58 protein-coding genes and 3 pseudogenes (1 of these 61 only partly in view) are annotated in these 55,437 nt (G+C 61.3%); 35 read left to right on the plus strand and 26 right to left on the minus strand.

Going from position 1 to position 55,437, the window contains the following annotated elements; all coding sequences use genetic code 11:
• The 4 genes and pseudogenes from B097_RS0110685 to B097_RS0110700 all read right to left on the minus strand — a co-directional run.
• A pseudogene (locus B097_RS0110685) lies at positions 1-199 on the minus strand (IS256 family transposase); the annotation flags it as partial.
• A gap of 64 nt (positions 200-263) precedes the next feature.
• Positions 264-818 (minus strand): annotated as a pseudogene (locus B097_RS12950) (dioxygenase); the annotation flags it as partial.
• 26 nt (positions 819-844) lie between these two features.
• A complete protein-coding gene (locus tag B097_RS0110695) occupies positions 845-1,894 on the minus strand; it encodes a maleylacetate reductase (RefSeq protein ID WP_018582521.1) in 1,050 nt (349 codons plus the stop codon).
• 354 nt (positions 1,895-2,248) lie between these two features.
• Complete coding sequence (locus B097_RS0110700; protein WP_018582522.1) at positions 2,249-3,058, minus strand: hypothetical protein; 810 nt, start codon at positions 3,056-3,058, stop codon at positions 2,249-2,251.
• A gap of 121 nt (positions 3,059-3,179) precedes the next feature.
• Between B097_RS0110700 and glmM the strand changes: the two genes are divergently transcribed.
• The 4 genes from glmM (at position 3,180) to B097_RS0110720 (ending at position 6,347) form a co-directional block, all read left to right on the plus strand.
• Positions 3,180-4,523: a phosphoglucosamine mutase gene (glmM, locus tag B097_RS0110705; RefSeq protein ID WP_018582523.1), complete on the plus strand. Its 1,344-nt coding sequence runs from the start codon at positions 3,180-3,182 to the stop codon at positions 4,521-4,523.
• A gap of 168 nt (positions 4,524-4,691) precedes the next feature.
• Positions 4,692-4,997 (plus strand): hypothetical protein, encoded by a 306-nt coding sequence (locus tag B097_RS0110710; RefSeq protein ID WP_018582524.1) that lies wholly within the window; start codon positions 4,692-4,694, stop codon positions 4,995-4,997.
• A complete protein-coding gene (locus B097_RS0110715; RefSeq protein ID WP_018582525.1) occupies positions 4,984-6,114 on the plus strand; it encodes a hypothetical protein in 1,131 nt (376 codons plus the stop codon). The genes B097_RS0110710 and B097_RS0110715 overlap by 14 nt, the downstream gene beginning before the upstream one ends.
• Positions 6,114-6,347, plus strand: coding sequence for a hypothetical protein (locus B097_RS0110720; protein ID WP_018582526.1), 234 nt, complete (start codon positions 6,114-6,116; stop codon positions 6,345-6,347). Before B097_RS0110715 ends, B097_RS0110720 begins: the two co-directional genes overlap by 1 nt.
• Here the strand turns inward: B097_RS0110720 and B097_RS0110725 are convergent.
• Positions 6,344-7,204, minus strand: a complete 861-nt coding sequence (locus B097_RS0110725; protein WP_018582527.1) for a poly(ethylene terephthalate) hydrolase family protein — start codon at positions 7,202-7,204, stop codon at positions 6,344-6,346. The genes B097_RS0110720 and B097_RS0110725 overlap by 4 nt on opposite strands.
• Positions 7,205-7,366: 162 nt before the next feature.
• Here B097_RS0110725 and glmS point away from each other — a divergent pair, with 162 nt between their 5' ends.
• The 13 genes and pseudogenes from glmS (at position 7,367) to groL (ending at position 19,101) form a co-directional block, all read left to right on the plus strand.
• Positions 7,367-9,229 (plus strand): glutamine--fructose-6-phosphate transaminase (isomerizing), encoded by a 1,863-nt coding sequence (glmS, locus tag B097_RS0110730; protein ID WP_026254477.1) that lies wholly within the window; start codon positions 7,367-7,369, stop codon positions 9,227-9,229.
• Positions 9,230-9,260: 31 nt separating this feature from the next.
• On the plus strand, positions 9,261-9,914 hold the full coding sequence (locus B097_RS0110735; RefSeq protein ID WP_018582529.1) for a hypothetical protein: 654 nt from the start codon (positions 9,261-9,263) through the stop codon (positions 9,912-9,914).
• Positions 9,915-9,925: 11 nt separating this feature from the next.
• Positions 9,926-11,014, plus strand: a complete 1,089-nt coding sequence (gene alr, locus B097_RS0110740; protein ID WP_018582530.1) for an alanine racemase — start codon at positions 9,926-9,928, stop codon at positions 11,012-11,014.
• Between the two features lie 3 nt (positions 11,015-11,017).
• Complete coding sequence (gene tsaE / locus B097_RS0110745; RefSeq protein ID WP_018582531.1) at positions 11,018-11,512, plus strand: tRNA (adenosine(37)-N6)-threonylcarbamoyltransferase complex ATPase subunit type 1 TsaE; 495 nt, start codon at positions 11,018-11,020, stop codon at positions 11,510-11,512.
• Positions 11,502-12,245 carry a class I SAM-dependent methyltransferase gene (locus tag B097_RS0110750; RefSeq protein ID WP_018582532.1) on the plus strand — a complete coding sequence of 248 codons (744 nt, stop codon included), beginning with the start codon at positions 11,502-11,504 and terminating at the stop codon, positions 12,243-12,245. Before tsaE ends, B097_RS0110750 begins: the two co-directional genes overlap by 11 nt.
• Positions 12,246-12,250: 5 nt before the next feature.
• Positions 12,251-13,845 (plus strand): annotated as a pseudogene (locus B097_RS12955) (aspartate:alanine exchanger family transporter).
• Positions 13,846-13,865: 20 nt separating this feature from the next.
• Positions 13,866-14,366, plus strand: a complete 501-nt coding sequence (locus B097_RS0110760) for a hypothetical protein (protein ID WP_115324640.1) — start codon at positions 13,866-13,868, stop codon at positions 14,364-14,366.
• Positions 14,366-15,022, plus strand: a complete 657-nt coding sequence (gene tsaB, locus B097_RS0110765) for a tRNA (adenosine(37)-N6)-threonylcarbamoyltransferase complex dimerization subunit type 1 TsaB (protein ID WP_018582534.1) — start codon at positions 14,366-14,368, stop codon at positions 15,020-15,022. The genes B097_RS0110760 and tsaB overlap by 1 nt, the downstream gene beginning before the upstream one ends.
• Positions 15,019-15,492, plus strand: coding sequence for a ribosomal protein S18-alanine N-acetyltransferase (gene rimI / locus B097_RS0110770; RefSeq protein ID WP_018582535.1), 474 nt, complete (start codon positions 15,019-15,021; stop codon positions 15,490-15,492). The genes tsaB and rimI overlap by 4 nt, the downstream gene beginning before the upstream one ends.
• On the plus strand, positions 15,489-16,541 hold the full coding sequence (gene tsaD / locus B097_RS0110775; RefSeq protein WP_018582536.1) for a tRNA (adenosine(37)-N6)-threonylcarbamoyltransferase complex transferase subunit TsaD: 1,053 nt from the start codon (positions 15,489-15,491) through the stop codon (positions 16,539-16,541). The genes rimI and tsaD overlap by 4 nt, the downstream gene beginning before the upstream one ends.
• Before the next feature lie 41 nt (positions 16,542-16,582).
• Positions 16,583-17,011, plus strand: a complete 429-nt coding sequence (locus tag B097_RS0110780; RefSeq protein ID WP_026254478.1) for a hypothetical protein — start codon at positions 16,583-16,585, stop codon at positions 17,009-17,011.
• Between the two features lie 157 nt (positions 17,012-17,168).
• A complete protein-coding gene (gene groES, locus B097_RS0110785) occupies positions 17,169-17,468 on the plus strand; it encodes a co-chaperone GroES (RefSeq protein WP_018582538.1) in 300 nt (99 codons plus the stop codon).
• A gap of 13 nt (positions 17,469-17,481) precedes the next feature.
• Positions 17,482-19,101 (plus strand): chaperonin GroEL, encoded by a 1,620-nt coding sequence (gene groL, locus B097_RS0110790; protein ID WP_018582539.1) that lies wholly within the window; start codon positions 17,482-17,484, stop codon positions 19,099-19,101.
• 73 nt (positions 19,102-19,174) lie between these two features.
• On the opposite strand, the gene B097_RS0110795 is transcribed toward groL, so the two are convergent.
• Positions 19,175-19,498: a WhiB family transcriptional regulator gene (locus B097_RS0110795; protein ID WP_018582540.1), complete on the minus strand. Its 324-nt coding sequence runs from the start codon at positions 19,496-19,498 to the stop codon at positions 19,175-19,177.
• Positions 19,499-19,815: 317 nt separating this feature from the next.
• Here B097_RS0110795 and B097_RS0110800 point away from each other — a divergent pair, with 317 nt between their 5' ends.
• On the plus strand, positions 19,816-20,403 hold the full coding sequence (locus tag B097_RS0110800) for a sigma-70 family RNA polymerase sigma factor (protein ID WP_280523386.1): 588 nt from the start codon (positions 19,816-19,818) through the stop codon (positions 20,401-20,403).
• A 3-nt stretch (positions 20,404-20,406) separates the two neighbouring features.
• Positions 20,407-21,267: a hypothetical protein gene (locus B097_RS0110805; protein WP_018582542.1), complete on the plus strand. Its 861-nt coding sequence runs from the start codon at positions 20,407-20,409 to the stop codon at positions 21,265-21,267.
• Here the strand turns inward: B097_RS0110805 and B097_RS0110810 are convergent, their stop codons facing one another.
• Positions 21,268-21,636 (minus strand): DUF5319 domain-containing protein, encoded by a 369-nt coding sequence (locus B097_RS0110810; RefSeq protein ID WP_018582543.1) that lies wholly within the window; start codon positions 21,634-21,636, stop codon positions 21,268-21,270.
• Between the two features lie 158 nt (positions 21,637-21,794).
• On the opposite strand from B097_RS0110810, the gene guaB reads away from it, so the two are divergent.
• The 3 genes from guaB to guaA are packed head-to-tail and all read left to right on the plus strand — an operon-like array spanning position 21,795 to position 26,133.
• Entirely contained in the window at positions 21,795-23,318 is a 1,524-nt protein-coding gene (guaB, locus tag B097_RS0110815) for an IMP dehydrogenase (protein WP_018582544.1), read from the plus strand.
• A gap of 57 nt (positions 23,319-23,375) precedes the next feature.
• Complete coding sequence (locus B097_RS0110820) at positions 23,376-24,524, plus strand: GuaB3 family IMP dehydrogenase-related protein (protein ID WP_018582545.1); 1,149 nt, start codon at positions 23,376-23,378, stop codon at positions 24,522-24,524.
• A 52-nt stretch (positions 24,525-24,576) separates the two neighbouring features.
• A complete protein-coding gene (guaA, locus tag B097_RS0110825) occupies positions 24,577-26,133 on the plus strand; it encodes a glutamine-hydrolyzing GMP synthase (protein WP_018582546.1) in 1,557 nt (518 codons plus the stop codon).
• A gap of 16 nt (positions 26,134-26,149) precedes the next feature.
• Here guaA and B097_RS0110830 read toward each other — a convergent pair whose 3' ends face one another.
• Positions 26,150-27,259 (minus strand): PspC domain-containing protein, encoded by a 1,110-nt coding sequence (locus B097_RS0110830; RefSeq protein WP_018582547.1) that lies wholly within the window; start codon positions 27,257-27,259, stop codon positions 26,150-26,152.
• A 111-nt stretch (positions 27,260-27,370) separates the two neighbouring features.
• Here B097_RS0110830 and B097_RS0110835 point away from each other — a divergent pair, with 111 nt between their 5' ends.
• Positions 27,371-28,546, plus strand: coding sequence for an ATP-binding protein (locus B097_RS0110835; RefSeq protein WP_026254479.1), 1,176 nt, complete (start codon positions 27,371-27,373; stop codon positions 28,544-28,546).
• Positions 28,547-28,565: 19 nt separating this feature from the next.
• Positions 28,566-29,198 (plus strand): LuxR C-terminal-related transcriptional regulator, encoded by a 633-nt coding sequence (locus tag B097_RS0110840; RefSeq protein WP_018582549.1) that lies wholly within the window; start codon positions 28,566-28,568, stop codon positions 29,196-29,198.
• A gap of 5 nt (positions 29,199-29,203) precedes the next feature.
• On the opposite strand, the gene B097_RS0110845 is transcribed toward B097_RS0110840, so the two are convergent.
• Positions 29,204-29,617, minus strand: coding sequence for a hypothetical protein (locus B097_RS0110845; protein ID WP_018582550.1), 414 nt, complete (start codon positions 29,615-29,617; stop codon positions 29,204-29,206).
• A gap of 102 nt (positions 29,618-29,719) precedes the next feature.
• Here B097_RS0110845 and imuA' point away from each other — a divergent pair, with 102 nt between their 5' ends.
• The gene (imuA', locus tag B097_RS0110850; RefSeq protein ID WP_237559345.1) at positions 29,720-30,400 is read left to right on the plus strand and encodes a DnaE2-dependent mutagenesis accessory factor ImuA'; all 681 of its coding nucleotides are present in this window, start codon (positions 29,720-29,722) and stop codon (positions 30,398-30,400) included.
• The gene (locus tag B097_RS0110855; protein ID WP_018582552.1) at positions 30,401-31,942 is read left to right on the plus strand and encodes a DNA polymerase Y family protein; all 1,542 of its coding nucleotides are present in this window, start codon (positions 30,401-30,403) and stop codon (positions 31,940-31,942) included.
• Positions 31,943-31,946: 4 nt separating this feature from the next.
• Here B097_RS0110855 and B097_RS0110860 read toward each other — a convergent pair whose 3' ends face one another.
• Positions 31,947-32,498 carry an AMIN-like domain-containing (lipo)protein gene (locus B097_RS0110860; RefSeq protein ID WP_018582553.1) on the minus strand — a complete coding sequence of 184 codons (552 nt, stop codon included), beginning with the start codon at positions 32,496-32,498 and terminating at the stop codon, positions 31,947-31,949.
• 125 nt (positions 32,499-32,623) lie between these two features.
• On the opposite strand from B097_RS0110860, the gene B097_RS0110865 reads away from it, so the two are divergent.
• Together B097_RS0110865 and B097_RS0110870 are read left to right on the plus strand one after the other, a co-directional pair.
• Entirely contained in the window at positions 32,624-33,550 is a 927-nt protein-coding gene (locus B097_RS0110865; protein WP_018582554.1) for a sucrase ferredoxin, read from the plus strand.
• 45 nt (positions 33,551-33,595) lie between these two features.
• Complete coding sequence (locus B097_RS0110870; protein WP_018582555.1) at positions 33,596-35,074, plus strand: SulP family inorganic anion transporter; 1,479 nt, start codon at positions 33,596-33,598, stop codon at positions 35,072-35,074.
• On the opposite strand, the gene B097_RS0110875 is transcribed toward B097_RS0110870, so the two are convergent.
• From B097_RS0110875 to B097_RS0110890, 4 genes are read right to left on the minus strand one after another with little or no spacing between them, the layout of a single operon-like run.
• Positions 35,071-35,832, minus strand: coding sequence for an HAD-IIB family hydrolase (locus B097_RS0110875; RefSeq protein ID WP_018582556.1), 762 nt, complete (start codon positions 35,830-35,832; stop codon positions 35,071-35,073). The genes B097_RS0110870 and B097_RS0110875 overlap by 4 nt on opposite strands.
• Before the next feature lie 10 nt (positions 35,833-35,842).
• Positions 35,843-36,523, minus strand: coding sequence for a methionine ABC transporter permease (locus B097_RS0110880; RefSeq protein ID WP_018582557.1), 681 nt, complete (start codon positions 36,521-36,523; stop codon positions 35,843-35,845).
• Positions 36,520-37,539: a methionine ABC transporter ATP-binding protein gene (locus B097_RS0110885; RefSeq protein ID WP_018582558.1), complete on the minus strand. Its 1,020-nt coding sequence runs from the start codon at positions 37,537-37,539 to the stop codon at positions 36,520-36,522. The genes B097_RS0110880 and B097_RS0110885 overlap by 4 nt, the downstream gene beginning before the upstream one ends.
• On the minus strand, positions 37,539-38,417 hold the full coding sequence (locus B097_RS0110890; RefSeq protein WP_018582559.1) for a MetQ/NlpA family ABC transporter substrate-binding protein: 879 nt from the start codon (positions 38,415-38,417) through the stop codon (positions 37,539-37,541). The genes B097_RS0110885 and B097_RS0110890 overlap by 1 nt, the downstream gene beginning before the upstream one ends.
• A 142-nt stretch (positions 38,418-38,559) precedes the next feature.
• On the opposite strand from B097_RS0110890, the gene B097_RS0110895 reads away from it, so the two are divergent.
• Positions 38,560-41,655, plus strand: coding sequence for an error-prone DNA polymerase (locus B097_RS0110895; protein ID WP_026254482.1), 3,096 nt, complete (start codon positions 38,560-38,562; stop codon positions 41,653-41,655).
• Here the strand turns inward: B097_RS0110895 and B097_RS0110900 are convergent.
• From B097_RS0110900 to B097_RS0110915, 4 genes are read right to left on the minus strand one after another with little or no spacing between them, the layout of a single operon-like run.
• Complete coding sequence (locus B097_RS0110900; RefSeq protein WP_018582561.1) at positions 41,567-42,469, minus strand: metal ABC transporter permease; 903 nt, start codon at positions 42,467-42,469, stop codon at positions 41,567-41,569. The genes B097_RS0110895 and B097_RS0110900 overlap by 89 nt on opposite strands.
• Positions 42,466-43,326, minus strand: coding sequence for a metal ABC transporter permease (locus tag B097_RS0110905; protein ID WP_018582562.1), 861 nt, complete (start codon positions 43,324-43,326; stop codon positions 42,466-42,468). Before B097_RS0110905 ends, B097_RS0110900 begins: the two co-directional genes overlap by 4 nt.
• Positions 43,323-44,051 carry a metal ABC transporter ATP-binding protein gene (locus tag B097_RS0110910; protein WP_018582563.1) on the minus strand — a complete coding sequence of 243 codons (729 nt, stop codon included), beginning with the start codon at positions 44,049-44,051 and terminating at the stop codon, positions 43,323-43,325. The genes B097_RS0110905 and B097_RS0110910 overlap by 4 nt, the downstream gene beginning before the upstream one ends.
• Entirely contained in the window at positions 44,048-44,971 is a 924-nt protein-coding gene (locus B097_RS0110915; RefSeq protein ID WP_018582564.1) for a metal ABC transporter substrate-binding protein, read from the minus strand. The genes B097_RS0110910 and B097_RS0110915 overlap by 4 nt, the downstream gene beginning before the upstream one ends.
• Before the next feature lie 103 nt (positions 44,972-45,074).
• Between B097_RS0110915 and B097_RS0110920 the strand changes: the two genes are divergently transcribed.
• From B097_RS0110920 to B097_RS0110930, 3 genes are read left to right on the plus strand one after another with little or no spacing between them, the layout of a single operon-like run.
• Positions 45,075-45,737: a metal-dependent transcriptional regulator gene (locus B097_RS0110920; RefSeq protein ID WP_018582565.1), complete on the plus strand. Its 663-nt coding sequence runs from the start codon at positions 45,075-45,077 to the stop codon at positions 45,735-45,737.
• 5 nt (positions 45,738-45,742) lie between these two features.
• Positions 45,743-46,192, plus strand: a complete 450-nt coding sequence (locus B097_RS0110925; RefSeq protein ID WP_018582566.1) for a PH domain-containing protein — start codon at positions 45,743-45,745, stop codon at positions 46,190-46,192.
• Positions 46,189-47,529, plus strand: coding sequence for a PH domain-containing protein (locus B097_RS0110930; RefSeq protein WP_018582567.1), 1,341 nt, complete (start codon positions 46,189-46,191; stop codon positions 47,527-47,529). Before B097_RS0110925 ends, B097_RS0110930 begins: the two co-directional genes overlap by 4 nt.
• A gap of 26 nt (positions 47,530-47,555) precedes the next feature.
• Here B097_RS0110930 and B097_RS0110935 read toward each other — a convergent pair whose 3' ends face one another.
• Entirely contained in the window at positions 47,556-48,815 is a 1,260-nt protein-coding gene (locus B097_RS0110935) for an HNH endonuclease signature motif containing protein (protein ID WP_161795928.1), read from the minus strand.
• Between the two features lie 178 nt (positions 48,816-48,993).
• Positions 48,994-49,464 carry a tRNA (cytidine(34)-2'-O)-methyltransferase gene (locus tag B097_RS0110940; RefSeq protein WP_018582569.1) on the minus strand — a complete coding sequence of 157 codons (471 nt, stop codon included), beginning with the start codon at positions 49,462-49,464 and terminating at the stop codon, positions 48,994-48,996.
• A 24-nt stretch (positions 49,465-49,488) separates the two neighbouring features.
• Here B097_RS0110940 and B097_RS0110945 point away from each other — a divergent pair, with 24 nt between their 5' ends.
• On the plus strand, positions 49,489-50,346 hold the full coding sequence (locus tag B097_RS0110945) for a bifunctional methylenetetrahydrofolate dehydrogenase/methenyltetrahydrofolate cyclohydrolase (RefSeq protein ID WP_018582570.1): 858 nt from the start codon (positions 49,489-49,491) through the stop codon (positions 50,344-50,346).
• A complete protein-coding gene (locus B097_RS0110950) occupies positions 50,330-50,647 on the plus strand; it encodes a DUF3017 domain-containing protein (protein WP_018582571.1) in 318 nt (105 codons plus the stop codon). Before B097_RS0110945 ends, B097_RS0110950 begins: the two co-directional genes overlap by 17 nt.
• On the opposite strand, the gene metX is transcribed toward B097_RS0110950, so the two are convergent.
• From metX to B097_RS0110980, 6 genes are all read right to left on the minus strand, one after another.
• Entirely contained in the window at positions 50,644-51,786 is a 1,143-nt protein-coding gene (gene metX, locus B097_RS0110955; RefSeq protein ID WP_018582572.1) for a homoserine O-acetyltransferase MetX, read from the minus strand. The genes B097_RS0110950 and metX overlap by 4 nt on opposite strands.
• Positions 51,787-51,801: 15 nt before the next feature.
• Positions 51,802-53,124: an O-acetylhomoserine/O-acetylserine sulfhydrylase gene (locus tag B097_RS0110960; protein WP_018582573.1), complete on the minus strand. Its 1,323-nt coding sequence runs from the start codon at positions 53,122-53,124 to the stop codon at positions 51,802-51,804.
• Between the two features lie 123 nt (positions 53,125-53,247).
• A complete protein-coding gene (locus B097_RS0110965; protein WP_018582574.1) occupies positions 53,248-53,844 on the minus strand; it encodes an MBL fold metallo-hydrolase in 597 nt (198 codons plus the stop codon).
• An 18-nt stretch (positions 53,845-53,862) separates the two neighbouring features.
• Positions 53,863-54,429, minus strand: coding sequence for a TetR/AcrR family transcriptional regulator (locus tag B097_RS0110970; protein WP_018582575.1), 567 nt, complete (start codon positions 54,427-54,429; stop codon positions 53,863-53,865).
• 30 nt (positions 54,430-54,459) lie between these two features.
• A complete protein-coding gene (locus B097_RS0110975) occupies positions 54,460-54,726 on the minus strand; it encodes a CBU_0592 family membrane protein (protein WP_018582576.1) in 267 nt (88 codons plus the stop codon).
• 36 nt (positions 54,727-54,762) lie between these two features.
• On the minus strand, positions 54,763-55,041 hold the full coding sequence (locus tag B097_RS0110980) for a CBU_0592 family membrane protein (protein WP_018582577.1): 279 nt from the start codon (positions 55,039-55,041) through the stop codon (positions 54,763-54,765).
• Positions 55,042-55,370: 329 nt separating this feature from the next.
• Between B097_RS0110980 and B097_RS0110985 the strand changes: the two genes are divergently transcribed.
• On the plus strand, positions 55,371-55,437 hold the 5' portion of the coding sequence (locus B097_RS0110985; RefSeq protein WP_048402919.1) for a hypothetical protein. 431 nt of this gene lie beyond the right edge of the window; the window shows 67 of its 498 coding nt (coding positions 1-67); the start codon lies at positions 55,371-55,373; its stop codon lies off the right edge, out of view.

The raw sequence follows: 55,437 nt of genomic DNA on the forward strand, positions 1-55,437 counted from the left end.
CGAGGTGGGCATCCATCTCGGCGTTGAGGCCCCGGTTGATCGAGGCCTGGAGCAGGCCCCGGACGAGATCGTTGGCATCCGTGGTGGAGGTGCCGAGCTCGTCGATCAGCTTCGCCATCTCAGGATTGGCGAGGAGCTTTTCCTCGATCGCTTTGATCTTTGCGGAGTCCTCTGGGTTTCGTCGTGCCACGGTAGTCATTCTGGTTCATCTCCTTGGTGTGAGGGGAATCCCTCACACACAAACCATCTGACACCCTCTATCTTCCTTCGCTGTCGGTGCGCATCCATCCGCGTCCCGCAGCTTTATGGCCTTCATATTGAACATCGTAAAAGCCATCTTCGTCGGCCTCCCAGACATCGATACGAGCACCTGCGATTGGATTGCCTTCGGTATCTCGTACAGTTCCTTCTACCCAACAAGGCTGACCAGAAAGACCGCCCGAAATATCACCTCCGAATTTCACTTCTGGTGCTTGGTCGACGAAGAATGGGCCAAACACCGTGGCTTCAGTCGCATTTTCGTATGCTTCATTGTTTACTGCGATGGTGAGCATCGATGCTCCGAGGACATCGGAAAGAAGCACGAACTCTTGTCTTTTGTCGTCGGTAATTTCGCCACATTCAGTAAGGAAAGCTATCCCTTTGTCCCATTCGTCTTCGGTTAGGCGAACATCGCGTATGAAGGCATGGAGGTGTGTTGTTAGCGACTGCATGATTTCCTTCAACCGGGGATTGTCGGTTTTATTGAAAGAGTCAAGTACGCGGTTTGTGACATCCTGTTCGATGGCTTCTTGGTGTGGGGAAAGTTGCGAACTCATCGTGAATCCTTTCAAAAGAGTGCTTATTACAATGCTTGCTGGAACAATTTGATTAACGACGCTTCTGTAACGGGCACGGGATTGTCCTCGGGTGCTACTGCGAGAGTGCGTGATACTGCCTCTGGGATGTCGGACTCGCGGAAACCGAGTTTCGAAAGATGACGAGGAGCCTTGATCGCTGCGTATAGTTTCTCAAGCCCTTCGACGGCGTCGGGTGTGCCGAGTGCCTCGCGTAACCGGCCGATTGCGTAGTTTCCCGAGGCTTGCGCATTGAAGCGCAATACGTGGGGGAGAATCACTGCGTGAGTTTCTGCATGTGGAAGATTGAATGTTCCACCAAGAACATGGCAGATCTTGTGGTGAAGCCCCGAGCCTGCCGAGGAGAAACTAAGCGCGGCTAAATAACAACCTTGCAGTGTAAGTTCCCGTGAGGATACTTCGTTTTGATTTTCGATGAATCCTTGGAGGCCGTCTCGTAATAATCGAGCCCCTTCGAGGGCATGTGCGCGATTGATCGGGTCGGCCCGAGGGGCCCAGAGCGAGTCGACGCAGTGTGCTAGTGCGTTAAGGGCGGAGGCAATAACCATCTCGTGTGGCAAAGTGGCTAGCAGGCTGGAATCGTAAATGACTGCCTTTGGAAGAACTTTGGCGTCACTGCCTGTAGTTTTCGTGCGATTTTCGGTCATTCCCCAGGTGGCGGTGGCCTCGGATCCTGCGTAGGTAGTGGGGATAGCGACAATGGGCAAGTCTTCTGTAAGGGCAATTGCCTTTGCAAGGCCCGTAGCCGACCCTCCACCAAGGGAAATGACAGCGTCCGCCTCGGTGTTCTGCGCCACTTGACGTGCTCGGGTCGCAACCTCTATCGGAACGTGCATGACGACGTCCTGAAAAACAGTAGCTAGCGAGATTCCTTCGGTTAGATTGCGCGCTTGCTGGTGATTGCGTTCGGACGTGATGAGTAATGGACGCCTTACCCCTAAGCTAGCCAAGGCTGCGCGAAGGTGTGCGGCTGCTTCTCCAGTGCCAAAATAAACTTCTTGTTCTAAGAAATGGTGGGTGAAAATTGTGTGAGACATGCTCTAACCCCTTGGGCCTCCACTACGCGGTTTGCGCAATGCCATCGGATGTTGTGATTCGCTTCGTCAATTGTGCCGAAATGTGACGGGTGGCACATTGGCGATGTTACTGGAAGGGGTTTTAGTGGGGGCGTATTTCGGCCACTAAGGTAGTGCAACGATTAAAATGCGACGTTGTAACCGACGATCATGTCTCTAATCTCGGCGCGATGGCGCGCCTAGTGGCAGACTGCTGGAACTAAACTGTTGGATCTGGGGCGATTTGTGCGAAAAGTGGGCGCTGCGGGCCCTGTTCCAACAGTTCAGCTTCGACATTTTGCGGGGTACGGCTCCGAAAAGCGCCCCGCAGCGGGCCTAAACCTCGCCGTTCCCGCGCTTGCCAGCCTTCTTGGCTGCTTTCTTCACGCTCAGCGGCTTGCTGGGCCGGTCTTTGCCCTTGCTGTAGGCGACAAAGGCAGCAGACTCGTCGACGGTACGGAAGTTCTCGGCCCAGGCGTCATAGTCGCTGCTGTCGGGGATCCCGCCCAGGGCGTCGTCGAGCGCGCGCAGTAAGTTCTTGCCGTGCTTCTTCTTTAGCGTGTCGGTCATGGGGTTCTTGTGCTTCTTCTTTTGTTTGCCGAAAGGCTGCCACAACACGTCGTCGCCGGTTAACCATGGGCTGAACAGAAGGATGAAGTTCAGCTTCTTGCCCTTCTCGTTGACGGGGTGAAGGTGCCACCCGTAGTCGATGGTGTCTCCGGCGGTGTCGGAGGTCAGCAGGTGTGCAAGACGGTTTTTCAGGCCGGGCGCGGTGGAGAAGGAGACGGGCCGGGTGTTCCATATCTCGAAGCCGGCGATGCGCACGTCGCCGACCTTTGTGGGGTCAACGGGAGCGAACTCGACCAGTTCGCTGATGTTGAAGAGTTTGGCGAATGCTTCCGGCTCCGCGACGGCAGAGGGGAGGGCGTCCGCCCAGTCAGCGATGGGCTCTAGGTGGTCCAGGATGGCGCGTTCCGCGGTGGAGGGCCAGGAGGAGTGGTAGCCCCACTGCTTGGAGCGGCGCAGGTGGCGGTATAGCGCCTCGAGTTTGTCCACGCTCTCGAGTGCGCGGGTGCGTTCGTCGGCACGCGTTGTGGTGTTGTCGGCTGCGATGGCTTTGCGGAGGGCTTTGATCGCTGGTCGCATGCTGGGTGCCTTTCTTCGTGTGCGAGTTCGTTAATCTCCAGTTTACGGAAAATTTCCCCGCCGCTTTCTTTCATCCCTGCTGGTGTTCGCATTTCATTGTCGACAAGTCATAATGGAATGCATGACTCGACTTTTTGGAACTGACGGTGTCCGTGGCCTGGCCAATAAGACCCTCACTGCATCTCTGGCGTTGATGCTTGGCGCGGCAGCTGCGAATGTGCTCACGAAGGATCGTGGCTCGCACAAACGCCGCCCCATCGCTCTGATCGGGCGTGACCCTCGTGTCTCCGGTGAGATGCTGGCGGCCGCGATGGCGGCAGGCATGGCTTCGCGCGGTGTGGATGTGCTGCGGGTGGGTGTGATCCCTACCCCTGGCTTGGCGTTTCTTACCGACGATTACGGCGCCGATATCGGTGTGATGATCTCCGCTTCGCATAATCCCATGCCTGATAATGGCATCAAGTTCTTTTCCGCCGGTGGCAGGAAGTTACCGGATGCGGTGGAGGATGAGATCGAAAAGGAACTGGAGAACCTCGAGGAGGGCGGCCCAACGGGTACAGGTGTGGGGCGCGTGATCGAGGAAGCCCCGGACGCGCAGGACAGGTACCTGGCGCACTTGAAGGAGGCCGTGGAGTCGGATCTGCAGGGCATCACCGTCGTCGTCGATGCAGCGAACGGTGCGGCCAGCGCGGTCGCCCCGAAGGCCTATGAGGCAGCGGGTGCTACCGTGATCCCGATTTTCAACAAGCCCGACGCCTTCAACATCAACGACAATTGCGGTTCCACCCACATGGAGCACATCCGCAAGGCCGTCGTCGATCATGGCGCGGACCTGGGGCTGGCCCACGATGGCGACGCGGACCGGTGCCTGGCCGTCGATGCCGAGGGCAACGTGATTGACGGGGACCAGATCATGGCCATCCTTGCGGTGAGCATGAAGGAGAAGACCAACTTGCGCCAGTCCACTTTGGTGGCCACGGTGATGAGCAACCTGGGCCTGAAGTTGGCGATGCAGCGTGAGGGCATCGAGATGGTGGAGACGGCCGTGGGCGACCGTTACGTGCTTGAGGCGCTCAATGAGGGCAACTACTCGCTGGGCGGTGAGCAGTCGGGTCACATTGTCCTGCCTCGCCACGCGACCACTGGTGACGGCACCCTGTCCGGCCTGATGCTCATGGCGCGCATGGCGGAGACGGGCAAGTCCCTGGCCGAGCTGGCCTCCGTGATGCAGGTGTTGCCGCAGGTCCTGATCAACGTTCCGGTGCCGGACAAGTCCGCGATCATGAAGTCGGAGGACGTGCAGTCCGCTATCGCAGATGCCGAAGCTGAGCTCGGCGATACCGGCCGCGTGCTGCTGCGCCCCTCGGGCACGGAGGAGTTGTTCCGCGTGATGGTGGAGGCAGCAGAGGAAGAGCACGCCCGGAAGGTCGCTGGCAGGCTGGCTGCGGTCGTCGCTGCGGTGTAGCTTTTCGCTTATCGACGAAGGTTTCATCCGAACTCGCAAAAGTTTTTTGGGTTCGGATGGAACCTTTTCGTGTCTTTGACAGTCCAATAGGGGTGACGGCAGAGATGTGCCGGTGTTGAGCGATCGAACAGTGATCAAACAAGGACATGACACGAGGGGGAGACCTTCATGAAGGGACTGGACGCAGATGTGGATGCGATCCGTGGCGCGCTGCGGCAGGCGCAGGATGATGTTTCCGCGTTGCGGGTGAAGGCGCAGCGGGATTCGCCCTATTTTCCCGTCGCCGCAGCAGGCGCGGGATTCGCGGAGCGCGGCCGGCGGCTGGCTGCTGCTTTAGAGCAGGTGCAACAGGGAACGATTAGGCGTCTGGATGCCCGGCTGCACCATTATTCGCAGATCGCGGAGGCAACGGATGCGATCGCCAGCGCTGAAGCCGATCTGCGGGAGGAGTTGAGCCGACATGACCTTAGCTAGCCCCACCACGCTGGTGTGTGAGATTCGCCGCGAGCTTGATGGGCACCACATCATGCAAGTGCCGGATTCGGCCCAGATTGCCGAGCAATTGGACACCGTGGAATGCTCCATGGGGCAGCGTGAGGGTTTCGATGCCGGAGCTGTCGACTTAGCTGCCGCGGGGCTCACCACGGTGCTTAACGACGAGTGCGTGAAACCTCTCCCCGCGGTTCTTGAAGGGGTGGGTGATGGACAACCTGCCAAGAAAGAACAACACCACGCAGAAGACCAACAGCTCTATGCGGACTGCGTGGCAGATTTAAGACAGCAGCTGTGCCAAGGCGCTGGGTCAATGTCGGAGATTGTGAAGTCGACGGAGCTGACGCTTAGCCTGACTCTGAGTGCTGTGCTTGAGCTGCTGAAACTCACCCGGTGGACCCCGGCGAACCTGATCGACGACTGCGTGGTCGACACGGTTCTGAGCGGATTATCCGCGGCCGGGGGAACAAGTGAAGACACCAACAGCTGTATCGGCGAGGTTCTTGATGAGATGGAAGGCCTGTGCATTGACGTGTGTGAGTTGCCCGCGGTAGACACAACGGTCGCTGCAGAGCGCGTCGTCGATAGTGGTAGTGACAGCCAGCGGACTGATGGCTTGGCTACGCATGCCGCTAGTGCAGGTGGCTTCGCCATTAACTTCGACATCGCCATAGACCTGAATGTGGGATCCTCGCTTGATCTCGAGGGGCTGCAACAGTGGTGCCCGCCGTCGATAAGCGCCGACGACTTAGGCCGAATGATGACCGGCCCGCTCGGGGAGCTCGGTGGGGCCTCATCGTTGGGTGGGCTGGGAGTGATCAACAGCGAGATATTTGAAGCCTGCGAATGCCCTCTTACTGTGGAGCCGGCAGACGACGGTGTGATCCCTCCACCAGAGGAACTGGCGGACGTGGAGGAGCCTGCGCCACCACCGAAGAAGTTACTCGCCGGCGCGGCTGACCCAGAGACTGTCGCCGCGGCAACCCATCCGGCGCAGCAGAATGCTACGGCCGATGTGCCGCCACCTTCCGATCCTGCTCCGCACACCGACCCAGCCGATGATCCTGCATCGCGCGTTCGAAAGGTAGAGACCTTCTAATGGATTTTTATGAATTTGCCGAACAGTTCCAGCGGCGCACGATGAAGCGCATGGCTGACTTTGAAGCAGCGCTGGCCAAAGCACAGTACCAGTTGGAGGAAACCGCGCGTCAGCAGGAGATTGCACGGAAAATGAACATTAAAAAGCCGCCACGGACTTTCCCGAAGGGAACGATTCATGGCGGCAGAGTGCAAGGTGTTCTGCGGAAAGACCCGCCCGGTAAGGCGGGTTAGCGGTAGACCGGGCTGGTCGGGTGCAGGTCATCGCGGTCGATGCCTGCCTGGTCAGCCAACTTCCCGCCCCAGTAGGAGGTCAGGTTCGGGCCTTCTGCATCGGGTGCGGAGAAGTCGGAGTACTTCTTCTCCTTGTTCAGCTGGTGCAGCAGGTAACCGGTGACCAGACCGCGGACTGTCTGCCGGGCGCTGGATTGTGGCAGGCCGAACCCGAGGACGAACTGGAAGCCGGTGTCTTCTGGGAAGCCCTGCTGGTTGCCGTTGTCGATCTCGCGGTAGGCAACTTTGCCCTTCCAGTTGTACGCCAGCTTTGCGGGGTTGCCGGCTTCGAAGATATCGCCCTTGTTCGAGCCGATCACCAGACCGGGGATTTCCAGAGTGCGGGCGGCTGCGACGGCGGACGGTGCCACGTCGGCCGGGTAGATCGCTGCCACGGTCTTGACCTTTTGGTTGTTGGCTGCCGTAAGGACTGCGGCGCCGCCGCCCATGCCGTGGCCCACTACACCTAGCTTGCCTGGGCTGACGTTGACGTTGCCGTTGCCCAAGCGCACACCGCCCAGAATCTGCAAGCACGTTTCTAAGTCAGCGGCGAAGCCGGCGTGGTCGGGGTTGAACCCGATTTCCGTATCAGGAGCGGCGACGGCGATGCCCCAGCTAGCCAAGTGGCGCAAGGTGGCGTGGTAATCGTCGACAGTTTTTGTCCAGTCGTGGCCGAATGCGACACCGGGAACGCCGTTGCCCTCGGCAGGCGTGTATACCTTGCCGGGCAGGCCGGCAAAACCGAGGTCACCGACCATGACCCGGTGGGGGCCACGCTTGGACAGTTTGTTCAGATCTTTTTTCAAATTCGCAGACACGTTTCCTACGATACTGGAAGATGCATGTGAGGGGAGAGAACAGGGCACGTACCAGGAACTTTTCCTGCGCGGTTTCCGGCCAGGTGTGCACGTGCAAAATTTGTTGGGGATCACATAAAAATGTGTTTCATCCACACTTATCAGTGGTTTATTCTGGCAGGCATGTGTGGAATCGTCGGATATATCGGACAGCAGCAAGGCATCGAGGTCGCAGTGAACGCGCTGCGCCGCATGGAGTACCGCGGGTACGATTCATCCGGTGTTGCCGTCGCGGGGGAACATGGCCTCCGCCTGGCCAAACGCGCGGGCAAGCTTGCCAATCTTGAGGACAAGATTGACGAACTCGGCGTGGACACCTTGAAAGGCACGACGGCTATCGGCCACACCCGCTGGGCAACCCATGGTCGTCCGACTGATGAGAATGCGCACCCGCATCTGTCTTTCGACGGCAAGGTGGCCATCGTGCACAACGGCATCATTGAAAACTTCGCTGTGCTTCGCGAAGGACTTGAACGTGACGGCATTGAGCTGAGCAGCGACACCGACTCTGAGGTGGCCGCCCACCTGCTGGCCCAGGTGTACAACGAGAGCGAGACAGCTGGCGACTTCCGGGCCTCCGCATTGAAGGTGCTCAACCAGCTGGAGGGGGCGTTCACCGTGTTGTTCATGCACGCTGATCACCCCGACCAGATCATTGCGGCGCGCCGTTCCACCCCGCTGATCGTTGGGGTAGGCGAAGGTGAGATGTTCTTGGGATCCGATGTGGCCGCGTTCATCGAACACGCCAAGAACGCCGTGGAGTTGGGCCAGGACTCCGTGGTGATCCTTACTAAGGACTCCCATGAGATCCTCAACTTCGACGGCACCCCGGGCGAAGGCAAGGAATTCACCATCGATTGGGATCTCAAAGCTGCAGAAAAGGGTGGCTTTGATTCCTTCATGATGAAGGAGATTTTTGAACAGCCTGCCGCTGTACGCGATACTTTGGCAGGTCACTGGGACGGTGAGCGGGTGACTCTCGACGAAAACCAGCTCTCCACGACCGATTTGAAGAGTTTCAACCAGGTCTTCGTCGTGGCGTGTGGTTCTGCCTACCATTCTGGCCTGGCAGCGAAGTATGCGATTGAGCACTGGGTGCGCATCCCAGTCCAGATCGAGGTCGCCTCTGAGTTCCGCTACCGCGACCCGGTGCTGGATGAGCGGACCTTGGTCCTGGCGATTTCCCAGTCGGGTGAAACCGCCGACACACTGGAGGCAGTGCGCCACGCGAAGACCCAGGGTGCGAAAGTACTCGCGGTGTGCAACACCAATGGGTCGCAGATCCCGCGGGAATCGGACGCCGTGATTTATACCCACGCCGGCCCAGAAATCGGCGTGGCCTCCACTAAGGCGTTTCTGGCACAGGTAGCGGCGAACTATATCGTCGGCTTGGCTCTGGCCCAGGCGAAGGGCACGAAGTACCCGGATGAGATCAAGGCCATCTGGAGTGAGCTCGAGCAGATCCCCGCCAAGGTGGAGGAGGTGCTCAAGGTGCAGGACCAGGTCCAGGACGTTGCCACCACGCTTGGCGCGGTCAAGACCATGCTGTTTCTGGGTCGTGGCGTCGGCTACCCGATCGCCCTCGAGGGTGCGTTGAAGCTCAAAGAGCTGGCATACATCCACGCCGAAGGTTTCCCCGCTGGCGAGCTCAAGCACGGCCCGATCGCGCTGATCGAAGATGGTCTGCCCGTCGTCGTGATCGTGCCCAGCCCGCGGGGTGTGTCGCAGCTGCACTCGAAGATCGTGTCGAATATCCAGGAAATCCGCGCGCGTGGGGCGAAGACCATCGTGATTGCCGAAGAGGGCGACACAGCGGTGGAGCCTTATGCGAACTGGTTGCTGCGCATCCCGCGAACCCCGACCATCATGCAGCCACTGCTGGCTACCGTGCCCCTGCAGTTCTTGGCAGCGGACATTGCCCGCGAGTGCGGCAACGAGGACATCGATAAGCCACGCAACCTCGCGAAATCTGTGACGGTGGAGTAGCGACACAGGGGCGTAGAGTACCCTTGCCCCTATGCTCGCAGCGCTGCAATTTGCTCTTATTGACTCGATCAACCTGCTTCTTATCGCGGTGGTCGTGGCTGTCGGCATCGCCACCCCCGCGATCCGGGGCAAGTACACGAAGATCACCAGCCTGCTGATTTTCGGCGATTGGCTGGGCGTGGCCGCCCTGTCGCTTCCCGTGCTTTTGCTGTTCGACCAGATCAGCGGGCAAATTCAGGCGTTCCTGGACGGTCCGATCTTCGGCTGGATCCTCATCGCCGTCGGTCTGATTGTGGGCTTGATGGCGCTGAAAGGCGACGATAATTCGAAGCTCGTTGAGTTCATCATGGCTCCGCTGCGCAACGCCGGGCCGAAGACGGTGCTCATGGGTTTCGCCCTGGGCGTGATCCAGTCCGCCACATCCGCACCGTTCTACTTCGGCCTGGCGATCCTCGCCGCCGAAGAAGTCGCCTCCCGCTATATCTTCCTGCTCTTATACGCCACGGTGGCATTGAGCTTGCCTACGATCGTCGCCTTCCTTGTGTGGGTGGTGCGGCAAAAGCCAGAGTCGATCGTCGGAAAGCTATTTGATAAAGCGCGAAACAATCCGCAGCGCTTGTCCCTGATCGCGTCGTGGGCCGTGGCCCTGATGCTGATCGGGCTGGGCGTGGCCCACCTAGTGTAAAACTAGAAGGCATGAGCTTGCTGTCCACCCGCATTGACCTGTCCGCCATCGCGCACAACACCCGTGTGCTGAAAGAGATGGTCGCTCCGGCGAAGCTGATGTGCGTGGTCAAAGCAGACGGCTACAACCATGGAAACCAGCAGGTCGTGCCCGTGATGGAGGCCAACGGTGCCGATCGTTTCGGCGTGGCCACCGTCGCCGAGGCCCGCGCGGTACGTGAACTGACCGACAAGCCGGTGTTGGCCTGGATCTGGTCGCTTGACGACGAGGTCCCCGCCGACATCCAGCTGGGCGTGCCCACCCTGGGGCATCTGCGCCGGCTTGTCGACGATCCCACCGAGCGCACCGTCTACCTGATGGTGGATACTGGGATGAATCGCAGCGGGATCGACGAGCAGGAGTGGGCCGAGGCCTTTGAGCTCGCCGCCGGGGCTCACCACCTGCACGTTGAGGGATTAATGACGCACCTGGCCTGCGCCGACGACCCTGCGGATCCATTCACCGATACTCAGGCCGACACGTTCCGCCGCGCCATCGCCCAGGGGCGTGAGACAGGCCTAGAGCTGCCGACGAACCACTTGGCCAATTCGCCCGCGACACTCAGCCGACCTGACCTGTACTTCGACCAGGTGCGCCCCGGTGTTGCGCTTTACGGTTTGGAACCGATCGCGAACACTGACCACGGCCTCACACCCGCGATGACGTGGCGGGCCGAGGTCGCCGCCGTCAAACCGATCGCGGCAGGGGAGGGGACCAGCTACGGGCTGACGTGGCGCGCGCCCGAAGACGGCTTCACCGCCGTGATCCCCGCAGGCTACGCGGACGGGGTGCCGCGCAACTGGCAAGACACAATCGAAGTGACTATCAGCGGGAAGTCTTACCCGCAGGTGGGGCGCGTGTGCATGGACCAGTTCGTCGTCTGGCTGGGCTCGGAAGATCCAGAGGTGCGCGTGGGCGATGAGGCCATCATCTTCGGCCCCGGCGGCATGAGCGCCACCACGCTTGCCGATCGCGCCGGGACCATCAACTATGAAGTCGTGTGCCGTCCTGCTGGCCGCAACCAGCGCGAATATATTCAGACCACACCCAAGGAGGCTTAAACCATGCGCGACACCTTCCCCCACGTGGGCCAGCAGCAGTGCGATGAGTTCACTGACACGCACGCGCTCGGCGAGCAGCTCGGTCGCGCGCTCGATGCAGGCGACGTGGTCATCCTCGACGGCCCCCTGGGCGCAGGAAAAACCACGCTGACCCAGGGCATCGCCCGCGGCATGCAGGTCAAAGGCCGGGTGACCAGCCCCACCTTCGTGATCGCCCGCGAACACGCCAGCACCGTTGATGGGCCGAACCTGATCCACATGGACGCCTATCGGCTGATCGACGAGTCCGGCTCCGGCGACCCGCTCGGCGAATTAGATGCACTGGATCTGGACTCTGCCCTCGACGATTCCGTGGTGGTCGCCGAATGGGGCGGGGGCCTCGTCGAAAAGCTGAAGCAAGATTACCTACTGGTCACCCTTGACCGTGAGACACTGGTACGTGAAGACCCTGAATCAGAGGGCCGCATAATTTCGTGGAGGATGCACCATGCCGGCTAATACCCCAACCACATTCGACTGGGGCGAGGACTACGCCAAATTCCGTCCCACCTACCCCGACGAGCTGCCCGGATTGCTCTCCGGGCTTGTCGACGACACCGGCCGCGCCCTCGACATCGGGTGCGGTACCGGGCAGCTCACAGAGATGCTCACGGAATCCTTCGACACCGTGGTGGGCATGGATATCTCCGCCTCCCAGGTGAGCGCCGCCAAGGGGGAGGCGCACTACATGGTGGCGGAGGCCTCACAGGTGCCGTTGGCAGATAAGTCCATCAACCTGGTGACGGCGGCGCAGTCCGCCCACTGGATCGACGTGGACGAGTTCTACGCAGAAGCGCGCCGGGTGGCAGCCCCGGGTGCTGTGATTGCGCTGGTGAGCTACGGGCTGTGCATGATCGACGAGCCCGAGGTGGATCGTATCTACCAAGAGTTTTATCAGGGCGAGTTCCACAAGTTCTGGGACGCGCGCCGCGTGCACGTTGAAACGGGGCTGCGGAACCTGCCCTTCCCGTTTGAGAAAATCGATGTGGAGTGCCCAGACATCATCAAGACGATGGGCGTGGAAGACTTCTTGAGTTATATCGGTACCTGGTCGGCGTCGAAGAGCGCACAGGCGCAAGGTTCCGGTGATCTACTCGATGAGCTGGGCGACAACCTGCGCTATATGTGGGGCAATAGACAGCTCGATGTGCGCTGGCCGGTTGCTGTTCGGGCCGGTGTAATGGGACAATAGTCCCTATGCTGGACTATTTAGCGACCAATCCTCTTTTAGCGCTTGCGCTTATTCTCGCGGTCGGTCTGGCACTGGGAAAGATCCGTATTCTTGGGATTTCACTCGGTGCCGCGGCCGTGCTTTTCGTGGCACTGGGCCTGGCCACCGCGAACCCGGAGATCCAGCTACCGCCCCTGCTCTACCAGCTGGGGTTGGCGATGTTCGTCTATGTCATCGGCCTGTCCGCAGGCCCCGTCTTCTTCCGCGAGTTCGCTACCCGCGGGTGGAAGCTAACGCTGTTCATGATTGTCCTGCTGGTGGTCTTGGTCGGCCTGGGCTGGGCATTGATCAAGGGCTTCGGCCTGGACGCCGTGACTGGTGCCGGCATGTTCGCCGGTGCGTTGAGCTCCACGCCGGGTATGGCAGCGATCGTCGAAATGGTGCCAGACACGCAATCCCAAGCACCGGTGGTGGGGTACTCGCTGGCCTACCCGGGTGCGGTGATTGGCGCGATCCTTGTCGCCGCCATCGGCGCGGCCGTGCTGAAGGTGGACCACCACAAGGACGCCGCGGACGAGGGCATGGTCAGCGCGCCTTTACAGTGGCGGGGCGTGGAGATCGGCGAGGGCATCCGGGGCGTGTCGACGAGCTGCGCGCGATCACCGGGCATGACGTGATCGCCACAAGGATTGAACGCGCGCCGGGTGATCACGTGCTTGCCCACCCGCATGATGTGATTCGGCCGGGGATGCGCCTGCTGCTCAACGGGACCGATGAGGCTCTGGATACCGCGATTGCGGTGCTGGGCAGGCCCTATGACATCAAGATCGAAGACACGGGGATGATCTTCCAGGAGTACACTGTGTCCTCCAGCGAGGTGGCTGGTCGCCGGATCCGCGATATCGATCCGCTCTCGCGCGGCTTCCTCATCGCGCGTGTGCGCCGCGGTGACTCGGGCTTCGTGCCTACCTCCTCCACGGTCCTGAACTATTCGGACCGGATCCGCGTGATCACTGCACCCGGCAGGGTAGAAGAGGTCCGGGAGTGCGTGGGTGACTCAGAAAAGGCACTGGGCAATGTGGACCTGCTGCCTTTCGCGCTGGGCCTCTCGCTGGGCTTGCTGCTGGGCGCTATTCCTCTTCCTCTGCCGGGCGGGACCACCCTGACCCTTGGCTTTGGTGGCGGACCGATCGTGGCCGGCCTGATTCTGGGCGCGATCAACCGCACCGGCCCGATTCATTGGCAGCTTCCGTTCCACGCCAATAAGACGATTTCTACGCTTGGCCTGGCCTTGTTCTTGGCGGGCGTGGGCACGTCGGCTGGCGCAGGTTTCCGCCAGGCGTTGACGGACCCTTCGTCGCTTGCCTACATGGGCGTGGGTTTTGTGATCACGGTGTTCTCCGCGGTGGTCATCGGCCTGGTCGGCGTGTGGCTGTTCCGCTTGAAGTGGGACGAGGCGATGGGTGTGTCCGCAGGCATGACGACGAATCCTGCTGTGATCACCTACTTGAACACGCAGACGGGCACTGATCTTGCGGACCGCGGTTATGCCACCGTGTACCCCACAACGATGATTGGCAAGATTGTTGCCAGCCAGGTCTTATTCTTGCTGCTGGTCTAGCGGGCGGTAGTATCGTGGCTATGAATCTCAGGAGCAAGGATAAAGGTTGGTTTGGCATTGTTATTGCACTGTGGGTGATCGTGCTCGTTGCACTGATCTTCCTGGTGCCGAAGGGCAATGCCACCAGCGCGCCGACGAACTCCCTGCAGCAGGCCTTGGCGGATGCGGATGAACCCAGCGGTGCTGTCGACGGCCATGTGATCAGCATGTCCGCGATCTACGGTGAAGGCTTGTACTACACCACAGTCTGCCACCAGGAGCCGGAACAGCTCGTGGAGCAGAAGCTGGGCTCGCGCATGGACGAGGTCACCCTGGATGGCGAACATGACTACGTGGTGATCTATGACCAGAGCATCGAAATGGACCTCCGCACTGGTGAGCTGAACCCAACCCACATCGACGCGGTTTCCACCGACGTCGTTGACCTGTGCGGCATCATCAATGACCAGTTCGCGCCAACCGAAGCCTCGATGCCGTTCCACAAGGACCAGGGCCTGTGGCGCCTGGGAGTCCGCCAGTAATGTGGGTCTTGGCCCTCGATACAGCGACGCCAGACCTTGTCGTCGGCGTGCACCACACGGCGACCGGCGCGACCTTCGAGCAGGTGCACGAGGATACGCGCCACCACAATGAGCAGCTGGTCCCCACTGTGCAGGACGTGCTGCGGTGCGCCGGGATCGAGTTTGCAGACCTTGGCGCGATCGTCGTCGGGTGCGGCCCCGGGCCCTTCACCGGCCTGCGCGTAGGGATGGCTACCGCCAGCGCCTTCGGCCAGGCCTTAGGGATTCCGGTTCATGGCGTGGTTACCCACGATGCGATTGCCGCTCAGTGCAATGGCCCGCGCACGCTCGTGGTCACCGATGCCCGCCGCCGCGAGATCTATTGGGCGCTTTACGACGAAGGCGCGTGCATCTCCGGGCCTGACGTGGTAGCACCAGCAGACCTCTCCATCGATAGCGCGGTGGATACCATCGCCGCACCCGCCCATCTTGTCGAAGCATTGCCCCTGACTGCCGCCGATGTGCGGAATGTTGGGCCGACGGTGAAGTCTCTGGTTTCTGTCGCAGACCTCGACGCCCAGCCTGAACCCTTGGTGCCGCTGTATTTGCGCCGCCCCGATGCGAAGGAGCCGGCACCGAAACCGAAGTCGCCCGCGATCCCCGAGGTCGAACTGTGATTCTGCGTGAACTGCGCGCCCCCGACGCCACGCGCGTGGCAGAGATTGAGGCCGTTCTCTTCGCAGGTGACAGCCCCTGGAGCCGGGATATTTTCCTCGTGGAGTTTGCGCACCCCCATACTTTTTATGTGGGTGCTTTCGACGAGGATGGCGATGTGATGGGTTACGCGGGCCTGGCCAAGTTGGGTCCGAACGATGACCCCGAGTTCGAGGTCCACACCATCGGTGTTGCTCCGGAGCACCAGCGCGAGGGCGTTGGACGTGTGCTGATGGAGCAGCTCACCCACGCCGCCGACATGTATGACGGCGAGATCTTCCTAGAGGTCCGCACGGATAACGCGGCTGCCATCGCGTTGTATGAGGCATTCGATTTCTACCAGATCAGCCTGCGCAAAAACTATTACAAACCGTCCGGCGCCGATGCGTACACGATGAAACGGCCCGCCCTAAGCGAAAGGAATAATGCATGATCATCCTTGGTATTGAGTCTTCGTGCGACGAGACTGGCGTGGGCATCATTGAGCTTCACGACGACGGCTCCATGCACATCAAAGCTGATGCCGTGGCCTCCTCTATGCAGGAGCATGCCCGCTTTGGTGGTGTGGTTCCAGAGATCGCCTCGCGCGCCCATCTAGAGGCAATGCCTCAGGTGATGGAGCAGGCGTTGCGAGAGGCGGGTGTCGAGAAGCCCGATGCTGTGGCCGCAACGGTGGGGCCCGGCCTGGCGGGTGCGCTGCTGGTGGGCGCCTCGGCTGCCAAAGCGTACGCGGCGGCGTGGGGTGTGCCGTTCTATGGAGTAAACCACTTGGGCGGGCATGTGGCTGTGGCCAATCTGGATGGGGCGGAGGAGTTGCCGCATTCGGTGGCGTTGCTCGTTTCGGGCGGGCACACCCAGTTACTTGAGGTAGAGGCGGTGGGCAAGCCGATGAAGGAGCTCGGTTCCACCCTGGATGACGCGGCTGGCGAGGCCTATGACAAGGTGTCGCGCCTGCTCGGGCTGGGGTACCCGGGCGGGCCGGTCGTCGATAAGCTTGCGCAACGTGGCAACCCTCAGGCGATCGCGTTCCCGCGGGGGCTTTCGCGCCCGCAAGATTTGAGCGGCCCGCACCGCCATGACTTCTCTTTCTCGGGTTTGAAAACGTCGGTGGCGCGCTATGTCGAACGTGCGGAGCGCGACGGCGAGGTGATCTCGGTGGAGGACGTGTGCGCCTCATTCCAGGAGGCCGTGGCGGACGTGCTTACCGCGAAAGCCATGCGGGCCTGCGAGGACACTGGGGCGCGGACGTTGCTGCTGGGCGGGGGAGTGGCGGCGAATTCGCGACTGCGGGAGTTGGCGCAGGAGCGTTGCGACGAGCGCGGCATCGAATTGCGGGTGCCACGGTTCGCGCTGTGTACTGATAATGGCGTGATGATCGCAGCGTTGGCGGCGCAGTTGATTCATGAGGGTGCCCCCGAATCGGAACTGTCGGTGGGGACAGATACGTCTCTGGAAGTGGAAGTACCCCTAGTTGTCGCCTAATAGTCACGTATTGTTCATGTTGCCTGCGTACTTTCATGGGCATGACTATTGGATTCCTTGTCAACCCTGACCTGACCTACCGCGTTATCGAATTCGATCTTGAAGACGCGAACCAGTTCCTCGGCGGCACCATGCAGGACCGTGTCGCCGTCGCATTCCAGGAAGACGGCGCTTTGTACGCGGCGCTGTACTCCCCGGAGGCGAAGGAGAACCGCGCGGAGCCAAACCCTGTGGCATCGCTGGCACGCAATACCGCGGCCACCGGAAACCCGTCGTTCTTGACGGACCCGACTGCTGCGATTTCTGGTCCTGTGATCTTCGTCGACGCTGAGGGCGACGATAATATTGATGCAGTGATTGAGCCGGTGAAGAATAGTATCCGTGCGGTGCGTAACTATCGTGAGGATAATGAGGAGGACTACCGCCTCTGGCGCGCTGCCGTGCTGAATCTGGGCACGCTGCAGGACTAGGGCACGCCGACTACGCCCCCCCAATGTTGAGACTTAGCACTCTCGTAGGTAGAGTGCTAATCAGGTTGTTTGGAACACAGTTGTTCACCCGCGACGACGGCTGTGCCGGTCACAACCAACCAGCACAAGAACACACACTGATGTGAAAGGTTTCAACATGGCAAACGTCAACATTAAGCCGCTCGAGGACAAGGTCCTGGTTCAGATCGTCGAAGCAGAGACCACCACTGCGTCCGGTCTGGTGATCCCTGACTCCGCTCAGGAGAAGCCACAGGAAGCAACTGTTATCGCAGTCGGCCCAGGCCGCACCGACGACAAGGGCAACAAGACCCCAGTCGACGTCAAGGAAGGCGACACCGTCATCTTCTCCAAGTACGGTGGCACCGAGCTGAAGTACGACGGTGAAGAGTACCTCCTGCTTTCGGCTCGCGACCTGCTCGCGATCGTCGAAAAGTAAGAGGTAGAACCACATGGCAAAACTTTTAGCATTCGACCAAGAAGCCCGCGAGGGCATTCAACGGGGTGTCGACCAGCTGGCGGACACCGTCAAGGTCACCCTAGGCCCTAAGGGCCGCAACGTGGTCCTGTCCAAGGCCTTCGGCGGCCCGACCGTGACCAACGATGGCGTGACCATCGCCCGCGAGATCGACATCGAGGATCCATTCGAGAACCTTGGCGCCCAGCTTGTGAAGTCCGTGGCCGTGAAGACCAACGACATCGCTGGCGACGGCACCACCACCGCAACGCTGCTGGCACAAGCGTTGGTCAGCGAAGGCCTGCGCAACGTGGCTGCGGGATCCAACCCGGTGGCACTGAACAAGGGCATCCAGGCAGCGACCGAAAAGGTCGTCGAGGAACTGAAGGCACGCGCAACAGAGGTCTCCGCCAAGGAGGAGATCGCGAACGTTGCAACCGTGTCCTCCCGCGACAAGGTCGTTGGCGAGATGGTCTCCGGCGCAATGGAGAAGGTGGGCAAAGACGGTGTGTTGACCGTCGAGGAATCCCAGTCCATCGAATCCTACGTCGATGTCACCGAGGGCATTTCCTTCGAGAAGGGCTACCTCTCCCCATACTTCATGACCGACCCTGAGTCTGGTCAGGCAGTCCTGGATGATCCAGCCGTACTTCTCGTGCGCAACAAGATCTCCTCCCTGCCAGACTTCCTCCCGCTGCTGGAGAAGGTCGTCGGCGCAAACCGTCCACTGCTGATCATCGCTGAGGACGTCGAGGGCGAGCCACTGCAGACCCTCGTGGTCAACTCCATCCGCAAGGCGCTGAACGTCGTTGCGGTGAAGGCACCGTACTTCGGTGAGCGTCGCAAGGCGTTCATGGATGACTTGGCGGTAGTGACCAAGGCGACCGTGATCGACCCAGAGGTGGGCGTCAACCTGAAGGACGCGGATCTGGACGTGCTGGGCTCCGCCCGTCGCGTGACCGTGACCAAGGATGACACCGTTATCGTCGATGGCGCAGGCTCTGCAGAGGACGTGGAAGCACGTCGCGAGCAGATCCGCCGCGAGATCGGAAACACGGACTCCACCTGGGACAAGGAAAAGGCTGAGGAGCGCTTGGCCAAGCTGTCCGGCGGTGTGGCAGTGATCCACGTCGGTGCAGCCACCGAGACCGAGGTCAACGAGCGTAAGCTGCGCGTGGAAGACGCAATCAACGCAGCACGTGCCGCAGTCCAGGAAGGTATCATCGCTGGTGGCGGCTCGGCTCTCGTGCAGATCGCCAAGACTCTGCGCGAGTACGCAGAAGAGTTCGAAGGCGAGCAGAAGGTAGGCGTTCTGGCAGTTGCGCGCGCACTGTCCAAGCCAGCATTCTGGATCGCCGAAAACGCCGGCCTGGATGGCGCAGTCGTCGTCGCCAAGACCGAGGACCTGCCCAATGGTGAAGGCTTCAATGCCGCAACCATGGAGTACGGCAACCTGATCGAGCAGGGCATCATTGACCCTGTGAAGGTGACCCACTCCGCTGTGGTGAACGCATCGTCGGTCGCACGCATGGTGCTGACCACCGAGGCTTCCGTTGTGGAAAAGCCTGCTGATCCAGAGGCCCCGGCCGCTGGTGCACACGGCCACCACCACTAGATTCGAAGCAGGAAACGCTAACTCCCGCCACCCAGTACGTGGGTGGCGGGAGTTAGCGTCGTGAAGCGAAAAGTTATTTCGCCGTTGCCGTGACGGTCCGCTTCACGCGTTGCTTGCGTGGGCGGCGGGTGCGCAGCAGGTTCTGGCGCTCGGACTCGCTCATGCCACCCCAGATGCCGTATGGCTCAGCGACCTTGAGTGCGTGCGCACGGCACTGCTGCAGCACGGGGCAGGTGTAGCAGATCGCCTTCGCGCGGTTTTCGCGCTGGGTGCGGGCGCGGCCACGTTCGCCATCGGGATGGTAGAAGACCTCGGAGGCCTCCCCGCGACATGCACCATGCAACTGCCAATCCCAGAAATCTGCGTTAGGTCCTGGGAGCTGCTGCGGCTGAGACATGATTGAAACTCCTTCAAAGTGCCAATGAAACAACGTGTAAAGCAAGCTGTGCGCAGGCTGTCACGCTGCGGTACGTAGAGAAGTGTGGTACCCAATGGTTAACAGTTGGTTGACGAAGGGTGACTTTTGTTTAGATAAGACTATTTCGCTGCCGAGAAACACGTCGTGAGCTGCGCGTTTGGCGAAGGTTAAAGCTAGGTGAATTCTTTTCGCGCTTTAAGAAAGTGGCCTCTGGGGTCAACGGGGAGCGTTCAAGTCTGTAAGAACGGTCAAAGTCTGTACACTTATTACCCAGTTCAAAGAATCGATTGGCAAAAGTGACAAGGACTGCTGTGGCCGAACAAGACACGGACGTACAGCTAGCTGAATTAGTGCCGCTAGCTGCTGCTGCTGATCGCCGCGCGCTCCAGAGCGTGATCCGGATCGTTTACCCAATGGTGTTGCGCTACTGCCGCGCCCGCATCGGTGGCGGGCGCACCCCTACGGCGGAAGACACTGCTCAAGAGGTGTGTCTGGCGGTCTCACAGTCCGTGGACAAGTATGTGGACCGGGGCAAGCCGTTTATGGCATTCGTCTACGGCATCGCGTTCAACAAGGTGGCGGATGCGCATCGATCGATGGCGCGTGACAAGTCGAATCCCACCGAAGATGTTCCCGATAGTACGCATGAGGGCGAAACCCCTGAAGAATACGCGCTGGTCAGCGACGGTAGTAACAGAGTGCGCGCTTTACTCGATTCATTAAGTGACAAGGCCCGCGACATTATCATCCTGAGGGTGTTCGTTGGGCTTTCTGCAGAGGAGACCGCTGAGGCCGTGGGAAGTACAGCCGGAGCGGTGCGCGTTGCCCAGCACAGGGCGCTCGCGTCTTTGCGTAAACAGTTGGAGCAAGGAGAAGAGGCGTAGATTATGGCACGTCATAGAGAAGACAAGGAGCAGGCGGATATCACCGCTCAGTTGCAGCCGCTTGTCGACGACGATGCATTCCTCACTTCTCTTTCAGAGGGGGTGGACCCGTCTGAAGGGGATGACGAATTAGCCACCCTGTTTTTGGAACTGCGCGAAGACGTCGAAAAGCAGATGCCTCCGGCCCCTGTCATCGAGGGTGCAGACGAAGAACCGGCTGTCATTTCCTTGGGCGCGCGCCGGAAGCGCCGTGGCGCGAATCCTTGGGTCGCAGGTCTGGTCGGGGCTGCGGCAGCAACTGTGGTCGTGGCAGGTTCCGGGGCGGCACTGTATAACGCCACCCCTGACTCCCCGCTGTGGGGTGCCTCGACGGCTGTCTTCGGCGACCGCACCGCTGTAGTGGAGCTCGCCGGAACTCTGGATGACATGCAGGTCGCCGCAGATAATGGCGATATCGAAGGAACGCGTGAGCTGCTTGAGCAGGCGCGTTCGCTGGTCGATGCGCTCAAGGATCCCGCGGACAAGTCGCAGACTTCTTCGCGCCCGGCCCCACGCCCGACGGCGACCGTGACCCATACCGAGACTGTGCAACCGGGGCCTGCACCTGCTGAGCCTGGTAATGAACCGGAGGCCCCCGTTACAGTGACAGAGACGGCTCCCGCCCCGGGAGCTGGTGAACAGCCTGCACGTGAGACCGTCACGGTAACTCAGACCCAGGTTGCTACCGTGACCGTGCAGGCCCCGGCACGTCCGAACCCACTTCCTGCGGAGCCGCAGACACAGGGCGATGGCGGGGGAGAGTCGGCTGATTCGGGCGCGCCTCAAGGACCGGGCGCCCAGGTAGCCGACCCGCAGAACTACTAGTTAGCGGGCCTCTAGGCCGTCGAGATACCCCAGCGCATAGTCCCACGGGACATAGGCGTTGGGGTTTGGTTCCATGATGGGTTCGTGGACGGGTGGAATTTCTCCGGCCAGGGAGGTCACCATATTGGTTTCCATGATTTCCCAGTCATAGAAGTGGAGCATGTCGCAGTCCTCGCAGAGGAAGTAGATGCCCAGGATGCCACGGGGGCGCAGCACGCGCTGGCAGTCGCGCACATAGCTGAGGTCTTGGATCAGTGCGGCGCGCTCTTCGTCGGAAAGCGGTTCTACGTGTTCCTCCTCCAGAAACGATGCGGGATCGTTGGGATCGTCGGCGAAAGGATCGCGGGGCATCATCGAGTCGAAATTCACACTGGTCACCCTATTGTCAGATGTGGGCTTGGGCAATTCTGGTTGTTGTTCATACCCTACGCCACCCGCAGCCTGCTCTGGCTAGGAATGTTGGTGGCAAAGGCACTATGATGTGTAGAAATTCAATTGTAGGTGTGCGCGAAGGAGTTCTACACGTCATGTCCGATGATCATGTATTTACTGGCGGAGACGATCCCACCAAGATTGCCCTCCGCGGCCTGACTTTCGATGATGTGCTCCTGCTGCCGGCAGAGTCCCACATCGTGCCCGGAGAGGTGAACACGGCGGCGCAGTTCACCCGCGAACTGCGCTTAGGGATGCCGATTGCATCGGCTGCGATGGACACGGTCACGGAGGCACGCATGGCCATTGCGATGGCGCGCCAGGGTGGTATCGGCGTGCTGCACCGCAACCTCTCCTCGGAGGAGCAGGCTGAGCAGGTGGACATCGTGAAGCGTTCCGAGTCCGGCATGGTGACCGATCCAGTAACCGCGCGCCCAGACATGACCTTGAACGAGGTTGATGAACTGTGCGCGCGTTTTCGTATCTCCGGCCTGCCTGTGATTGAGGGCGATGGTGAGCTGGTCGGCATCATCACCAACCGCGATATGCGTTTCGAGCGTGACTTTGACCGCAAGGTCTCCGAAGTCATGACAAAGATGCCGCTGGTGGTGGCGAAGGATGGCGTGTCCAAGGCTGAGGCGCTTGAGCTACTGAGCGCGAACAAGGTGGAGAAGCTGCCGATCGTCGATAATGCGGGCAAGCTGACCGGCCTGATCACGGTGAAGGACTTCGTGAAGACGGAGCAGTACCCGAACGCCTCCAAGGATGACAGTGGCCGCCTGCTGGTCGCCGCCGGTATTGGTACCGGTGAGGATTCCTATAACCGTGCTGGCATGCTTGTCGACGCCGGGGTGGATGCGTTGGTCGTCGACTCCGCCCACGCACACAACAACCGCGTGCTGGAGATGGTGGAGCGAGTGAAGAAGGACTTCGGCGCCCAAGCTCAGATCATTGGCGGCAACCTGGCTACGCGCGAAGCGGCCCAGGCCATGGTTGACGCTGGCGCGGATGCCATCAAGGTGGGTATTGGACCTGGCTCCATCTGCACTACCCGCGTTGTGGCAGGCGTGGGTGCACCACAGATCACCTCGATTTTGGAGGCCTCCGTTCCAGCACGCAAGGCTGGTGTGCCGATCATCGCCGATGGTGGCATGCAGCACTCCGGCGACGTGGCGAAGGCCATTGCGGCCGGCGCATCTACCGTGATGCTGGGCTCCATGCTGGCCGGCACCGCTGAGGCACCGGGCGATATCGTCGTCGTCGGCGGCAAGCAGTACAAGCGCTACCGCGGCATGGGCTCGATGGGCGCGATGCAGGGACGTGGCCTGTCGGGCGAGAAGCGTTCTTACTCCAAGGATCGCTACTTCCAGGCCGACGTGACCAGCGAGGACAAGCTGGTTCCGGAAGGCATTGAGGGCCGCGTTCCTTACCGTGGTGAGCTGGACACGATCACCCACCAGATCATCGGTGGTTTGCGCGCTGCGATGGGCTACACCGGTTCTGCCTCCATCGAGGAGCTACAGACGAAGAAGTTCGTGCAGATCACCGCGGCCGGCCTGCGTGAGTCCCACCCGCACGACATTCAGCAGACCGTAGAGGCCCCGAACTACCGCGGCTAAAAGTGTGACATGTGCCTTATTCCACGGTGCGGGTGAGCGCACCGTAGAATAAGCACCATGCGTGAGTACGTAGAAATCGGAATCGGGCGCGAAGCCCGCAAAACCTACCACCTGGGTCAGGTCGCCCTCGTCCCGTCGCGGCGGACGCGTTCGTCGAAAGACGTCGACACCACGTGGAATATTGATGCCTATTCCTTCGGCCTGCCCATCGTGGCTCACCCCACCGACGCGGTGGTCAGCCCTGAGTTCGCGATTGAAATGGACAAGCAGGGTGGCCTCGCGGTGCTCAACGCGGAGGGCCTCTACGGCCGCCACGCTGATGTGGATGCGGCGCTGGCCCGCGTCATCGGCGCTGCCGGCGGCGTGGACGACATCTTCCTGCCGGAAGGCGGTTCCTACCAGGCGGCAACGCGTGTGCTGCAGGAGTTGCACTCAGCACCTGTGGACCATGAGCTGTTGGCAGAGCGGATCACCCAGATCCGTGATTCCGGAGCCACCGTCGCCGTGCGCGTCAGCCCCCAGAATGCCCGTGAACTAGCGCCCGTGGTGGCTAAAGCTGGGGCAGAGATCATCTTCATCCAAGGCACCCTCATTTCTGCAGAGCACGTCAGCCAGGGTGGCGAGCCACTGAACTTGAAGGAGTTCATCGGATCCCTCGAGGTGCCCATCGTCGCTGGTGGCGTGACCAATTACACCACCGCACTGCACCTGATGCGCTCTGGTGCTGCCGGCGTGATCGTCGGTTCTGGTGAGACCACCTCCGATGCCGCGCTGGGCATTTCCGTGCCGATGGGCACAGCGATCGCGGATGCAGCGGCCGCTCGTCGTGAGTACCTCGACGAGACCGGTGGGCGCTACGTGCACATCATCGCCGACGGTGAGATTGAGCAGTCCGGCGATATCGCGCGCGCCATCGCTTGTGGCGCGGACGCTGTGATGTTGGGTGCACCTCTGGCGCATGCGTCTGAGGCCGCGGGCCAGGGCGTGTTCTGGCAGTCGTCGGCAGGCCACCCGCGTTTCCCGCGCGGCCTGATCATGCGCGAAGCCGACGAGGCCGACCGCGAATCCCTCGAGGTTGTGCTGCACGGCCCTTCCGCGGATGCGTTTGGCACCAAGAATCTGATTGGTGGCTTGAAGCGTTCCATGGCGAAGTGCGGGTACACCGATGTGAAGAGTTTCCAGAAGGTGGAACTGGCGCTGCGCTAAGTGCGCGCTGGTTATTTCACGGCGGTTCGGTGCGTGCACTAAGCTTTGGGGCGTGAATACAGCAAATCCACGCCCAGTACTCGTCGTTGACTTCGGCGCTCAGTACGCTCAGCTGATTGCACGCCGCGTGCGTGAGGCTCGGGTGTACTCCGAAGTTATTCCGCATACCGCCACCGCGGCAGAGGTGAAGGAAAAGAACCCTGTCGCGCTTGTGCTTTCTGGGGGCCCTGCCTCCGTGCATGAGGAAGGCGCCCCGCAGCTTGACCCAGAGCTTTTGGAGCTTGGCCTGCCGGTATTCGGCATTTGCTATGGCTTCCAGGCGATGACTCGCGCGCTCGGGGGCACGGTGGCGAAGACCGGCCAGCGTGAATATGGTCGCACAAGCTTAACGACGAAGGGCGGCGTGCTTCACGATGGGTTGCTGCAAGAGCATCCCGTGTGGATGAGCCATGGCGATTCTGTGACTGAGGCACCAGAGGGCTTCGAGGTCACCGCTTCGACCCCGGGCGCTCCCGTGGCCGCTTTTGAAAACGTGGAGCGGAAGATGGCGGGTGTGCAGTACCACCCTGAGGTGATGCATTCGCCGCATGGCCAGGAGGTGCTCACCCGTTTCCTGACTGAGATCGCTGGTCTGAGCCAGGAGTGGACCGCGGCCAATATCGCGGAGCAGTTGGTTGCTCAGGTGCGTGAGCAGATCGGACCGGAGGGCAAGGCGATTTGCGGCCTGTCCGGTGGTGTTGATTCCGCTGTCGCCGCGGCAATTGTGCAGCGTGCGATCGGCGATCGTTTGACCTGTGTCTTCGTTGATCATGGCCTGCTGCGCCAGGGTGAGCGTGAGCAGGTGGAAAACGACTATGTGAAGGCGACCGACGTGCGCCTAGTCACCATGGATGAGCGTCAGGCTTTCTTGGACAAGCTGGCCGGAGTGACAGAGCCGGAAGCGAAGCGCAAGGCGATTGGCGCAGAGTTCATCCGAGCTTTCGAGCGTGCCGTCGCCGGTGTGCTGGAAGGCGAGCAGGTGGATTACCTGGTGCAGGGCACCCTGTACCCGGATGTTGTGGAGTCCGGTGGGGGATCCGGTNCCGCGAATATTAAGAGCCACCACAACGTGGGCGGCCTGCCCGACGACGTGGAGTTTGAGCTGGTCGAGCCTCTGCGCTTGCTGTTTAAGGATGAGGTCCGCGCGGTGGGCCGCGAGCTTGGCCTGCCTGAGGTGATCGTGAACCGTCAGCCGTTCCCCGGCCCGGGCTTGGGGATCCGCATTATCGGTGAGGTCACGGAGGATCGTCTTGAGATTCTGCGCAAGGCCGACGCGATCGCGCGCGAGGAGCTGACCCGCGCAGGTCTTGACGACACGATCTGGCAGTGCCCAGTGGTGCTGCTTGCCGATGTCCGTTCGGTGGGCGTCCAGGGCGACGGCCGCACCTACGGTCACCCCATTGTCTTGCGCCCGGTGACCTCCGAGGACGCCATGACCGCCGACTGGGTCCGCGTCCCTTATGAGACCCTGGAGCTGATTTCCACCCGGATCACCAATGAGGTGGATGATGTGAACCGAGTGGTGCTGGACATCACGTCCAAGCCGCCGGGAACCATCGAGTGGGAGTAGTCCCCGGCGCGGGTGCCTAGCGTACCCAGACCTCGCCGGCGCCGTGGCGCACTTCAACGGTGAGCTTCCCGCCGGTGGCCTCGGGGTTGTAGATGCCCTTCGAGGCGCTTGCATCGCCATCGATCGGGGCGTCGCCGCAGTGGGTGTCGCCCATGCGTGCGTAGCAGGTGATCTCGGTGTGCGTTTCTGCAGGCGGGATGATGTTGACTGTCCCTATGCCGCGTTCGATCAGGACCTGGTGGTCGTCGTTAAGTACCGGCATCTGGGAGAGGTCGAGGGTGACTTCGCCGACCATGTTTTTCATGCCGAGTGTGTCGAGCTGAGCCTCCTCGGTGACGGTCACGTTCGTGTCGCCGACATTTACTTCGTTGTTGGCAAGAGCCATCGTGGCCACACTGAAGACGACGGCAGCGACCGCGAGTAGCCCCACCGTCCATGCCGTCCCCTTGCGCTTTTTGGTGGGTTCGGGCTCCGGATCAGGCTGGCGGTAGTCAGGTATGTCCCAGAGCTGCGGGCTGGTGCCCAGGGGGTCCCATTCGGGTGGGGTGGTGCGGCCGACGCTGGGGTGGGGGTAGCCTTCGACGGGGCTTAACGACGAGAAGTCGGGCTGGGCGGGAGCATCGGCGGGTTCTGTCGGTGTTTCCTGCTCCGGTTCTGCAAGCAGTCCTTCGGGTGGGGTGGGGGTGCGCAGGTGCAGGAAGTAAATGAGGGCGCTGATGGCCGCTAAGGTCAGCAGGCCGGAGGCGGAGCTGAGATCGATTCCTACGCCGCCGACCAAGCCGAGGCCGAGGATAATGCTGACGACAAGCAGGATATAGCCGGTATCGCGATCATTCTTTTCTGGGTTGCTCAAGGTGGCTTTGTCGGCGTTGATGCAGTCCCAGGGAGATTTGTTCATTCCGAAGCGTGGCATGAGCAGCATGAGGATGAGGTAGGCGACGAGCGAGCCGCCCCAGGCGAAGAATAAAACGACGAAGACGATGCGCAGCAGGGTGGGGTCGATGCGGTAGCGGGCGCCCAAGCCTTCGCAGACGCCGGCGAAGTAGGCGTTGCCGCCTTGGGATTTGGGGATGCGTGGGGCGCGTGTGGCCCAGATGTCGGTGAGGGTGTCGTTGAAGGTGCTCATACTTTAAGTGTGGTTGCTGGTGGTGCTTTTTTGAATCGGGATCTGCCCTGAACTTTGATTTCAGGGTTTCCCCCGATCCTTTCTTGGGGGTGTCATGGAAGAATCGGGTCTATGAGTGATCGTCGTCCCTATGCCACGGTGGAACCCATTATGGTGTACCCACGTTATACGCGCGCCAAGAATGGGCGCGTGCTGGCCGGTGTGTGCGCGGGCCTTGCCCAGCATCTGGGTGTGGACGTGACGTGGGTGCGCGTGGGGTTTACCGCGGCGGCTTTTGTGTCGGGGATCGGCGCGTGGACGTACGCGCTTGCGTGGATGTTCTCGCAGCAGAGCGCGCGTGACGACGAGGTCCCCGGTGCTGGGCGCTGGACTGGGACGACGAACTGGTTGCTGGTCGGGGTGGGTGTGATCGGCGCCTTCATGCTCCCTGGCACTTTTTCTGGTGTCAGTGCCGTGGTGCTGGTGGCGCTTGGGATTGTTGCTGTGGGTGCGGTGCTGGCGTGGCAGTCCTTTGATAGTGGGCACTGGTCGGTTGGCAACCGGATCGCCCTGATCGCGGGCGTGGCGCTGGTGTTCATTGGTGTGCTGGCCATGGTGGCGTTGTGGGAAGACGGCGGTTTTGGTGGCGCGGTGGCCTCGGTGTCGATCACGCTGCTTGGGGTGGGGGTGTTGATCGTGCCGCTGGTGATGCGCTTGACGAATTCGCTGGTGCAGGCCAGGGAACAGGAAGCGGTGGCTACCCAGCGCACGGAGATCGCCTCGCGTTTGCATGACTCGGTGTTGCAGACCTTAGCGCTGATCCAGAAGCGGGCAGACAGCCCCGAAGAAGTGGCGCGCTTGGCGCGTGGCCAGGAGCGGGAGCTGCGGGCCTGGCTCTTTGATGCGGAGGAGAAGCAGTCCACGACGGTATTCGCCGCGTTGAATAAGGCTGCTGGTGAGGTGGAGGACCTCGTCGGCATGCGCATCAGCGTGGTCACTGTTGGGGAGGATGTGGCTTTTTCCACTAGGACCGAGCCGTTGGTGTTGGCCGCGCGGGAGGCCATGGTGAATGCGGGCAAGCATGCGGGTGTGGATCAGCTGGACGTGTATGCGGAGAATCTGGCAGGTGAGGTGAGTGTGTTTGTGCGTGATCGCGGGCCCGGTTTTGATCTGGATGAGATCCCGGAGGACCGCCATGGGGTGCGTGATTCCATCGTCGGCAGGATGGAGCGTGCAGGGGGTTCGTCGTCGATACGCACAAGCGACAACGGAACCGAAATTATGGTGAGTTTGCCGGTACTGTCATGACTATGGTGAAGGTATTTTGGTGGATGACCACTCGGTGTTTCGCGCGGGCGTGCGCGCAGAGCTGACGGGCAAGGTGGAGATCGTCGGCGATGCGGGCACCGTGGCGGAGGCCGTACACGGCATTGAGGAATCCTCGCCTGACGTGGTGCTTCTCGACGTGCACATGCCCGACGGTGGGGGTCGCGCCGTGATCAAGAACGCGCAGACGGACGCGAAGTTTCTGGCGCTGTCAGTCTCTGATGCTGCGGAGGATGTGATCGCGTTGATTCGAGCTGGCGCGCGCGGGTATGTGACCAAAAATATTGACGGTGCGGAGCTGGCCGAAGCGGTGGGACGTGTGCACGGCGGGGACGCGTACTTTTCGCCGCGGTTGGCAGGCTTTGTGCTGGATGCCTTCGCGTCGGCGGGCACGGTGGAGGACCCGGAGGGGGAGCCGGAGAAAATCGAGGACCCGGTGGTGGATGCGCTGACGCGCCGCGAGCTGGAGGTCTTGCGCCTGCTTGCGCGTGGTTATACGTACAGGGAGATCGGGGAGGAATTGTTCATCTCCATCAAGACGGTGGAGACGCACGCCTCTAATATCTTGCGCAAGACGCAAATGTCTAACCGCCACCAGCTCACGCGCTGGGCGGCCGACCGGGATCTGGACTAGCGCTTTTAGGCGAACGCGAGCTTGCGGGTGCCATCCACGTGGGGAAATACTAGCCACGCAAGTCCTGCCACCACGATTCCCGTGGCCACCACGCCAAATGCCGGCCACGGGGCGGCCAAGGGCGCCAGCATGAGTGCAAGCCACCACAGCATCAGCGGCACGATCTGGCCGAGGGTGGGGAAAGTGTCCACCTGTTTGGCTCGGGCATAGGCGCGCATTTCTCGTCGATAAGGGTGCGCAAACACAAGCACTACGGCACCTGCGACGCAGGCCAGCGCCAACAACACCTTGGCGCCCAGACCCAGCCCGCTGAGCATGAGCGCGACCGACGCGCCTGTCAGCAGGGAAGCCACCGCCCGGACCAGGAAAGGGGTGGGAATGGGTGTCTGGTGTGCACGCATATCGCCGTAGGCCGTCATGGGTGTCTACGCTACCAGCAGGTTCGAAAGCTCATAAAGATTTAGAATACACGTTCGAAAAACTATTTGCGCGTGTCGGCCCCGGGGAGCATACTGGTAGCCGTGACGGGAACAAGTGTTCGGAAGCTGGAGGGGCTGGATCGCCATGAAACGATCGCCGCCCTGCGCTCACGCATGGCCGAAATCGGCGGCGAGGCTCCCGAACGCGTTGTCGATGATACTGACGTAGTGCCTGTCGGGGAAAATCTGCAGGCGCTGCTGCCACACGGGGGCGTGCCGCGCCGGGCGGTGACGCACTGCAGTGACACGGCCTCCCTGATCGTGGAGCTGCTGGAGCAGGTGACCAGCACGGGCCAGCACGCGGGAGTGGTGGGGTGGCCGGACTTATCCTATGCGGGGCTGTCGCGTGTGGATCGCGTGATTGCGGTGCCGGACCCGGGGACGGATCCGCTGCAGGTGGCCTCGGTGCTGGTGGAGGGCCTGGACCTTGTGGTGTACCGCACGGGCGTGGAGTTGAACCTTTCCCCAGTGCGTGCCCGACCCTTGTTGGCGCGGCTGCGGCAAGGGAAGGCAGCCCTGGTGATGGTGGGGACGAAAGTGCCGTCGCCTGCGCTGAGTATTGCCGCGGAGGTGACGCAGTTTCGCGGGATTGGCCAAGGCAGCGGCCGGATCACCGGCTGGGATATGCAGGTGCGCACCGAGGCAAAGGGGTACCGGCCGGCCTCCGGGGTGGTCACAGTGGGCGAGGCCGAACAGAAGCCGGGCCTGCGGGTGGTGAAATAGATGCGGGTGGCAGCGCTCTGGTTTCCTGACTGGCCGGTGCACGCCGCACGCCTTGCCGGAGACAGCGAACTTGTTGAACCCATCGCGATCGCCGCTCGCCACCGCGTGGTGGTGTGCTCCGCGCAGGCCAGGCGTGCGGGGGTGCGGCGCGGGATGAAGGTGCGCGCGGCCCAGGCGGTGTGCCCGCAGCTGACGGTGTGCGAAGCGGACCCGGACCGGGATGGGCGCATCTTCGCCTCTTTGGCCGCAGGTTTCGATGATGTGGCTTCCTCCGTGGAGGTGTTGCGCCCCGGTCTTGTCATTGTTGATCTTGCGGCCGCCGCCAAGTTTCATGGCAGCGAGGACACGGTGCTGGAAATGCTCATCGATACCGCGGCGCGCAAAGGAATCGATGCCCAGGCGGGTGCGGCTGATGAGATCGCTACGGCGGTGCTTGCGGCGCGCCGTGGGGTGATCGTCGATAAGTCTGCGGACTTTTTGGCCACCCAGCCCATTGGCGTGCTGGTGGCGGAAGTCAGTTTCGGGATTGATCCTGAGGTGGTGCGTTCCTTATCGCAGCTGGGCGTGCACACGCTGGGGGATGTGGCGGCGCTGCCGTCGACGGCGGTGAGCACGCGTTTTGGCCAGGCCGGGATCGCGTGTCACCGCATCGCGCGGGGTGCGCCTGATCGTCGGGTCGCCCCCGAACTGCCTACCACTGAGTGGGCTGTGGGCATTACGCCCGAGGAGCCGATTGAGCGTGTCGACGCCGCAGCCTTCGCCGCCCGCCACCTTGCCGCAGCCCTGCACGAGAAACTGAAAAATCTGGGGCAGACGTGCGTGCGCCTCAAGGTCATCGCGGAGCTTGAAAACGAGACCCGGCTCGAACGTGTCTGGCGCACCAGGGAGGCGCTGACGGAGACCGCCACGGCCGATCGGGTGCGGTGGCAGCTTGATGGCTGGCTGACCGGTGGGGGCGCGGGTGCGATCGTGTCGCTGGTGCTGGAACCGCTGGAGCTAGCGCCCCCGGACGCGGTGGAGCAACTGTGGAATGAGGGAAGCTCTTCGGATGGGGCGCGGCGTGTGGTGGAGCGGGTGCAGTCCACGCTGGGCACTGATGCCGTGGTTCAGCCTGCCCTGGTGGGCGGCCGGGGCGTGGGGGAGCGGGTGGCACTGGTCCCCTTCGGCGACCAGGCCCCTGAGGTGCGCGATGCGCCGTGGCCTGGGGCGATTCCCGCGCCGCTGCCGGCCCGGCTGGGTGGTGGTGTGGCGCACCCGGCGTCGCGCATCGTCATGGTGGATGGTGCAGGCACGCTGATTCAGGTCACCGCAGAGGCGTTGCTCAGCGGGCAGCCTGCCGCCTTGAAATGGGGTGACTCCTATTATGCGGTCACTGGTTGGGCGGGGCCGTGGCCTGTGGATAGTGGCTGGTGGGGGCCGGACCCGCAGCGGGTGGCGCGTCTGCAGGTCGTCGGCACGCGCGCAGGTGACGACGAGAAGCAATACGGATGGTTACTACAGTGGAACAAGCAGCAATGGCGTATCGAAGCGCTGTATAGCTAAAAGTTTAGGCGCGGATATCAATGACCAGGCGCAGCGGATCTTCCAGCACTTCCACCGAGTAGGGGGCTTCTTTGTGCAGGCCGATGACGAAATGATGGCGGCTGCCTGTGATGCCGGCGTCGAGAATCTCGGGGATGTTGGCGCTCTCGTCGGACATGCTCAGGTTCGGGGTGTTCTTGCCTTCCTCCACCCCGTCAATATTGACTAAGAGGAATGCTTGGCCTTTGACGTTGAGGCCTTCGCCGCTGACAGGGTGGGCGGCGTGGCTGACGTAATCGATAAACCAGCCGGGCTCGCCTTCGCCTTCAAAGTCGAAGACGACGCGTTCGAAACCCTCGTGGTGGCCCACGCGAATATCGCTGACTGTGAGCTGGCCGGGCGCTTCGGGGCGTTGCGTTTTCGGGCCACTGTCGGCAGTGCCCAAGGGTGACACACCGCCGAGTGGTGCAGTGGCATCGGCTGGCCTTAACGTGGAGTTTGGGTCACCTGCACACGAGGTCAGCATAGCTGCGGTTAGGGCGGCACCGCAGAGGGAAAGAAGGGGTCGGATACGCATCGATTCCATACCGTATAACTCGTGGGAAAAGATGTGAAATAAATTCGGCCAAAATGGAAAAGGTAACCAAATTGTTGTAAAGCATCGGGCCGATATGGCCTTAGTACTTCTTGTAGGGTGGAGCTATGACCCAGGCTCCAACAATTCGCTGTTCAGACATTGCTCCTGAGCCTCTGCCGGGCTCTGCGAAGCAGGCCTCCATCTACGTCATCTTCGAGTGGCCCCATGCCTGGAGTAAGGACGTGCTCGACGGGGGCACGTTCGGCCCAGAATTGACCGCCCAGTTGAAGGCGCATCTCGACGACGCGGGCGCCACCTTGCAGCTGATTCGCCACCCGACGCGCGAGGGCCGCAACATCGAGGACCACCACCTCTATGTTGTGTTTGCTGAGCAGGCGACGATTGAGGTGCTGCACGTTGACGGGCCCGAGGCAATTCTGGATTTGGACTTAAGCGCGCCGCTGCGTTGCGGCGGGGTGCAGCGGACCCGCCCGCTGGCGCTTGTGTGCACGCATGCCAAGCGTGACGCGTGCTGCGCCATCAAGGGCCGCCCGATTGTCACGGAGTTGGAGAAGCGCTACCCGTTTTCTGAGCGTGGTGATGTGGTCTGGGAGACATCGCATACCAAGGGGCACCGGTTCGCGCCATCGACGTTGCTGATGCCGTGGGGCTATAGCTTCGGGCGGATGAACTTGGAGGCCATGATTTCGATGGTGGAGGCCGCCCATCAAGGTGAATTTTTCGTTCCGGGCAACCGGGGGCGCGGCACCCTGGCGCCTTATTCGCAGGTGGCGGAGGTCGCGGTGGCGCGTCAACTGACTCAGTCTGGGGCAAGCGTGAAATATGGCCAGTTGCGCATTGTGGACGAGGATGTCGTCGAAGATGCGGGCGTGGCGACGGTGACCGTAGAGGATACTGCTGAAGGCGCGGGGCAGCAGCGCTACCAGGTGATGCTGAGTGTTCGAACCGTCGCCGGCATTATCCCTTCGTGCGGTAAGGAGCCGGAGAGCGGACCAGTCTGGGATGTTGCGTCCATTACTGCGTTAGAGTGACGCAATAAATTGTGGCTACCACACATAAGGGTTAGGTTAGTCCACATGAAACAAGAACTTGCGCCGGTGGGCGTGTGGGCGTCATTCAAGTACGCTTTTTCTTCTGCTCCGCGCGCAACGCGTGAGATCATTGCTGGTCTCACCGTTGCGTTGGCGTTGATTCCAGAGGCGATTAGCTTCTCGGTCCTGGCAGGCGTTGCCCCGGCGGTGGGGCTGTATTCCTCCGCGGTCATGGCCATCGTGATTGCTTTTACGGGTGGCCGCCCCGCCATGATTACGGCTGCGACGGGTGCCGTCGCGCTGGTGATTGGGCCGGTCTCTCGCGAGTACGGCTTGGAGTATCTCCTGGCCACGGTGATTGTGGGCGGTGCCATCCAGATCGTCCTGTCCCTGTTGGGCGTGGCGAAGCTGATGCGCTTTATCCCGCGCAGCGTGATGACGGGCTTCGTGAACGCGCTGGGTATCACGATCTTTATGGCCCAGGTTCCGCACCTGATCGATGTGCCATGGCTGGTCTACTTGATCTTCGCGGTCGGCCTTGTGATCATGATCTTCCTGCCGAAGCTGACCAGCGCGATTCCCGCACCACTGGCCACCGTGGTGGTCCTCACGCTGGCCGTATGGGCATTCGGCAGTGACGTGCCCAACGTGGCGGACCAGGGCGAGCTGCCAAACTCGCTGCCGGGGTGGATCATCCCGGATGTGCCGTACACGTGGGAGACGCTGCAGATCATTTTCCCTTATGCGTTTTCCATGGCCGTGGTGGGCCTGATGGAGTCGCTGATGACGGCGAAGCTTGTCGACGATATCACCGACACACATTCCAACAAGACCACCGAGGCGCGTGGCCAGGGCATTGCCAATATCATTGCCGGTTTCTTTGGCGGCATGGGTGGTTGCGCGATGATCGGCCAGACCATGATTAACGTGAAGGAATCGCACGCGCGCACCCGCCTGTCCACGTTGGCGGCCGGTGTCTTTCTCCTCGTGCTGATCGTGGGCTTGGGCGATATTGTTGGCCTGATCCCGATGGGTGCTTTGGTGGCCATCATGGTGATGGTGTCCGTCGGCACGATCGATTGGCATTCGGTAAAGCCTTCCACGCTGAAGATGATGCCGAAGGAAGAGAACATTGTCATGCTCACCACCGTCGTCGGCACCCTGCTCACCAGTAACCTGGCCATCGGCGTGGGTGCCGGCGTGATCGCGGCGATGATTGCCTTTGCGACGCGCGTGGCGCACCTGGTGCGGATCGAGAAGGTTGATGCCGGCCGCTACAAGGTACACGGCCAGCTCTTCTTCGCCTCCTCGAATGATCTGGTGTACCAGTTCGATTACACCGATGAGGCGGATCATGTGGTCGTCGATATGCACGACGCGGACGTATGGGACGCCTCCACCATCGCTGCCCTAGATGCCGTGACCGAGAAGTATGCGGAACGCGGCGCCACGGTCGAGTTCGTGGGGCTGAAGGGAAAGACCGCGAAGTGGGTCAATAACCTGTCGGGGCGTTTGGACGGCTAAAGCGCGCTGAGCAGCACAGGGGCGACGTGATCAATGACCTGATCCGTCGCCTCTTTCACGTCCGTGGGGGAGTAAGGGAAGCTGAAGGAGTGGTCGGCGATGGCATGCATGGGCAGGTCGTTCCAGGAATCGCCGAAGGTGTAGAGCTCATAGTCGCTAACACCCGCGTGCGCAAGGACATCGGTGATACCGGTGCCTTTGTCGCGCCCGGTGGCGATGACATCGACGAATTCGTGGTTCGTCGTAAAGTGCGCCTGGGGAAAGTGCGTGGTGAGCGTATCGACGACTCGCTGGTGCAGCTGCGGGTTCTCGGGCACCCAGAGGGCGACTACCGCGATGTCGGTGGTGCGTACTTCGCTGACGGGCGCGGGGAGGAAGCCGCGGGTCAGTTCGGTGGTGGTGCCGGTGTTGTTGGCGAAGGTGAGGTCGTGCTCGCCGGCTGTGGTGCCGTAGACGGCCACGCCCTCGTGGCTCAGGAAGTGGCGCACGACCTCTTCGGCAAGGCTGGGGTTGAGGAAGTGGCCGAAGAGGAGGTTACCTGCGTTGTCGGTGCCGGCGCACCCGTTGGACAGCACGTTGTAGTCGAAGCTGCGGTCTGTGCCGCTGAGCCCGTAGGCGAGGGAGGAGCGGGAGCGCCCGGTGGCAGAAATGGCAAGATGCCCGGCTTCACGCCAGGCATCTATTGCTGCTGTGTCTGCGGGGCTGACCTCACCATTGCGGTGGAGTGTTCCATCGAAATCGAATGCGGCAACCTTCATGCGGGCCAGTTTAGCGGCGCATTGCTTTCTTGGAGAGCCAGTTGCCCAGGAACTGGGCCAGCTGCACGATCACGACGATGACGATGACCGCCGCAAAGGTGACCTGTGGCTCGAAGGAACGGTAGCCATAGACGATTGCGAAGTCACCGATACCGCCGCCGCCGATATAGCCAGCCATCGCGGACATGTCGATCACGGCGATGAAGATGAAGGTGTAGCCCAAGATCAGCGGGCCGAGGGCTTCGCGCAGGATCACCGAGGTGATGATCTTCCAGGGCCCGGCCCCCATGGAGCGTGCCGCCTCGATCACGCCGGGGTCGATGGCCACCAGGTTTTGTTCCACGATGCGCGCCACGGTGAAGGTGGCGGCGAAACACATGACGAAGGTGGCGGCATCGGTGCCGATGGAGGTGTTCACCACGGCCACCGTGACGGGGTAGAGCATGGCGATCATGATGATGAACGGGATCGGCCGGAAGAAGTTCACCAGCACGTTGATGGTCCAGTAGATCACCTTGTTGCGCAGGATGCCGGACGGGCGGGTGGTGTACAACAGCAGGCCCAGGATCAGGCCGAAGAAGCCGCCGACGATCATGGTGATCACCACCATGTACAGCGTTTCGCCGATGGCGTCGATGAAGGTGGGGCCTAACCGGTCCCAGTCGGCTTGGGCAAGGATCATCTTGTTCATCGCACAATCTCCTGGATATCGGTGGTGTTTTGCAAGGTGGAATAGAACTTTTCGACGACGGCGTCCGGCCCGCCCACACGCACCGTCATCTTGCCGAAGGAGTGCTGCTGCAGGGTGGTCACGCCGCCGTGCACGATCGAAATCGATCCGCCCCCAGCCTTCAGCGCGGAGGCCGCCTCGAAGAATCCGGACTCCTCCGTCAGGTCGATGGTGAACAGACGCCCACCTTCAGCCTTTAGGCTTTCGGTTTCCACCTGGTCGGGTGTGTTGCGTAACGACGAGGACACGAACCGCTGCGCCACGTGGGTTTGTGGGTTCGAGAAGACCTCATACACGCTGCCGTATTCGACCACGCGACCATTTTCCATGACCGCGACCTTGTCGGCGATGGAGCGGATCACGTCCATTTCGTGAGTGATCACGACGATGGTGATGCCGAATTCTTCGTTGACCTTGCGCAAGAGTGCCAGGACTTCCTGCGTGGTTTCAGGGTCCAAGGCGGAGGTGGCTTCGTCGGCAAGCAACAAGGTGGGATTGGTGGCTAGCGCACGGGCGATGCCGACGCGCTGCTTCTGGCCGCCGGAGAGCTGCTCCGGGTAGTTCTTGCCACGGTCGCCGAGGCCGACGAAGTCGAGGAGTTCGGCGACGCGTTGTTTACGCGTGGCCTTGTCCATGCCCGCCAGTTTCAGGGGGTATTCGATGTTGCCGGCGGCTGTGCGGGAGTTGAACAGGTTGAACTGCTGGAAGATCATGCCGATGTTGCGGCGCAGAGTGCGCAGTTCGCGTTCGGGCATGGGGACTACGTCCACCCCGTCGAGCAGGAGCTGTCCGGAGGTGGGGGTGTCCAGCCCGTTGATCATGCGGACCAGGGTGGATTTACCGGCACCGGAGTAGCCGATCACGCCCAAGATTTCGCCGGGCTCAACGGTCAGTGTGACACCGTCGAGAGCTCGTACCCCTCCGTCGAAGACTTTGGTGATGTCACGGAATTCGATCCGTGTGCCGGTAGAAGCCACTACTTGTAGTCCTCCTCCAGGCGAGCCAGCACGTCGTTCAGCTCGCCCTTGTCGCGGGAGACCTCTACTGCGGTGCCTTCGGAGTCCTCGGCGACTGCCTCCATGACCTCGGGGGAGTGCCACAGTTCGACAAGCTTGTTCAGGACTTCGTCGTCAATGTCTTCTGCGCGCGCGGCGAAGACGTTGATGTAGGGCTCTGCCTCGGTGGAGTTCGGGTCATCTTCGAAGACGGCCTCTTCGGGGGAGATGCCTGCGCGCCCCAGCCAGGAGTTGTTGATGATGGCTGGCTTGCCCTCGCCGTAGACGGTTGGGGTCTGTGCGGCGTCGATCGGGGTGACGCTGACCTTGGAGGCGGCGGTGTCGATGTCGGCCGGGGTTGGGTCGAGGAGGCCCTCTTCCTTCAGGGTGACCAGGCCGGCCTGGACCAGCACGTTGATGGCGCGGCCCTGGTTGGATGGGTCGTTCGGGATAGCCACCTCTTCACCCTCGATGCCGTCGATGGAGTCGTGGTCCTTCCAGAACAGTGCCAGCGGGTAGATTTCGGTGGAGCCGACGACCTTGAGGTCCTGGCCTGCGCCCACGTTGTATTCGGCGAGGTACTTGATGTGCTGGAACTTGTTCACATCAATGACGCCTTGGGCGAGGGCTTCGTTGACGGGCGAGTAGTCAGAGAACTGCTCGATTTCCAGCTCGATGCCCTCTTCCGCGGCGAGGTCAGCGAAGACCGACCATGCCTTCTGGTCCGAGTCGGTGGTGCCGATGCTGATGACGGTCGTGCCGTCTGCGTTGGTGTCTGAGGATTCGTTGCCACACGCGACTAGGCCGGTTGCCGAGATTGCGAGTGCCGTTGCTGCTGCGAGAACGCGGTTCAAACGCATGAGGGGATCTCCCTTGCTTGTAGTTGTAGAAAACTGTTGCAGGATAACCTAGCACCTAATGAACCGCTTAGTCTAGTTGGCCCACGCAATTGGTTGCGCTCACGCCTGGCACAAATGTTCGAATGGTGTTAGTTTGGGTCCCGTGAGATTTAATGGCGGGGCACCCTTATCGTGGTCGCGGCTTGAGCGTATTTTGTCGGGCCGCCCCGGGCCCACGCCTGTGTCCGTCGAGCATCTTTCGCGTGACGACGAGGCCCCTGCCGGACATTCCGCTGTCCCTTTCGCCGAGCTGCACGGGCACTCCAGCTTTAATTTCTTGAGCGGGGCCAGCGAGCCGGAGGAGTGTGTGGACCGTGCGGTAGAGCTTGGCCTTCAGGGCCTCGCGCTGCTGGACAGGGACGGTTTTTATGGCGCCGTCAAAACCGCCGAGGCCGCCGCCAAACGGGGCCTTCCCACCGTGTTCGGTGCGGAGCTGACGTTGGATGACCGTGTGCTAGCGGTGCTGGCGCGCGGCCCCGAAGGCTATAAGAGGCTGTCGCATTTGATGGCGCAGGCGCACATGGTCACCCGCGACAAGGATCGGGTGGCCTACCCGCCGCTGGAGATGATCGCGGACCAGCTTGGTGGCGAGTGCTATGTGCTGGCGGACCATGAATGGGCGGGGAAGATCGATCATCTGGTCGAAGTTTTTGGTATAGACCGAGTGGTTTTGGAATACCAATTCACCATGACCCCGGAAGATGCTGATCACCACGCCCAGTTGGATAAGTTTCCGCAGCTCAGAGGAATAGTGACAGCGGTGCCGGGGGCCGCCACGCGGGACCGGGCACGGCTGGCGGCGGCGAAGCGCGCATTGGCTCGTCGTGAAGCACTGGAACAGGCCCAAGGGTTCATCCACCCGATGGGCGCAGGCTGGATGCGCTCCGGGGAGCAGATGCTGCGGCTGGCACCGGAGCGCGCAGAGGAGATCGCCGCCACGGTCGATATCGCGCGCGAGTGTGCCTTTACGCTCAACCTTGTGGCGCCGAACCTGCCGGATGCGGGTACGCTCGATGATCTCGCCCGGTTGACGTGGCAGCGGGCGGAGGTGCGTTATGCCTCGCGCCCTGCGGATGTGAAGTGGCGCGCTTGGGAGCAGATCCGCTATGAGCTCGACGTGATCGAACGCCTGGGGTTTCCGGGTTACTTCCTGATCGTGAATGACTTGGTGGATTTTTGCCGTGAGTCCAATATTTTGTGCCAGGGGCGTGGCTCCGCGGCGAACTCGGCGGTGTGTTTCGCGCTGGGGATCACGAACGCGGAGCCGATTAGCGCGGGCCTGCTGTTCGAGCGGTTTTTGTCGCCGGATCGTGATGGACCCCCCGATATTGATATTGATATTGAGTCCGGCCGGCGCGAGGAGGTGATCCAGTACGTCTATGACAAATATGGCCGCGATAATGCAGCACAGGTGGCGAACGTGATCACCTATCGTCGTAAAGGCGCGATGCGCGATGCCGCCCGCGCTTTGGGGTACCCGCAGGGCACGATCGACGGCTGGGCAAAGGGCTTGAGCGACCCGCCGGAGGACGTCACCGCGCTTGCCGACGAGTTCTCTGGCCAACCGCGCCACCTGGGCATCCACTCCGGTGGCATGGTGATCTGTGACCGCCCCATCGCCGACGTGGTGCCGACGGAGTGGGCCCGCATGGAGAATCGTTCTGTGATCCAGTGGGATAAAGATGACGCTGCTTCGGCCGGCCTGGTGAAGTTTGATCTGCTGGGCCTGGGCATGTTGGAGGCTTTGCACCACATGATCGATCTGGTGGAGCAGACCACGGGCGACAAGGTGCAGCTGTGGGATCTCGATCTTGCTGATCCTGCTGTTTATGACATGCTGTGCCGCGCCGATGCCGTGGGCGTTTTCCAGGTGGAGTCGCGCGCCCAGCTATCCACCTTGCCCCGGTTGAAGCCGCGAAAGTTTTTTGATCTTGTCGTCGAAGTGGCGTTGATCCGCCCGGGCCCGATCCAGGGCGGATCCGTGCACCCGTATTTGCGCCGCCGCGATGGCAAGGAGGAAGTCACCTATGACCACCCGGTGTTGGAAAAATCTTTGGGCAAGACGCTGGGCGTGCCCCTGTTCCAGGAGCAGCTGATGCAGGTGGCGGTGGATGCTGCTGGCTTTTCCGGCGGGGAGGCGGACTCCTTAAGGCGGGCGATGGGGTCGAAGCGCTCCCCGGCGAAGATGGAGGCGTTGCGTTCCCGCTTCTTCGAGGGCTGCTGGGAGACCCACCGGATCGATGAGGACACGGCGACGAAACTGTGGAATAAGATCGTGGCGTTTGCTGCCTACGGCTTCCCGGAGTCCCACTCGCAGTCTTTTGCTTCCTTGGTGTATTTTTCTGCGTGGTTTAAGCACTATCACCCGGCGGAATTTTGCGTGGGTTTGTTGCGTGCCCAGCCGATGGGCTTTTATTCGCCGCAGTCATTGATCCAGGACGCGCGCCGCCACGGTGTGCGCGTGCTGCCCGTCAGCGTGAATGACAGTGGGGAAGAGGCCAAGGTGCTGGACCCGCGGACCATTCGGGTGGGCCTGAACCTGATTAATGGTTTGGGTAACGGTGCCGCGCGGGTGGAACAGCACCAGCCTTATACGGGGATCCCGGACCTGTCGCGCCGGGCCGGTTTGTCGGTGGCCCAGGTGGAGGCTCTTGCTAAGGCGGGGGCGTTGGATTGTTTCGGGGTGGATCGTCGTCAAGCACTGTGGCAAGCGGGCGTGGCCGAAAAGGAGGGGATGTTGCCGAATACCTCGGCCATCGAGGCGCCAGCTTTGCCGGGCATGACGGCGCTGGAGTTGTTGGCGGCGGATGTGGCGCAGACGGGGGTGACGCCCGATACGCAGCCGGTGGCTTTCGTGCGCGATCTGTTGACTCAGCGAGGGGCGTTGAGTGCGACTCAGCTGCGTGAAGCGGAGGATGGGGCGCGCATTCGCGTCGGCGGGATCGTGACGCACCGGCAGCGCCCCAATACCGCCAGCGGCGTGACGTTCTTGGGGATGGAAGACGAAACCGGGCTGATCAATGTGATGATCACACCCGGTTTGTGGAAACGCCATCGCGTGCTGGCGCGTACCGCGAAAGCCCTGGTGGTGCGAGGTATTGTGCAGAACGCTACTGGGGCAGTGACGGTTGTGGCTGATAAGTTGGAGCCGCTTGAGTTGAGCGAGGTGCTTTCGCGCGGATCACGCGATTTCCGATGACCACCGCCAGGAAAATCAGCGCGTAGAACACCGCCAGCGTGGCTGAAGTGGCCAGGTCAAGCACGTACGCGGCACCGAAGCCGACGATCGCGCCGACCACAGCGATCGCCACCGTCACGACGAACATGTGCGAAATCTTGTTGACCATCTGGCTGGCACTTGCCGCGGGTGCGACGATGAGCGCAAGTACCAGCAGGGCACCGGCCGCGTTGAACGCTGCGGTCACGGTGACCGCCACCAGAAACATGAACGTGCTCGCCAGTACGCGGGTAGGGATTCCCGTGACCGTGGAGAAGTCCGGGTCGAAGGTACTTGCCACCATCTGCCGGTGGCACAGCAGCAGGAACACCACGTTGAGGGCTAAAACGGCGAGCATCACGTACATGTAGCTTGGGCCGAGGTCATAGCCGCCGATGATGATGCGGTCGAAAGCCGCCAGGTTGAGATCGCCCACGAGGACGAGGTGGGTGTCCAAGTGGATATTGGAAAAGTGTGCAGACACCATGATCACGCCCACCGCGAACAGGGCGGGGAAGAGGAGGCCCTGGGACGCATCGCGGGTGATCAGGCCGGTGTTGTACAGCCATTCGGCACCCCACACCACCACCAGCCCAGCGACTGCGGCGCCGACAATGAGCCACGGGGAGTCGAGGTTATTCGTGATGGCAAACCCCACGACAATGCCGGGGAAGGCGGCGTGCCCGATGGCGTCGACAAGCATGGAGTTGCGGCGCAGCACGACGAACACTCCGGGCACCGCGCAGGTGACGGCGGTGACGATGGTGAGCAGGAAACCTGCCATGAAGATACTCATGCCCGTGCCTTTCGTGGGGAGAAGATAAGGGACAGGATCAGGATCGCCGCGAGCGTGACGACGATAACTGGTCCCGTGGGTAGCGGCCCCCATGCAATCGAGATATATGCGCCTAGTGCGCTGGCGCCCGCGCCGATCAGGGCGGCGAGCAGCACCATGGTGGACACGGAGCGCGAGAACTGGCGGGCCGCGGCCGCAGGGGTGATCACGAATGCGACCATGAGCACCAGCCCCACTGCCTTAAGGCCGATGACGGTCGCGATGACCAGGGTGGTGAACATGACCGCGTCGGTGGCGTGGCGTTGAAAGCCCATCATCTGTGCGTGTTCTTGGTCGAAGCTGGACACACAGAGTTCTTTCCACGCAGCGACCATGATGAGCAGTGCAAGCCCGCCGACGATGAGGCTGACCACGATGTCTTCACGCGTGAGTGTTGAGGCGTTGCCGAAGAGGTAGTCTTTGACGCCACCTTTGCCGGGGATGGGGCGGCGGTCGATGTACTGCATGATCAGCATGCCGGCGCCGAAAAACCCGGTGAGCACGACAGCCATGGCGGTATCCAAGGCCACGGTGGAGTTGTGCTTAATCCAGTTGACCAGCCAGGTAGCGGCCACGCCGACGATCACCGCGCCCACGATCAGGCCGAACATAGAACGCCCTTGCAGTCCGATGGCGGACAGGAAGAGGAAGGCAAGTAGCGTTCCTGGCAGCGCTGAGTGTGAGATCACGTCGGAGATCAGCGACTGTTTCCGCAGGTAGGCGAAGACGCCTAGGGCGCCGGCGACAAGGCCGATGGCAGTCGTGCCGATCAGGACTGTGACGTAGGTGTAGTTGGTGAAGAATTCGGTAACACTCATAGTTTTACTGGCGCTTGTCCGTACGCGGCCTGGATGGTGTCGCGGTTGAAGGCCTCGCTGACTGGCCCAGCGGCCACGACGGAACCGCCGGACAACAAGGTGACGTGGTCGCAGAGATCGGGCACGGTGTTCAGATCATGGTGCACAACGACGATCGTTTTGCCCTGTAGGCGCAGCGAGTGGAACACGTCGACGATCGCCTGCTGGGAAATGTGGTCGATGCCCTGGAAGGGTTCGTCCATGAACAGCAGGTCTGGTTGGCCCGCGAGGGTGCGCGCCAAGAAGACGCGCTGGCGTTGGCCACCGGAAAGTTCGCCGATCTGGCGCGTGCGCAGGTCGGTGATGTTGACATCGACCATTGCCTGTTCGGCGCGTTCACGTTCCTTCGCGCCAGGCCGGCGGAACCAGCCGAGCTGACCGTAGGTGCCCATCAGGACCACCTGTTCCACGGTGATGGGGAAGTCCCAGTCCACCGAGGTGTGCTGCGGCATGTACCCGATGCGGTTACGGACGCGGCCTAAAGGTTGGCCGAAAAACTCGACGGTTCCGCGCTGGCGCTCAATCAGCCCCAGGGCGGCCTTCATCAGGGTGGACTTGCCGGACCCATTGGGCCCCGCGATCCCCATCACGATGCCTTCGGGGACGAGGAGATCGGCACCTGTGAGTGCTTGGACGTTGTTATAGCTGACAGAAATATCGTGTGCTTGGAGAGCAGGGGAACTCATTTGAGTCCCTCAGAGACCGTGGTGGCGTTGTGCTCAAGCACGCCGAGGTAAGTGTCGGTGGGGGCGGTGGGGCCAAGCGAGTCCGCGAAGAGTTCCTCGGTGGAGACGGTGACGCTCCAGCCGCGGGATTCCACAGCCTCCTTCAGGGAGGTGATGGCCTGCGGGTTCGCCTGGTTGTCCTGGAAGATCACGGGGACCTTGTTGTCGGCGATGTAGTCGGCCAGCTCCGACAGCTCGGTGGCGGATAGTGCCGCTTCGGTGGAGATGAAGTCGGTGGCGCGCACCTCTAGGTCATAGGTGTCGCCGAAATAGGCGAAGGCGTCGTGGCCGGTCACCAGGATGCGGGGCTCGGGGACGTCCTTCATCATGGCCGCTACTTCTTCGTGCTTGGCGCTGATCTCCTGGTTGTACTTCTCGGCGTTGGCGGCGTACTCGTCGGCACGCTCAGGGTCGATCTCTCCGAGCTTGGTGGCGATGGCGTCCACTACCTGTTGCCACGCCAGCGGGCTATTCCACACGTGGGGGTCATGCAGCGCGTTGCCTTCGTCGTCGGTGTCATCCCAGCCCAGGAGCATGTCTTCGTCCACGGCTTCCGCGACGGCTATTTGCTTGTCGCCGAAGGATTCGAGCTGGTCGATCATCTGCGCTTCCAGGTAGAGGCCGTTCCATAAGACCACATCCGATTGGGACATGGTTTCGATGTCCTTGGTGGAGGGCTGGTAGGTGTGTGGGTCGCCGCCGGGGCCGACGAGGGTGACCACGTTGGCGTCGGGGGCGATGTTGGCTGCCGCGTCGGCGATGTAGCCGGTGGTGGCGAAGATGTCGAGGGTGTCGTCGGAAGCCTGCTCGGAGTCAGAGACGGAGCAGGAGGCGAGCCCGGTTCCGAGCGCTACGGCCAAGGCCGCTGCAAGAATTCGCATTGTCGTACCTATTTCTTTGTCATTTCGTTTTCAATTGTTCAACCCATTGAACAAGTTTAAACCTAATCTACGAACACGGGGGTTGTCCAGTAGGATGTGGGCCATGCATATTCGCGATCTCCCCGAACGCAGCCAGGACTACATCAAAACCATTTGGGATATCACTGAGTACTCCGGCGAACCCGCCGCCCTCGGGGAGATCGCTACCCGCCTCGAACAGAAAACACCGACCGCCTCCGAAGCCATCAAACGCCTCGGCAACCAAGGCATTGTTCACCACGAGCCCTATTCCGGCATCCGGCTCACCGACAAGGGCACCCAACTGGCCATCCAGATGGTGCGCCGCCACCGCCTCGTCGAAACCTTCCTGGTCACCGTGCTCGGCTACAGCTGGGACGAGGTGCATGACGATGCTGACCTGCTCGAGCACTCCATCTCCGACAAGCTGCTCGAGCGCATCGACACCCACCTGGGCCACCCCACCGTCGATCCGCACGGCGACCCCATCCCGCGCGCCGACGGTTCGCTTGTCGACGATGACACCGCCTCGCTTGCAGCCGTAGAGCCCGGCACCTACCAGTTGGCCCAGGTCAACGACTCAGACCCCGAATTGCTTCGTTACCTTGATTCTCATGGCCTGATCCCGGGAGAGGTGATCGTCGTTAAGCAACCTGCAAGCGTGGGCCTACTCACCGTGAGCACCGAGGCCGGGGACGAGGTCACCCTGGCCGAAGCCTCCCTGGGCGCGATCCGGGTCCGCCGATGAGCGAGATGAACCCCGTCTCGCCGAAACTGGTGTGGGTGCAGTACCTCTCTAATGCGATCTGGATCCTGGCGCTGCTGGCCGCGGCCATCGTGGCCTACGTGCGCTGGGGCGGCTATTGGTGGATCGCGATCGCCGCCGTCGTCGCATTCACCGCGTGGTATGCCTGGCTGATTCCCGCGCGCGTGCGCCTGCACCGCTGGCAGGAGACCGACGACGAACTCCTGATCACACGCGGAAAAATGTGGCATACCTTCACCGTGGTGCCCTATGGGCGCATCCAATTTGTGGACGTGAACGCCGGCCCCATCATGCGCGCCTTCGGGCTGAAGAACGTGGTGCTGCACACCGCGTCCTCGACATCCGACTCCACGGTCCATGGCCTACCCGCCGATCAGGCCGATGACCTGCGCCGACGCCTCACCGTGCAAGCGCGAGAGAGGATGAGCGGGCTGTGACCGAAGGCGCTTATCGACGAGTCCACCGCCTCACCCCTCTGCTGCGATTCTGGACCGTCATCCTCGCACTGTTGGCCATCGGGGTTGCCAACCTGAACCAGGCCGTGATCACGCGCCTTTCCAAAGTGGTCCGCGGCGACGACGGATCCTTCATGCCCCTCCTTCTCGGTTTCGGCGCCTTTCTGGTGGCCTGCCTGGCCGTCTTTGTGGTTTCCCAGATCTGGTGGGCAGCCACCGGATTCCGCCTCGATGCCGAGGAAGTCCGCCTCAAACGCGGCGTCGTCTCCACCCAGCTGCGCACCGCCCGCTATGACCGCATCCAGGCCGTCGATGTGGTCGAACCACTCATCGCGCGCATCTTCGGGTTGGCCGCCGTGCGCATCGAAACCGCGGGCGGGTCGTCGTCCAACATAGAGATCGCCTACCTGCCCCGCGCGGAAGCAGAGGCGCTGCGCCACGAATTGCTCGGCACAGAACCCGTCGACACGCACGAACCCGACGCACCGAATTACATCATCCCGCCCATCCCGATCTGGCGTTCGCTGGTCGGCACAGCCCTTCGCTTTTCGACGATCACCGCTGTGGTGTGGGTGCTGTTTTCCCTGCTTGCTCCCATTCCCTTTGCGACGACAGCGCCCCTGGTCGTGGCGCTGGTGCCGCCCGTGTGGGGGATGATCGACAAATCGTGGCGCTTCAACGCAGTGTTGGATTCAGACGATGTGCTGCACCTTGCTTATGGTCTGGCGTCCCGTCGTCGGCAAGCGGTGCCCCTAGACCGGATCCACGCGGTGAGGATTTCCCAACCCGTACTGTGGCGACTGGTGGGGTGGTGGACAGTGTCCGTCTCCGTTGCAGGCTACGGGCCCGAATCCAATAAGCAGTCCGGGACCACCCGTATCCTGCCGGTGGGCTCGCGTGAGCAGGCCATGCTGATTGCCGCGCGGGTGGGTGCTCTGAGCCGCGAACTGCTTGAGGAGGCGGCAGCGCTTGAGGGGGCCACCGCCGCCACCTATGGTTCGCCGCGCCGGGCACGGGTTGTTTCGCCGCTTGATGCGCACCGCCAAGCAACGACGCTGGTCGATGGCTGCGTTGTCGTACATAGCGGGTGGGTCTCGCGTCGCGTGGCCTTCATCGAGGCCTCCCACATCCAAGAGTTGACGCTGCGGCGCGGGCCAATCCAGAACCTGGTGGGGCTGGCCACCGTGCGGCTGGACTTGGTGCCCGGGCCGGTCGCCATGGCCGGCCGCGACATGGACCCCGCGCAGGCACGCGAGCTCGTCGATGTCTTGCGTAACCGCGAATTGCCTCAGCTGGGAACACCTACAATGAGTGCATGACCGCGCCAAAATGATCGCCGTTTCGGCTAGAACGGTGGGTGGTCTGGGTCCATCCCTGGTGGGAAGGTGACTGGTCGCCTCTTCGGGCCGGGTGTTCGTTTGAGTTGCTGGGTGATGTCGTTGAATGTGACGAGCCAGTTGGCCTTCTTGGGACTGAGTGGGCCGGTTGGTTCGTCTACTTCCCAGGTTCCGTCTTTGTAGAGCCAGTAAACGGCACCGGAATAACCGTCGAGAAGATAGCCGATGCTTCCATCGGTTTTCTTGTTGTGGTGGTGTCTGCAGAGGCTGATGAGGTTGTGCGGACTTGTAGGTCCGCCGTCTGCGTGGTCTACTCGGTGGTCTTTGTCGGTGTACATCGCCGGGCGGGTGCATCCGGGGAAGCGGCAGGTTCCGTCTCGCCCTTCGACATAGGCCTTGATGCGGCTGGTGGGGCGGTAGCTGTCGGTCGCCTCATCTTGTGCTCCGCTGAGGTCACGAACCTGGGTGGCCTCAGCGGCTGCGCGGGCAGAGTCGGTGCTGTTGAAGTCGCCAAAAGGGGACATCCACACGGGGGCGTCGGCGACATCGCTGGCTTGGTACATGTTGAGGACCAAACTTAATTGCGTGTCCTCGAGGATGAGGAGCGCGTGTGCTGCGGCGAAAGAGATGTTGTTCTCTGTGGCGCACTTGCGGATCAGCGCCTCAATCTTGGCGGTTGTCCACGCGTCCCAGGTCGAGCTCACGGTGCACGTGCCGTTGGCGTTTTCCTCCACCCAGTGGCCAGGTGGGCCGGTTTCGGTTTCTTCTTCCTCGCCCTCTTCCGGGGTCACGTTCCGCAGCAGCTCCGTGATTTTCTTCTTCACGGTACGAACGCTCGGTAAGGATTGGTTGGGACGGGTTGGGCAGTACAGATCGCCGAGTAGCTCGTCGACAAGCCCTGGCACCTGCTCAAAATCCCAGAAGGTATCGCAAGTTGTCGTGGTGATGATCTGGCGCAGAGTATAGAGGTCAACATGGCCAAGTTCGACGACGAGTTCGCGGAAGCCAGGCAATACCTCGAGGGTCTCCATGACGAGTAGGTTGTCGCCGATCATCTTCTTGCCTACCCCCAGCTTCGCGCGGAGGGAGGCGGCGTACTCTTCCCAGTCGTTTTCTGAAGCTGGTGTCGCGGATGTGAAGTAAATTTCTTCCCACATGTCGAACTCGGCACGGCGAATAGCGGTTTGCTGCCGCGCAAACACATCATCGGAATTCACGCTGAAGTATGCGTTGGCGATGTCGAGTTGAGTGAAAGTTGGCGTGGACATGGTGGTCACCCCCGGATGCATGTCCGATTATTGTTCCCCGGTCAAAATCTCTATCATCAAGCATAGAACACATGGAACGGTTGTTCTAGAGTCAGTTAATAACGATTAGGTAACGAAATGCAGGTCGGGGCGTGTCGGAAGTTCAATTCGCACTTCGGTCGCACATTCGATCACACGTTTAGATCCCGCCACCAAATCCGAGCTGGCGCCACGCCTCATACGTCGCCACGGCGGCAGAATTAGACAGGTTCATAGAGCGGCGCCCAGGCAACATCGGGATACGCAATTCCCGCGTGATGCGTGGGTGGGCCAGGTGGTCGTCGGGAAGCCCCGTGGGCTCCGTTCCGAACAAAAGAGCATCGCCCGGCTGAAACTCAACAGAGGTATAAAAGGTCGAGGCGGTCGTCGTAAAAGCGAAAATGCGCGAGTCCGGAAGGGCGGCGAAGCAAGCGTCGATATCGGGGTGGACGACCACGTGGGCCAGGTCGTGATAGTCCAGGCCAGAGCGGCGCAGATGCTTGTCATCCAGGGAAAACCCGAGGGGCTCGACAAGGTGCAAAGTGGCGCCCGTGCCCGCGCACATGCGGATCGCATTGCCGGTATTGGGAGGAATAACAGGATTATCGAAGATGACATGCAGTTCTGACACGCGGTTCAGTCTAGGATAGGGTGCGTGACTGCATTGAAATTGGACGGAAAACTCTACCGCGACGAAATCTTCGCGGACCTCAAAGAACGCGTTGCCGCGCTGCGCGACAAAGGTATCACCCCCGGCTTGGCGACAGTGCTGGTTGGCGAGGACCCCGCCAGCCAGAATTACGTGCGCATGAAGCACCAGGACTGCGAGAAGCTGGGCATTCATTCGGTCCAGAAGCAGCTGCCGGAGGACGCGACGCAGGAAGAGGTCGAGGCGCTTATCGACGAGCTCAACGCGGATGATTCCGTAACGGGCTATATCGTGCAACTGCCACTGCCGAAGCATATCGACGAAAACGCCATCCTTGAGCGCATCGACCCAGACAAGGACGCTGACGGCCTACACCCCGTTAACCTGGGCAAACTGGTGCTCAACGAGCCTGCTCCGCTGCCATGCACCCCGAATGGTGCGATTCACCTGCTGAAGCGTTTCGGTGTGGAATTAAACGGGGCGAAGGTCGTCGTGATCGGCCGCGGCGTCACCGTGGGCCGGCCGATCGGGCTAATCCTGACGCGCCGCAGTGAAAATTCCACCGTCACCCTGTGCCACACCGGAACCAAAGACCTGAAGGCGGAGACCACCAATGCGGACGTGATCATCGCCGCCGCCGGCGTGCCCCACATGCTCACCGCGGACATGGTGAAGCCGGGCGCGGCAGTGCTGGACGTGGGCGTCTCGCGTGTCGACGGAAAAACCACCGGCGATGTCCACCCCGACGTATGGGATGTCGCTGGCGCAGTATCGCCCAACCCGGGCGGCGTTGGCCCCTTGACTCGCGCGTTCTTGGTGCGCAACGTGGTCGAACGGGCTGAGCGCAATGCAGTCTCTGGATAACCCGCACGATCTCAAACAGAAACCATCTCGCCTGCCCGCCTGGGTGCAATACTTGGGCACCGCGCTGTTCATCGTTGGGCTGGTGCTCGCGTCGGTGTGGGCGCTGACGGAGCACTGGCGCCGCGCCTCCTTCACCATGGGCGTGTCGATGCTGTGGCTAACAGTGCTGCGCCTGACCTGCGATTCCCGTAAAATCGGCCTCGTCGCCGTGCGTTCCCGCAGGTTCGACTCCCTTTTCACCACCGCGCTCGGTGCCGCCATGGTGTGGCTGTCCGTCTCGGTGGACTCGCTGGGCAGCTAGATATTGAACAGGCCGTGCTTCTTCGCCAGCTCATCTGGCGAGGGCACCTGCTGCGTCAGCGTGAGGAAATTGCGCAGGATCCGGTCCATCTGACGCGTTTCGACGAGAAATGCGTCATGCCCGACCGGCGACACAATCTTCGCCATCGCCAACAAATTACCGATGTTGCGCGAGAGGTGTTCCTGCTGGTGGTACGGGTACAAAATGTCCGTATCCACGCCCACGATCATGGTGGGAACCATCGAACTAGCCAATGCCTTATTCAGGCCCCCGCGGCCGCGCCCAATATCATGGCGGTTCAAAGAATCAGTCAAGGTGACATAGGAGCCGGCGTCGAAACGCTCCACCAGCTTGTCGCCTTGGTGGTCCAGGTAGCTCTGCACGGCAAAGCGCTGCTGGTCGTCACGGAACGGACCCAGCGGGTTTTCCCCGGCCTGGGGCATGGTGCCGAAGCGCTCGTCGATTTCCTGCTCGCCGCGGTAGGTCAGGTGCGCAATACGACGAGCGGCCGCCAACCCCGCCTGCGGGGAAGTACCGGTGGAGTAGTAGTCGCCGCCATGCCAGTCGGGGTCGCGCACGATCGCGGAAATCTGGGCGGTCTGGATGCCGATCTGCCACGCACTCGCACGCGCCGACACCGCAATCACACACGCGTAGCACACAGTTTCTGGGAACAGAACGCTCCACTCTAGCGTGCGCGCACCGCCCATGGAACCGCCCAGCACCGCGTGAACACGGTGAATGCCCAGCGCGGCCAAGAAGTTGTACTCGGCGTGTACCTGGTCGCGGATCGAAATGGCGGGAAAGCGCGAGCCCCAGGACTGCCCATCCGGGTGCGGGCTGGAGGGGCCTGTGGAGCCGGCGCATCCGCCCAGCACGTTGGTGCAGATCACGCACCACTCGTCGGTATCAAGCGCCATGCCAGGGCCGATCAGCCCTTCCCACCACGTGGCCGCATCGGAGTCGCCGGTGAGGGCGTGCTCCACCAGAAGCACGTTGTTCTTGCCCTGCGGATCCCCCCGGAATTCGCCCCACCGCTGGTAGGCGATGGTGGCGTCCGCGATGATTACATCCGTCTCGGTGGTGAAGTCGCCAATGGGTTGATAGGCCACAACACCTTCGGCAGGCAGAGTAATCACGTCGCGTGTTCCTTTCTAAACCGCGGAAAAGCCGCGTTCCAAGTCGGCGAGAATATCGTCGATATCCTCAATACCCACAGACAAACGCACCGTGGCCTGGGAAATGCCAGCGCGCTTCAGCCCCGCCTCGTCGGACTGGGAGTGCGTGGTGGACGCCGGGTGCACCACGAGCGAGCGGACATCACCAATATTGGCCAGGTTCGAATGCAACGTGAGGGCATCGATGAACTTCCACGCGTTCGTGCGGTCATTCTCGTCGCCAGTAATAGTAAATGACAATACCGAGCCGGTGTACTTGTATCCCAACCGCTGCTTCGTCTCGTACCACGGGGAGGACTCCAGGCCGGCAAAGTTGACCGACTCCACCTTGTCGTGGCCAGCCAGGTACTCGGCCACCTTCTGCGCATTCTCGTTGTGCTTATCGACGCGCAGCCCCAGCGTATCCAGACCCTGCAGGGTCAACCAGGCGTTGAACGGGGAAATCGTGCCGCCCGTATCGCGGATCACGCCAGCGCGCGCCTTCAACGCAAAAGCAGGTGCGCCAAGGTCGGCGTACTTCAAACCGTGGTACGCGGGGTCCGGGTTCACGAAGTAGGGGAAGACGGGCTCGCCGTCGCGCTCCACGGTCCAGTCGAACTTGCCGCCGTCGATGAGGATGCCGCCCATGGCCGCGCCGTTACCGGTGTAGAACTTGGTCAGGGACGCCACGACGATGTCCGCGCCCAGCTCGATCGGACGCGACAGGGCAGCGGTGGCCATCGTGTTGTCGACGATCAGCGGAACGCTGTTGCGGTGCGCCACCTCAGCCACGGTGGGGATGTCCAGCACGTCGGCGATCGGGTTACCGAAGGTCTCGCCGTAGAAGGCCTTCGTGTTGGGCTGCACCGCGGCCTGCCAGGACTCGGGGTCATCGGGATTATCGACGAAGGTCACGTCGATGCCGAGGCGCTTCAAAGTCACCTGGAACAGGGTTTCCGTGCCACCGTAGAGGCGCGGGGAGGTCACGATGTGATCGCCGGCAGACGCCAGGTTAATAATCGCCGCGGTCTCCGCTGCCTGGCCAGAAGAAAAGGCCACAGCACCCACGCCGCCCTCAAGGGTGGCCAGGCGATCTTCCAGGGCGGTCGTCGTCGGGTTGTTCAGGCGCGTATAGATCGGGCCCGCATCCGACAGGTTGAAGCGGTTCTCCGCGTGCTGCGCATCGTCGAACACGTAGGAGGTGGTCATGTAAATCGGCTGGTTACGCGCCCCGTACTCGGGATCGAGCTGCTGGCCAGCGTGGATCGCCTGGGTGGCAAACGACCACTCGGATGCGTTGGAATTGTCGTACTTAGGCATGAGCCCTCCTCGGTTTCATCGTTCTTGCTGACAAAAGTGTAGAAACTTTGCGCGTATCGACGAAACTTTGCGCACAATCAGCGCAGGTAGGCCCATGAATCTAATTAGACCAAGCTGTCTTATTTAAGCGTCCACAGTGGTCCCCAGCGAGAGTCGCTCATAGCCGGGCACCTTGAGGTTCTTGTACACGTTGTCGTACAGGTTGCGGCCCTTGTCGGAAAGCACCTCGTCGTGAATCGGGTAGGTGGCCTGCGCCCCGATCTTCTTTGCCCACTCGGCCGCGTACTCACCCTTCACCCACGGGCACGCAATCGGCATAAGGAGGGTGCTCACGCCGTCGAGCTCCATGAACTCATCGCCCGGGTGCAAGATACCCTCGGTGAAATAGCCAATATTTTCCGGCCGCGGCAGGTCTGGGTGGATCACTTCGTGGATCTCGCCCACGCACTGGATCTCCTGGCCGAGCACGGTGATCGTCTCGCCAGACTTTACGACGACACCCGTGCCCAACTCATCAATCACCGCCTGCGGCCCCCAGACGGGAAGGCCTGAGCTCTTGATGCGTTCGGTGTCACAGTGGTCCGGGTGAATGTGAGTGATCAAGATGGCCTGGGCCTCGTCGAGACGCGGATCATCAGTGAGGTTGCCGGGGTCGATGACGATGCGACCCTCCGGAGCCTCAAGGGCAACAGTGGAATGTCCGAGAAGTGTTAGTTTCATAGGCCCCAGGGTAGTAGCTCACGACGAATGATTTGGGCCGATATATTTTTCAGGCGGGGTAAGTTGCTCGACGGCGGAGGCAATCAGGTCATCAGTATATTCGCCAAGATTCATCCGGCGGTGCAGAAGAAGGCCCTCGTATAGTGCGTCGATGATGTGTACGGTGTCCTGGGTGAAATAGCGCAACATGATGTCGCGGGACGCCCTGGTCCACCTGTCTAGGAGGAGGCGGAACCGGGGACGCCTTAAAGAAATTGTGTACAGCTCACTGCCCACCACGATGTCTAGGCGCGATTGGGCAGGCGCTGAAATCAACTTGACCACGCCCTCGCGTGCGGACTGAAGATCGTGGACCCCCTCGAAATATGAATTGAACCGCTCCAGAGTAGCGTTGGTGTACTGGTTCATGGCGTCAATCAATAACGCTTCCCGGTTGGGGAAGTGGTGCGTGATCGCGCCCACGGACATGCCTGCGGTGAGCGCGACACGTCGCATCGTGGTGCCCTCAAGGCCCTCCTTGGCGATGGTGTCCAAAGTGGCACTAATGATTTTCTCGCGGGCGGAGGGCGCTGTTTCGTCGGACATAGGATCGACAGTAGTCCTCCGCCCCCTTTGTTAGGCAGTTTCTGGTTGCTTTTTCTTTGTGAAGATCTTGTACAGGCCATACAGTGCGACGATGGCCCACACCAGCTCAGTCACGAACAGGCCAGGGTTGAAAGGTGATATTGCGGTGTACACAAAACCGACAGCGCCGAGGAAGTTGAGGCCCTGGTAGATGGGGGAGTCGGACTTGAGTACCTCGAAGTTCAATAGGCCGTAGGCGATGACGAAGCAGACGCCGGCAATAAGCCCAATTTCTGTAGAAAATGTGAGAGATTCCATGATGTTTTCCGTTCTGAAAAGTGTGGGTGAGGCAGGTTAAGCAGCGGGTGTCGGATCAGTTTTTTCCCGTGCTTTCTTGCGCCTGACGTAAATCTTGATGATTCCGTACAGACCCAACAGGCTCCAGATCAATTCGGTGAGGAAAACGCCCAGGTTGAGCGGGTTCATTGCAGACAGGGTGAGGAATGCTGCGCCGAGGAAGTTCAGGATTTGGTAGGGGTAATCGTCGATAGTCCACTTGCCCAGATTGAGCATGGCAAAGGCAAAGAGAAGAGCGACGGATGCTATGAGACCGAAAATGACCATTGCGGACATATGGTTCTCCTTTTCGATTGTGGGTAGCTAGATGCAGTGAGTGATGTCGCCTCTCCGGTTGCGTGGACAGACCCAAAAAGATCTGACCAATTCATTCACTATTGAAAAATCTAATATTTGAGGTGGGGCAGGTCTATTCAACGACCAATGCCGTACAAAACACTTGTTTTGCCTGCAGGTCACGGCATTCTTGAAGAACCGAACGGTTGTTTCTTTATGCGGTTTTCCCTATCGCCTTTATCGTTAGTTATGAACTCGAAACGACGTTCTCCGGCTGTCGCACCGAGTGACATTCACAGTGACATTCACACTGCTACTTGGAGGACACCATGTCATCACCCCATGACGTAGTGGATAATGACGTGCATGATGTCAACGAACACGTCCCGCCGGGAC

Source organism: Corynebacterium pilosum DSM 20521 = CIP 103422, assembly GCF_000373805.1.
In the GTDB taxonomy this organism is placed as follows: Bacteria; Actinomycetota; Actinomycetes; order Mycobacteriales; family Mycobacteriaceae; genus Corynebacterium; species Corynebacterium pilosum.

What these genes read in the sequence shown, in the direction of transcription:
- B097_RS0110750 (WP_018582532.1), top strand. Translation starts at nt 11,502, where the DNA reads ATGCCGGCTAATACCCCAACCACATTCGACTGGGGCGAGGACTACGCC.
- alr (WP_018582530.1), top strand. Translation starts at nt 9,926, where the DNA reads ATGAGCTTGCTGTCCACCCGCATTGACCTGTCCGCCATCGCGCACAAC.
- B097_RS0110715 (WP_018582525.1), top strand. Translation starts at nt 4,984, where the DNA reads ATGACCTTAGCTAGCCCCACCACGCTGGTGTGTGAGATTCGCCGCGAG.
- B097_RS0110960 (WP_018582573.1), bottom strand. Translation starts at nt 53,124, where the DNA reads ATGCCTAAGTACGACAATTCCAACGCATCCGAGTGGTCGTTTGCCACC.
- groES (WP_018582538.1), top strand. Translation starts at nt 17,169, where the DNA reads ATGGCAAACGTCAACATTAAGCCGCTCGAGGACAAGGTCCTGGTTCAG.
- guaB (WP_018582544.1), top strand. Translation starts at nt 21,795, where the DNA reads ATGTCCGATGATCATGTATTTACTGGCGGAGACGATCCCACCAAGATT.
- B097_RS0110695 (WP_018582521.1), bottom strand. Translation starts at nt 1,894, where the DNA reads ATGTCTCACACAATTTTCACCCACCATTTCTTAGAACAAGAAGTTTAT.
- B097_RS0110975 (WP_018582576.1), bottom strand. Translation starts at nt 54,726, where the DNA reads ATGGAATCTCTCACATTTTCTACAGAAATTGGGCTTATTGCCGGCGTC.
- B097_RS0110795 (WP_018582540.1), bottom strand. Translation starts at nt 19,498, where the DNA reads ATGTCTCAGCCGCAGCAGCTCCCAGGACCTAACGCAGATTTCTGGGAT.
- glmM (WP_018582523.1), top strand. Translation starts at nt 3,180, where the DNA reads ATGACTCGACTTTTTGGAACTGACGGTGTCCGTGGCCTGGCCAATAAG.
- B097_RS0110760 (WP_115324640.1), top strand. Translation starts at nt 13,866, where the DNA reads ATGAATCTCAGGAGCAAGGATAAAGGTTGGTTTGGCATTGTTATTGCA.
- tsaE (WP_018582531.1), top strand. Translation starts at nt 11,018, where the DNA reads ATGCGCGACACCTTCCCCCACGTGGGCCAGCAGCAGTGCGATGAGTTC.
- B097_RS0110820 (WP_018582545.1), top strand. Translation starts at nt 23,376, where the DNA reads ATGCGTGAGTACGTAGAAATCGGAATCGGGCGCGAAGCCCGCAAAACC.
- B097_RS0110880 (WP_018582557.1), bottom strand. Translation starts at nt 36,523, where the DNA reads ATGAACAAGATGATCCTTGCCCAAGCCGACTGGGACCGGTTAGGCCCC.
- B097_RS0110925 (WP_018582566.1), top strand. Translation starts at nt 45,743, where the DNA reads ATGAACCCCGTCTCGCCGAAACTGGTGTGGGTGCAGTACCTCTCTAAT.
- B097_RS0110970 (WP_018582575.1), bottom strand. Translation starts at nt 54,429, where the DNA reads ATGTCCGACGAAACAGCGCCCTCCGCCCGCGAGAAAATCATTAGTGCC.
- B097_RS0110900 (WP_018582561.1), bottom strand. Translation starts at nt 42,469, where the DNA reads ATGAGTATCTTCATGGCAGGTTTCCTGCTCACCATCGTCACCGCCGTC.
- B097_RS0110905 (WP_018582562.1), bottom strand. Translation starts at nt 43,326, where the DNA reads ATGAGTGTTACCGAATTCTTCACCAACTACACCTACGTCACAGTCCTG.
- B097_RS0110805 (WP_018582542.1), top strand. Translation starts at nt 20,407, where the DNA reads ATGGCACGTCATAGAGAAGACAAGGAGCAGGCGGATATCACCGCTCAG.
- glmS (WP_026254477.1), top strand. Translation starts at nt 7,367, where the DNA reads ATGTGTGGAATCGTCGGATATATCGGACAGCAGCAAGGCATCGAGGTC.
- B097_RS0110950 (WP_018582571.1), top strand. Translation starts at nt 50,330, where the DNA reads ATGCAGTCTCTGGATAACCCGCACGATCTCAAACAGAAACCATCTCGC.
- B097_RS0110735 (WP_018582529.1), top strand. Translation starts at nt 9,261, where the DNA reads ATGCTCGCAGCGCTGCAATTTGCTCTTATTGACTCGATCAACCTGCTT.
- B097_RS0110860 (WP_018582553.1), bottom strand. Translation starts at nt 32,498, where the DNA reads ATGCGTATCCGACCCCTTCTTTCCCTCTGCGGTGCCGCCCTAACCGCA.
- B097_RS0110870 (WP_018582555.1), top strand. Translation starts at nt 33,596, where the DNA reads ATGAAACAAGAACTTGCGCCGGTGGGCGTGTGGGCGTCATTCAAGTAC.
- B097_RS0110830 (WP_018582547.1), bottom strand. Translation starts at nt 27,259, where the DNA reads ATGAGCACCTTCAACGACACCCTCACCGACATCTGGGCCACACGCGCC.
- groL (WP_018582539.1), top strand. Translation starts at nt 17,482, where the DNA reads ATGGCAAAACTTTTAGCATTCGACCAAGAAGCCCGCGAGGGCATTCAA.
- B097_RS0110910 (WP_018582563.1), bottom strand. Translation starts at nt 44,051, where the DNA reads ATGAGTTCCCCTGCTCTCCAAGCACACGATATTTCTGTCAGCTATAAC.
- B097_RS0110720 (WP_018582526.1), top strand. Translation starts at nt 6,114, where the DNA reads ATGGATTTTTATGAATTTGCCGAACAGTTCCAGCGGCGCACGATGAAG.
- B097_RS0110980 (WP_018582577.1), bottom strand. Translation starts at nt 55,041, where the DNA reads ATGTCCGCAATGGTCATTTTCGGTCTCATAGCATCCGTCGCTCTTCTC.
- B097_RS0110915 (WP_018582564.1), bottom strand. Translation starts at nt 44,971, where the DNA reads ATGCGAATTCTTGCAGCGGCCTTGGCCGTAGCGCTCGGAACCGGGCTC.
- tsaB (WP_018582534.1), top strand. Translation starts at nt 14,366, where the DNA reads ATGTGGGTCTTGGCCCTCGATACAGCGACGCCAGACCTTGTCGTCGGC.
- B097_RS0110920 (WP_018582565.1), top strand. Translation starts at nt 45,075, where the DNA reads ATGCATATTCGCGATCTCCCCGAACGCAGCCAGGACTACATCAAAACC.
- B097_RS0110865 (WP_018582554.1), top strand. Translation starts at nt 32,624, where the DNA reads ATGACCCAGGCTCCAACAATTCGCTGTTCAGACATTGCTCCTGAGCCT.
- B097_RS0110965 (WP_018582574.1), bottom strand. Translation starts at nt 53,844, where the DNA reads ATGAAACTAACACTTCTCGGACATTCCACTGTTGCCCTTGAGGCTCCG.
- B097_RS0110875 (WP_018582556.1), bottom strand. Translation starts at nt 35,832, where the DNA reads ATGAAGGTTGCCGCATTCGATTTCGATGGAACACTCCACCGCAATGGT.
- B097_RS0110710 (WP_018582524.1), top strand. Translation starts at nt 4,692, where the DNA reads ATGAAGGGACTGGACGCAGATGTGGATGCGATCCGTGGCGCGCTGCGG.
- B097_RS0110890 (WP_018582559.1), bottom strand. Translation starts at nt 38,417, where the DNA reads ATGCGTTTGAACCGCGTTCTCGCAGCAGCAACGGCACTCGCAATCTCG.
- B097_RS0110855 (WP_018582552.1), top strand. Translation starts at nt 30,401, where the DNA reads ATGCGGGTGGCAGCGCTCTGGTTTCCTGACTGGCCGGTGCACGCCGCA.
- B097_RS0110700 (WP_018582522.1), bottom strand. Translation starts at nt 3,058, where the DNA reads ATGCGACCAGCGATCAAAGCCCTCCGCAAAGCCATCGCAGCCGACAAC.
- B097_RS0110935 (WP_161795928.1), bottom strand. Translation starts at nt 48,815, where the DNA reads ATGTCCACGCCAACTTTCACTCAACTCGACATCGCCAACGCATACTTC.
- tsaD (WP_018582536.1), top strand. Translation starts at nt 15,489, where the DNA reads ATGATCATCCTTGGTATTGAGTCTTCGTGCGACGAGACTGGCGTGGGC.
- B097_RS0110835 (WP_026254479.1), top strand. Translation starts at nt 27,371, where the DNA reads ATGAGTGATCGTCGTCCCTATGCCACGGTGGAACCCATTATGGTGTAC.
- B097_RS0110845 (WP_018582550.1), bottom strand. Translation starts at nt 29,617, where the DNA reads ATGACGGCCTACGGCGATATGCGTGCACACCAGACACCCATTCCCACC.
- B097_RS0110780 (WP_026254478.1), top strand. Translation starts at nt 16,583, where the DNA reads ATGACTATTGGATTCCTTGTCAACCCTGACCTGACCTACCGCGTTATC.